Here is a 49,704-nt window from a genome sequence, read left to right as displayed (position 1 = left end):
GCTGTCGTTCACCGACGTCCGCGTGCCGGTGGCGAACCTGCTCGGCCCGGAGGAGGGTCAGGGCTTCACCCAGCTCGTGACCAACCTGCCGCAGGAGCGGCTGTCCATCGCGATCGCCGGCGTCGCGCCGGCCTCGGCGAGCAGTGCCGGGAACGTCACCGAGAGCCCCACACCGAGCAGGCTGAAGCCCGCGACCGCGGCGCCCACGGCGCCCGGCCCGGGGCCCAGGACCGCGGCGACGGCCAGCCCGGCGGCCAGACCGGTGGCCCCGCTGCCGGCGAACCAGCGGATCGCCCGCCGCCGGCCGAGCCGGGTGAGCACCCGATCGCCGATGAGCCGGCCGAGCGTCATCGTGGCGGAGAACGCCGCGAACGCCGCGCCGGCGGCGGCCGGACCCGCACCGAGCGAGTCGCGCAGCAGCACCGCCGACCAGTCGGCCGTCGATCCCTCGGCGAGCAGCACCGCGAACGCGGCGACGGCGAGCGGGATCAACGGCCCGCGGGGCAGCGCGAACAGCGGCACCGGGCCGGCCTCGGGCGGCGCCGGCGGATCGGCGAGGAAGCTGCGCGACAGCGGCAGCACCACGGCGAGCGACACCGCCCCGAGCACGGCGAACTGCACGAGCAGAGACACGCCGAGACCGACCGCGACGCTGCCGATCACGGTGCCGGTCAGGGCGCCCAGGCTGAACACGGCGTGGAACGACGACAGCACCGATCGCCCGTAGGCCTGCTCGACGGTGACGCCCTGGGCGTTCATCAGCACGTCGAGACCGCCCATCATGGCGCCGAACACGAACAGCGCCGCCCACAGCGTGACCGCGTCGCCCGCCACCGCGATCGGCAGTGCCGCCATGAAGAACAGGACCGCGGCCACCCGGGTGCTCGGCCCGCTGCCCCACCTCGCCGCGATCGTCCCGGCGAGCGGCATCGTGACCAACGAGCCCACAGCCGGGGCCAGCAGGGCGAGCCCGAGAACGCCGTCGGACAGGGCCAGGTTCGCCTTGATCTCCGGGATCCGCGGGGCCCACGAGCCGAACAGTGCCCCGTTCACCGCGAACGTGACGGCGACGGCCAGCCGGGCCGGGCGCGGTGGTGGCTGCGCGGTCTCCGCGTGACGCATCGGCGATCCCCCGCTCCTCGCGTCCTCGCCCTGCCTCCACGACGGCCCCGGTCGGGCACGGGCGAACGACGGGCCGGGCCCGGCCGCGCCGCGCTCCGGGTCAGCGCCGGGTGCGCAGGTAGTCGGCCACCACCTCGGCGCCCAGCCCGTCGAGGTCAGGGGCCACGACCCGCCCGCCGCAGCGGCGGGCCACGTCGTCCATGAACGCGGCCAGCCGGGGGTCGTCACCCAGGACGAAGAACGTGAACGCCGCCTGCATCCCGGTCAGCTTGTCGATCTCGCCGATCGTCGCCCGCACGGTGTACGGGCTCGGCGGGTAGTCGAAGTACGCCTCCCCGCCCGGCTCCAGGTGCGCGGTCGGCTCGCCGTCGGTCACGACGAGGACGACCGGCATCGCGTCGGGGTGGCGACGCAGGTGCCGGCCGGCCAGCAGCAGCGCGTGGTGCAGGTTGGTGCCTTGCGCGTACGCACCCTCCAGGCCGATGAGCTGACCGAGCTCGACCGTCTGCGCGTGCCGGCCGAACGTGATCAGCGCCAGGTCGTCGCCGCGGAACCGGGTGGAGATGAGCTGGTGCAGCGCGAGCGCCGTGCGCTTCATCGGCACCCAGCGCCCCTCCGCCACCATCGACCACGACGTGTCGACCAGCAGCGCCACCGCGGCCCGGGTGCGCTGCTCGGTCTCGACGATCTCCACGTCGGTGACGTCGAGGTCGCGGGGGTCACCGCCGGCCTTGCGGAGCTCGGCGTTGAGCAGCGTGCGGGGCACGTTCCACGCCTCGGTGTCACCGAACGCCCACGGCCGGGTCGCGCCGGTCGCCTCGCCCGCGGCCCCGGAGCGCCGGGTCTCCCGCTCGCCGCGGCGCCCACCGATCCGGTCGACGACGTCGCGCAGCGCCGACTCCCCCAGCCGTCGCAGGGCCTTCGGGGACAGGCGCAGCGACCCGTCGGCGGCCCGCTCGAACAGGCCCTGGCGCTGCAGCTCGCGCTCGAGCTCGACGAGCGCCCGGGCGTCGACCCGCGCCTGCTCGCCGAGTGTCGCGTCGAGCGCGTCGAGGTCGATGTCCTCCATCCGGGCTCCGGGGTAGCTCTGCGCGAGCTGCTCGGCCAGCGCGTCGAGCCGGCCCAGCTCCTCCATCGCCCGGGTGGCCTCGCCCATGCCCAACGGGTTGTCGCCACGGAACCGGCCGGACCCCGACCAGTCCTCGCCCGGGCGCAGACCCTGCAGCTGGGCGTCGAGCCGGCCCAGCGACTGCGCGAGCCGCGGATCGCCGAACGCCTGCTGCGCGAGCTCGGCGAGCTCGTCGCGCTGCTCGGGCGTCATCGAGTTGAGCATCCGCTGGGCCGCGGCGGCCCGGGCGGCGAGCAGGTCGATCAGCTCGTCGGTGTTCTGCGGGTTCTCCGGGAAGTACTGCCCGTGCTTGGCCATGAACTCGCTGAACTGCTGCTGCGTGTCCTGGCCCCGGGCGTGCGCGGCGAGCAGCTCGTTGAGGTCGTCGAGCATCTCGCGGATGGCTTCGACGTCCTCGGGCGTCGCGTCCTGCATCGCCTGCTTCATGCCGGCGAAGCGCTGGTCGAGCAGCTCCCGGCCGAGCAGGTCGCGGATCTCCTGGTAGGCCTCGCGGGCATCCGAGCTCTGCCAGTCGTAGGAGTCGAGCTCGCGGACCGCCCCGCCGGTGTCCGACGGCAGCGCGTCGAGCTGCATCTCCCGGAACCGGGCGTCGTCGGTGTCCTGGCGGCCGAGCACGTCGCGTTCGGCGTCCAGGGCCCGTTCCAGCAGCTCGCGGACCTGCTGGAGGGTGCCGTCGAGCCGGTTGTCGCGCTGCAGGTCGCGGCGGCGCTGCCACACCTGGCGGGTCAGGTCGTCGAGACCCCGCCGGCCCTTCATCCCCCGGCGCAGCAGCTCCTGCAGCGCCTGCCGCGGCGAGCTGCCCTCCATGACGTCGCGGCCGATATCGTCCATCGCCGCGCGGACGTCGAACGGCGGGGCGAGCGGGTCGGGCCCGTCGTGGTAGGGCCCGTAGGAGTAGCGCAGCCTGCGCCGGCTGCGTCGATTCCGTCCCGGGGAATCAGCCATAGCTCACCGTGTCACCGTCGGCGGATTCGTCCTTGGCCAGCCGGCGGGTGAGGAACAGCAGCTCCAGCGCCAGCTCGGCAGCCGATGCCATCGGGCCCGGGTCCTCGGTCCCCGCCGCGTCCAGGCGGCGGGCCACCTCGGTCAGGGACTCGACGGCCGGCAGCGCGGCCACCACCTCGGCGGCCGGCACGCGTTCACCGGTGCGGACCGGGTGCGCCGCGACCGCCTCGGCCAGCGGCGTCAGGTCGACCCCCCGCAGCCGGAAGCGGGCGGCGTCAGCGGTGGCCCGGCGCAACAGGTGCTCCAGGATCTCGTCCTCGCGGCCCTCCTCGCCGGAGGCGAACTCCAGCTTGCCGCGCAGCACGGCGGGCACCGACTCCAGGTCGACCGGCCGCGCGGTCGGGTTGGCCTCTCCGGTGAGCGCGGCCCGGCGCAGCGCGGCGGCGGCCACGGTCTCGGCGGCGGCGATGGCGAACCGGGCGGACACACCCGAGCTCTGGTCCACCGCGCTGGAGTCGCGCAGGTGCCGGGCGAACCGGGCCAGCACCTCGACGAGATGGCGCGGCACGTCCGCGACCAGCTCCGCCTCCTGCTCGACCAGGGCGACCTCGTCGGCCAGCTCCAACGGGTAGTGCGTGCGGACCTCGGCGCCGAAGCGGTCCTTGAGCGGGGTGATGATCCGCCCGCGGTTGGTGTAGTCCTCGGGGTTCGCCGACGCGACGAGCAGCACGTCCAGTGGCAGCCGCAGCGTGTAGCCGCGGACCTGGATGTCGCGTTCCTCCATCACGTTGAGCAGCGCGACCTGGATGCGCTCGGCGAGGTCGGGCAGCTCGTTGATGGCGACGACGCCGCGGTGCGCACGCGGGACCAGCCCGTAGTGGATGGTCTCCGGGTCGCCCAGGCTGCGGCCCTCGGCCACCTTGACCGGGTCGACGTCACCGACCAGGTCGGCCACCGCGGTGTCCGGGGTGGCCAACTTCTCCGTGTAGCGCTCGTCGCGGTGGCGCCAGGCCACCGGCAGGTCGTCGCCGAGCTCGGCGACGCGCCGCCGGGAGGCCGGGGTGATCGGCTCGTAGGGGTGCTCCCCCAGCTCGGAGCCGTCGATGACCGGGGTCCACTCGTCCAGCAGGTTGATCAAGGAACGGAGCAGCCGGGTCTTGCCCTGGCCGCGCTCGCCGAGCAGCACCACGTCGTGCCCGGCGATCAGGGCGCGCTCGAGCTGGGGCAGCACGGTGGACTCGAAGCCGACGATGCCGGGCCAGGGGTCGCGGCCGGCCCGCAGGGCGGCGAGAAGGTTGTCGCGGATCTCGGCCTTGACTCCGCGGAGCTCGTGTCCCGACGCGCGCAGCGCGCCGAGGGTGCGGGGAAGATCGGCAGGTGGTGTGGCTGGCACGACGGACACGCTACGCCCGGGATCCGACGGTGGCGCGCCATATCGGCGCCGGTAGCCCGTCCTTGACCTCGACCGGGCTCCGGTTTCTGGCCGGGCGGGCTGCGGGCGCTGGAGACGCGTTCGCCGGCCGAGGCAGCGGCGGGACGGCTGGTCCCGCTGCTCAACCCGCCGCTCGCGCTGGCCGAGGCCGCCGCCGTGCACGCCGCGCTGGAGAACCGCGCCACGGTGGGCAAGGTTGTGCTGGTGCCGCGGAGCCGTGGCTCGTCCGATCCGGGGGAATACAGCGGGCGCCGGCCACGTACCGTTGCACGTGATGTCCCCCGGACGGCTGGCGGTGCTCCTCGGCCTGCTGCTCGGCCTCGCGGGTACGAGCACCTCCGCGGTCACGGTCGCGCTCCCGCAGCTCGCCCGCGAGCTCGGCATCGCCACGTCCACCGCGGCGTGGACGATCACCGGGTACGCCGTGGCGCTGGCCGTGGCGACCCCGACCCACGGTCGCATCGCCGACACGGTCGGCATCCGGATCCCGCTGTGCGCGGGCGTCGCGATGCTGTCGGCCGGAGCCGTCGCCTCATCCCTCGCGCCGAACTTCGCCGTGCTGATGGTGTCCCGTGTGCTGCAGGGCGCCGGGGCCGCCGCCGTCCCGGTGCTGGGCACGGCCCTGATCAGCGCCCGTTGGGAGGGAGCACGGCGCAGCGCCGCGCTGGGCCGGATCGCCGGGGTCGCGGCGACGCTCAGCGCGCTGGGCCCGCTGCTCGGCGGTGCCCTTGCGGAGCTGGGCGGCTGGCGCCTGGCCATCGCGCTGCCCGCGGTCGGCGTGCTGGCCCTCCCGGTGCTGTGGCGGGCGGCGCCGTCCGCCGGGACCGGGGACCGGATCGACCTGCCGGGCGCGCTGCTCGTCGCCATGGCCGCGACCGGCGCGGTCCTGACGATCCAGTCCCCCTCCGCCGGGGTGGTGGCCGGGCTGCTCGGGGTCGGTCTGCTGGTCGTCGGAGTGCCCGCGGTGGCCGCCCGGGTGCGGGCCCGGCCGGACGGGTTCCTGCCGCGGCCGATCATCACCAACCCGACCGTGCTGCGCAGCGCCTTCGCCACCGCGGCCATCCCGGCGTGCTGGTTCGCCCTGCTGCTCGGGGTGCCGATCGCGCTCGCGAGCCGGGGCTGGTCACCGTGGCAGACCGGGCTGGTGCTCATCCCGGCGGCCGTCGTCGGATTCGTCTCGCCGCGGATCGCGCGCACGCTGCTCGGCCGGCTCGGTCCCCGCCGGTCCATCGCGCTGGCCTGCCCGGCCGCCGTCGTCGCGCTGCTCGTCGCGGCGCTCGGGAGCGCCATCGGTTCCGCGGCGCTGCTGGCGGTGGGGATCACGCTCAGCACCATCGCGTTCGGCGTCGGCCAGCCCGCGATGATCGCGGCGGTCGGCGCGGCGGTCCCGGCCCCGCAGCGCGGGGTCGCCCTCGGGGTGGCGACCCTGGTGTTCCTGACCGGGGCGAGCGTCGGGGCGGCGTTGGTCGGCGGGCTGGCCACCGTGCTCGGCGTCCCGGGGGCGCTGTGCCTGGTCGTCGCGCTCCCGGTGGCCGGTCTGGTGACGCTGCTGCTCGGCAGGCCCGGACCCGGTGAGCGGCCGGATGCCTTCGGATCGGCCGCGTGACCGGGCACGGCAGCCTGCACCTGCACCGCCCTGGAGCACCGGGCGTCACGGCAGGAGCGTGTACGCCCAGTAGGTGAACTCGTTCCAGTCCAGCTCCGAGGCGACGAAGCGGATCACCACCCGGACCGACTCCTTGCCGGCGGTTGCCGACGGCGGGATCAGGAAGTCCGCGTCGCGCCACCGGCGGAACCGGTTACCACCCGCGACGTACCAGGCACCGACGAGCCGGCCGTCGACGTGGACCTCGGCATGCTGGTTCGTGATCGACTGATCGAACCGACGCCGGAGCACGACCCCGTCGCCGGTCGGGTCGATCGCCAGGACGAACTCGCTGGCCCCCCGGTGCGCGCGGCCGGTGTCGGTCACGTCCACCGTGTCGGCGGTGCCCTCGTACTGGTACGTGCGTGATCCGGTCCACCGCTGGGCGCTGATGCGGTAGGCGTGGGCCGCTTCGTCGGCGGCGTTGCCCACGTCGAGGGTGTCGGTGAGCACCATCCGCGACCGCGGCTGCTGGTAGTAGTAGGCCAGCATCCAGGCATCGGTCGTGGTGTCGTTGTGCCCGCCGTGTTCGATCGACACCCGGATCCGCCTCCGGAACGGCACCGCGTCCTGCAGCAGGAAGCGGTAGGCGGCGACGCACGAGGTCGGGCCGCGGACGAGATGGGCGGTGTTCCCACTCAGGGGCTGGGTGTAGGGGCCGCGGTCGAAGTACCAGCCACCGTTGAAGAAGTCCTCGGTGCCGGTGCCGTGGAACGCCGGCGAGCCGCTGTCGTCGACGTAGATGCGCTCGTCGCCCTCCAGGTACCACCGGTTCGCCGCACCCGAGTAGGACGCGGTGACCCCGATGAAGGTGCCGCTCCCGGCGGTGTCGAGGATCGGGACGTCCTGGCCGATGACGGTGGGTGTCGTCGCGGTGAGCCGGGTCCGCAGGTAGCCGGGGTCGGCCACGCCACCGGTGCCGGGCCGGTGCCGGACCTCGAAGCCGACCCCGCAGGTGGGGGCCGCGCGCGTGTTGACCAGGTCGATCCTGGCGTGGCGCCGGAACGGCATCGGCAGGTGGACGTACAGGCGGTCGGCGGGATCCAGGCCGACGACGAGGCCCCGGGCGGGGTAGGCCCCGAACCTCCCCATCCCGAAGAACGCGCCGAGTGGTGCGTCCACGCTCGGCGTCGCCTCACCGTCCCAGAACATCCGGATCCGCGTGGTGTTGAGCAGGTCGGCCGTGTCGTACCCGGCCACCAGCGACCCGCACCGGGTCTGCCCGCCGATCGCGTAGCCGTGGCGCGCCTCGCTCTCGGGATCACCGACGTCCACGGTGTCGGTCAGCACCGCGGTGTCGCCCACCGTCGAGTACACCCGGTAGGTGAACTCGGTCCACCCGGCCGCGGTGGGCACGCACTCGAGCCGGACGGTGAGGGCGCTCCTGCCCGCCGTGATCCACGACGGGACGTCGAAGGAACTGTCGCGCCAGCGGTGGGCGCGGTCGCGGCCGGGGTCCGACCACTCCCCCACGGCGACGCCGTCCACCAGGACGCGGGCGCGCTGGTCGGCCACCCCGTGATCGGTCCGTCGGCTCAGCACCACACCGCTGTTGGCCGGGCTGACGGCGATCCTGAACCGGCTGTGGCCCCGGTGGGCGCGTCCGCGGTCGGTGACGGTCCCGGCGGCGGTGACACCGGGCATCGCGATCCTGATCGAGGAGATCGACCGCGGCCCGTCCGCCTCGAAGATCGTCCGTGCCGCGCCGGAGGGCAGGTGGACCACGCCGGCCGTCACGGTGACCTCGTGCGGGTCGCCGTCCGGGGCCTTCGGGTCGGCACCGGCGTCGCTCCACATGTGCCGCACCCGGGTGCTGTCCTCGTCACCGGTCCACGTCGTCACCGGCGTGCCCGGGCCGAAGGTGTGGTAGCCGATGTTGTAGTAGCCGCTCATGTTGGTCGTGATCCGGATCGACCGCCGGTACGGCAGGGGCAGATGACACGTGAAGCCCCCGCTGGACGTCGCGGCGTCGGCGACCAGCGGGGACAGGAACGGCGCGTGCGTTCCGGAGAAGAGATCGCGCAGCGCGATGTCGATGCGTGGAGCCGGCTCGTCGTCGAAACGGACCCGTAGCCAGTCGGTGGCGGGATCGAACCCGGTGACCCAGATCCGGTACACCGTGCCCGGGCCCCGCTGGTCCAGCATGACCTTCTCGCCGCCGCGGACGTCGAGGAAGTTGTTCCAGTCGTCGTTGCCCCTGCCCGGGCCGCGGGTGTCGCGCTCGTAGCTGGACTGCCCGCCGGCCATCGTGTGCAGCCGCAGCAACGGCAGCAGGTCGAGCCGGGCCATCGCGGCCAGGCCGTACGGGTGCACCCCGCGGCCCGGCGGCTCCGGCGGGCCGGGGCGCCCGGCCGAGAGCTGATCCCGGGGCGGCTCCGTCACCGGCCCGGACGCAGGCGAACGGTGAGTACCTGGAAGGGACGCAGCGACACCTCGAAACCCGTGCGGTCCGACGCCACCAGCCCGGTGGCGGGGACCTCCCGCTCCAGCAGGTCCGTCTCCGTCACCCGGGCGACCGCAGAAGCGAACTCGACGCGGCCGGCCGCCCGCCCTCCGTACGGCTCGTAGAGCCGCAGGACGACGTCACCGGAGCGGTCCTCGGCCAGCTTGACCGCCTCCACGACGATGCCCGGGTCGTCCACCCGCACGATCGGCGCCACCTCGCCGCTGCCCAGGACGCGGCGCAGCGGCAGGTTCACCGCGTAGCCGGCCTCCACCGCGTCGGCGATGCCGGCTCCGGCGACCAGGGCGTAGCGGAACGTGTGGCGGCCCTGGTCGGCCGTCGGGTCGGGGAACCGGGGTGCCCGCAGCAGCGACAGCCGGACCTGGGTGGTCGTCGCCGGATCGGCGCCGGCCGTGCGCGACACGTCCTGGCCGTAGGTCGAGTCGTTGACCAGCGCGACTCCGTACCCGGTCTCGCCCACGTGCACCCAGCGGTGCACGCAGGTCTCGAACATGGCGGCGTCCCAGGAGGTGTTGCGGTGGGTGGGCCGGAAGACGTGCCCGAACTGGGTCTCCGAGGCGTACCGGTCGGCGTGGACGTCGAGTTCGAAGCACGCCTTGAGGAACTTCTCCGATTCGTGCCAGTCGACCGCGGTCTCGAACTCGACGCAGCGGGCGGCCACTCCGTGCCCCCCGCCGCGCAGCGTGATGCGCTGCAAGACCGCCGAGCCGCCGAACGACCGGCCGATCTCGACCCCGCGATCGATGACGTGGATCCGGTCCAGGTCCACCACGTCGACCACGGAGCGCAGGTAGTGCTCGTCGACATCCCAGGCGTCGAACCGGTTGGGCGAGTCCCGGTGCAACTGGAGGCGGTTCGCGGATCCGCCGCGCCGCACGATCTCCCGCCCGCACGAGGCGTCGACGATCGACGTGACCAGCCCGCGGCCGTCCACCCGGACCCGGATCGTGCCGTTGCCGAGCACGTACCCGTCGCCGTCGGCCCGCACCGCGACCTCGCCCGCCGGGGTGGCCCGCCCGGCGCCGAGCGCCGCCACCCCGTCCCGGGGACAGGGCGACGCGTTGAAGGTCAGCTCGCCGTCGCCGGGCTCGGCCAGGGCCGCCTGGGCCGTCCCGATGATCGAGACCAGCTCGGCCTCGACGCGTTCGTAGGTCTGCTCGGCCTCGCGACGGACCCACGTGATCGAGCTGCCGGCGAGGATGTCGTGGAACTGGTTGAGCAGCACGATCTCCCAGATCCGCCCCAGGGCGTCGTACGGGTACGCGACCCGGCCCGCGACCGCTGCGGTGGCGCACCACAGCTCGGCCTCCCGCAGCAGGTGCTCGCTACGCCTGTTACCCCGTTTGGTGCGTGCCTGGCTGGTGTAGGTACCGCGATGCATCTGCAGGTACATCTCCCCGCGCCAGACCGGGGCGTCCGGATACTCCGCCAGCGCGGCCTCGAAGAACACCGTCGGCGAGGCCATGGTGACCTTCGGCGAACCCTCGAGGTCGGCGGTGCGGGCCACGGCGGCGAGCATCTCCCGGGTCGGCCCTCCCCCGCCGTCCCCCCAGCCGAAGGGCACGAGCGACATCGACCCCCGGCCGTGCTCGGCGTAGTTGCGCGACGCGTGCGCGAGCTCCGCGCCGGACAGCTCGGAGTTGTAGGTGTCCACCGGCGGGAAGTGGGTGAAGACGCGCGTCCCGTCGATGCCCTCCCACCAGAACGTGTGGTGCGGCATCCTGTCGACCTGGTTCCAGGACAGCTTCTGGGTGAGGAACCATCGGGACCCCGCGAGCGCGACGAGCTGGGGCATCGCCGCGCTGTACCCGAACGAGTCCGGTAGCCACACCACCTCGGGGTCGACGCCCAGTTCCTCGATGAAGAACCTCTTCCCGGTCACGAACTGCCGGACCATGGCCTCACCGCCCGGCATGTTCGTGTCGGGCTCCACCCACATCCCGCCGACCGGCAGGAACTGCCCGGCCTCGACCCGTTTCCCCAGTTCGGCGTAGATGCTCGGGTAGCGGTCCTTCATCCACCGGTACTGCTGGGCCTGCGAGCAGGCGAACACGAACCGGGGATCGGCCTCCATGAGGCGCAGGACACCGGAGAACGTTCGCGCCACCTTCCGGATCGTCTCCCGGACCGGCCACAGCCAGGCCGAGTCGATGTGGGCGTGCCCCACCGCGACGATCCGGTGTGCCGACGGATGGGCGGGCCGGGCGAGAGTCACCGCCAGCTCGGCCCGCGCATCCTGCGCGGTGCCGACCACGTCGTCCGGGTCCAGCCTGTCCAGCATCCGTTCGAGGGCCCGCAGCAGATCGTGGCGGCGTGGCTCGCGGACGTCGAGTTGCCGCATGAGCCCGTCCGCGACGGCGATGTCCTGGAGCAGCTCCCAGACCGACTCGTTCCACACCGTCAGCTCTGCCCGGCGCAGCGTGTAGAGCGGACCCGGCGCGGCCGTCGCCGAGTCACCCATCCCGGTCGGGACGACACCCCAGCCGCCGCTGATGTCGGGGTTGGCCGCCGCCTCGACCAGGAAGCTCACCGGCCGGCCGGGCAACACCCCGACGGGGATGTGGGTCGTTCGCGGGTGCACCCCCTTGATCGGGACGCCGCCCGGGGTGAAGGCCAGCCCTTCGGCCTGGAACCCCGGTATCGGCCCGTCGAAACCGAGGTCGACCACTGCCTCGACCCGCTGCCCCGCCCATCCGACGGGCACCGCGGCGTCGAAGCGGACCACGTGGTGCCCCACGGCTCACCCCACCGGTCGCCCACCCGGACGGGGCCGAAGTCCCGGGCGGTGGCCTCCGCGAATCCCACGGGTTCGCCCGGTACCTGCCAGGCGCTCACCCGGAGCGGCTCCGTGGGTCGGTGGACGGCGGGAGCCGGGCGGTCGCGGACCGCCCGGGTGATCCGGTCCTCGACCACCACGCGGTCGTCGTGCACGGGGATCCCTCCCTGTGGTCGAGGTGCCCGGGCCGGGCGTCACCGGCCGGGGCCGCCCCGGGGCGGCTCGCCACCGTTCGCGCTCCTGAATCGGTGGCGCCGGAGTGAGAGCGCTCGCCACGGCAGCGACGCGCTCCAGTGAACCGGGCGTGGTCGCAGGTGGGGAGTCGAACCGTCGCGTTCGTCCCCGGAGCCCGATCCGGTCAGGGCAGCAGGAGGACGACCGTCGGCACCGCGACCAGTGCCAGCGCGGCCACCCGGACCAGCAGCTTGATCGGGGGCGGCAGCGGCGGCGGTGGCGCGGAGATGCGCTCGATGCGGGCGTCGAGCGCGGCGGTGAACGAGCTCAACGCGGCCGCGGGTGCCGACCCGCCGACCGCCCGCAACGCGCCGACGAGCTCCTCGGGGGTGGCCCGGGCGGAGGCCACGTCGTCGGCCCGCATCTCGATCAACGCCGCGACCGCGACCTGCGCGCAGACCATGCCCCGCACGAACGACGCGGTGGCACCCCACGCGACGAACGGCAGCACCACCAGGTCGTGGCGTTCGCGCAGGTGGGCCTGCTCGTGGGCGAGCACCGCCCGGACACCGTCGGGCTCGAGCACCTCGAGCACGCCCGCCGAGACGACCAGCCGGGAGCTGCGACCCGGCAGGCAGTACGCGACGGGCACCGGGTGATCGAGCACCCGGGCGCCGGGGGCCGCGGGCCACGGCGTCGCGAGCACGTCGAGCAGGTCGCGGTGGCGGCGGCGGGCGCGCACGGTCCGGGCGGCGGTGGCGAGCAGGACGCCGAACAGCCGGCCGCCGAGAACCAGCGTCGCGACCAGCGCCGCGAGATGCGTGACGCCCAGTTCCTCCGGGACCCGGCCGGCGGCGAGCTCCCCGGACAGCCGCGCGAGCGCACCGGGCAGCGACCCGTCGAGCGGCGCGACCCCGTAGACCACTCCGGCGCCGAGCAGCGACAGTCCACCGGCCAGACCGATCGCCTGCCAGGACAGCAGCGCGCCGACGGGATCGCGGGTGGGCCACCGGGCGGCCGCGAGCGCACGGCTGGCCGGCTCCGCCAGGACGGCGCCCAGCACGAGCAGACCCAGCGCGGTCAGCTCCATCGCGGCCACGAGCACCCCTTCGGGGAGGTCAACCCAGCAGATCGCGCAGGGCGTCCCGCTCATCGGGCGGGATGGACCCGAAGAACCGGGCCAGTACCGCGCCGCGGTCGGGGGCCCCGTTCAATGCGTCGCGCATCAGTTCCGCGACGTGGTCCTCGCGGCTGGCCACCGGTCGGTAGTGGTGGGCGCGGCCGTCACGGGTGCGGCTGACCAGGTTCTTCCGCTCCAGCCGGCCCAGGACGGTGAGCACCGTGGTCGTCGCGAGTTCACGGGTGGCGAGCGCGTCCTGCACCTCGCGGGCGGTCAGCGCTCCCTCTGCCGCCCACAGCACGTCCATCACGGCGCGCTCCAACTCACCCAGGCTCGGCACGGCGACGATTCTACCCTGTGTAGAAGCGAATTACTTTACCTGGACCTCGTCGCCGACTTGCAGGTAGTTGAACCACGCCTGGGCGTCCTCCATGACGAGCTTGACGCAGCCCGCCGAGTAGGTGTCCTGCCGGCCCTCGTGGAACGCGATGCCACCGGGAGCGAAGAACACCGAGTACGGCATCGGCGTGAGGTACTCCCGGCTGGTGTACTGCTCGGCCTTCCACTGCACCGAGAACGTACCCCTCGGGGTGGGGTCCTCGTTGTCGCCGGTCTGGATGCGCACCGGGCCACGGACGATCTGGTCCCCGTCCAGCAGCCACGCCCAGCGGCCGACCACGTCGACGCAGGCACGGGCTGTCGCGGTGCACGGCGTGCCCCTGACCAGACCGGACGGGTCGGTGCGCTGCGCTGCGGCCACGCCGGACCCGGTGTCGGCCGGAGCAGCGGGAGCGGCGGCCGGAGCGGACGCCTCGGCGGGCCGTGCCGACGGCGCCGGGGCGGCGGCGGGAGCACCGAACAGCGGGAGCGGGGGCTCGCCGTCGGTGTTCGCGGCGGCCGGGAGGTCGGGCAGCGGCGGCAGCGGCAGGACATCGGCCGAGGGCAGCGCGGCGGCCGGCGGCAGCCCGGGCAGCGCCGGGCTCGGCTCGGCGACACCGATGCCGACCAGCACCGATCCGCCCACCGCGGCCAGACCCGCGACCACCGCGACGCGAGCCGCGAGCGGCCGACGAGTCCCGCCTCGCCACCTGTGTGAGCCCATCCGCGTCCTCCCGCAGCAGTCCTGAACTGATCAACGACGAGGGGACCTTACGGTGACGGCGCGATCACACCGGGTTCGCCCCCGCACCCCGATGTGAGCGGGATCGCTGTCCCCCTCACGTACACCGCGGCCCGAACGGTGCGGAGGGTGGCCGATCGGCCGCGCCGCGACCCGGCCACGGTCCGGCCCCCGCCCCGGACGGGTGATCAGCGGCCGCTGAACCGGGGGCTGCGCTTCTCGGCCCGGGCCCGCCGGCCCTCCCGCAGGTCCTCACTGCTCCAGCAGCCCTCGAACGCGGCCAGCAGCGCCGGGTCGTCCTCGGCGAGCTCGGTGCGGTCCAGGGTCAGCTTGTTGTAGGCCAGGGTGAGCGGGGCCAGGGTGGCCAGCTCGCGGGCCAGCGCGAGAGCGTCCTCGCGCTCACCGAGCCGGTCGACCAGGCCGCGGGCGTGCGCGAGCTCGGCGCCGATCTGGTCGCAGGCCAGCAGCAGCGACCGCGCCGTTCCCCCGCCGCCGACCTGGGCCAGCCGGCGCACCGTCCACGGGTCGACGGCCAGCCCGATCCGGGCGGTCGGCACCCCGAACACGGCGCCGGGTGCGGCGACCCGCAGGTCGCACGCGATCGCGAGCTGGGTGCCGGCCCCGATCGCCGGACCGTTGACGGCCGCGATCACCGGTAGCGGGGCGTCGTGGATCGCGTGCAGCGCGGCGTAGAGGGCGTCGCGGAATCCGTCGGTGTAGACCTCGCCGAAGTCCGCGCCGGAGCAGAAGCTGCTGCCCGCCCCCGTGACGACGACCGCCCGGACCTCCTGGGCCAGCAGGTCGGTCATCGCGTCGACGAGCCCACGGCAGTGCTCGACGTCGAGGGCGTTGCGCCGCTCCGGACGGTCCAGCTCGATGAGACCCACCGCGTCCTTCGCCGAGACGTTGATCAATTCCGTTCCCTTCCCCGGGCCGCCGGCGGCGGCACGCCCCGGAGGCTACGAGGACACCCCCCGCACGATGCACGCCGCCCGCACCCGCGCGGGAGCCGCGGGACGGCCGCGCGGGCCTACCCTGGGCGCGTCGCCCGGGCGAGGAGGGGGCCGTGACCGAGGTGAACTCCGGGGGCCTGCGCATGGGCACGCCGGCTGCCCGCTGGGTGCTGCTCACGACGGTGCTGGGCTCCAGCCTCGCGATGCTCGACGCGACCGTGGTGAACATCGCACTGCCCCAGATCGGCGTGGACCTGGACGCCGGGTTCACCGGCCTGCAGTGGACCGTCAACGCCTACACCCTCACCCTGGCTTCGCTGATCCTGCTCGGCGGCTCGCTCGGCGACCGCTTCGGCCGCCGCCGGGTGTTCCTGCTCGGCGTCGTCTGGTTCGCGGTCGCATCCCTGGTCTGCGGGCTCGCCCCGAACATCGAGACGCTGGTCGCCGCCCGTGCGCTGCAGGGCGTCGGCGGGGCGCTGCTGACCCCCGGCAGCCTCGCGATCATCTCGGCGTCGTTCCACGGCCCCGACCGGGCGGCGGCGGTCGGGGCGTGGTCGGGGCTGGGCGGGATCGCGGGCGCCGTCGGGCCGTTCGTCGGCGGCTGGCTCGTGGAGTGGAGCTGGCGGGCGGTGTTCCTGCTCAACCTCCCCCTCGCCGCCGTGGTGATCGTGGTGGCGCTGCGGCACGTGCCCGAGACCCGCGACCCGGACGCGGTGCCGGGCCTGGACGTCGCCGGGACCGCGCTGGCGGTGCTCGGACTGGGCACGCTGACCTGGTCGCTCACCGACCTGGGCGGGCACGGCCCGACCCCGGCGGTGCTCACCGGGCTGGCCGTGGGCATCGCGGCGCTGATCGCGTTCGGGTTCGTGGAGCGCCGCTCGCCGCACCCGCTGGTGCCCCCGGACCTGTTCCGGAACCGGCTGTTCACCGCGGCGAACGCGGCCACGCTGCTGATCTACGCGGCGCTGGGGATGGTGTTCGTGCTGCTGGTGCTGCAACTGCAGACCGTGGCCGGGTTCAGCCCGCTGGCAGCGGGCACCGCGCTGCTCCCGGTCACCGCGCTCATGCTGCTGTTCTCGGCACGGGCCGGAGCCCTGGCCCAACGGATCGGTCCCCGCCTGCCGTTGACGATCGGCCCGTTGATCAGCGCCTGCGGCCTGCTGCTCATGCGGCGGATCGGCCCGGAGGCGAGCTGGTGGCTGGACGTGCTGCCCGCGGTCCTGGTGTTCGGCGCCGGGCTGACGCTGACCGTCGCCCCGCTCACGTCGACCGTGCTCGACGCCGCAGCCGACCGGTACGCCGGGGCCGCGTCCGGGGTGAACAACGCGATCGCCCGCGCGGGCGGGCTGCTGGCCGTCGCCCTCGTCCCGGGGCTGGCCGGGATCGACAACGCCGACTACACCGACCCGGCCGCCTTCGACGCCGGGTTCGACACGGCGATGGCCATCGGTGCCGGGCTGCTGGCGCTGGCGTCCGTGCTGGCCTTCACGATGGTCCGCACGGCGGACCTCGCCCGGCCCGCTCCCGACGGCGGTCGGGTCCCGATCGAGCGGTGCGCCCACTGCGGCATCACCGGACCCCAGATGCACCCCGCCGACCGGGGGTGAGGCCGCCCCGGGGCCGGCCTCAGGTCAGGCCGAGTGCCCCGGCCAGCTCACGCAGGGCAGGCGCCGGGTCCGCGTCGGTCCCGGTGAGGACCTGCGCGCAGACGTGGGAGGCGCCCGCGTCGACGTGCTCGACGATGCGGGCGGCGACGGTGGCCGCGTCCCCGTGCGCCACCAGCGCGTCGATCACGGCGTCGCTCGCGGAGTCCAGATCGGCCTCGGTGAACCCCAGCCGCAGCAGGTTGCGCCGGTAGTTCACCAGCTGCAGGTACGGACGCTGCACGACCGGGCGGGCGATCGAGCGCGCGTACTCGGGGTCGGTGCTCAGCACGACCTTCTGCTCGGGAGCGAGCAACGGGCCCTCGCCGAGGATCTCCCGAGCCTCCCGCGTGTGCGCGGGGGTGGTCAGGTACGGGTGCGCGCCCGCCGTCCGCTCCGCGGCGAGCCGCAGCATCCTCGGGCCCAGCGCGGCGAGCACCCGGCCCTCGACCGGCACGCCGTGGGCGTCGAGCTCGTCGAGGTACGCGACAACGGTCTCGTACGGGCGCCGGTACCGCTCCCCCGACGCCTCCGGGTGCCCGATCCCGATGCCGAGCAGGAACCGGTCGGGGTACTCGGTGGCGATCCGCTTGTAGGACGCGGCGGCCTCGGCGGCCGGTACCTGCCAGATGTTGATGATGCCGGTGGCGATCACGAGCCGGTCGGTGGCCTCCAGCAGGTCCTCGGCCAGCCGCAGATCCCCAGGAGGCGAGCCACCGATCCAGATCGCGCTGTAGCCGAGTCGTTCCACCTGCACCGCGAGCTCCGGATCGAGCCCGTCCGCATGCCGCCAGATCCCGAACCGTCCGACGTCGACCGCCATCTCGATCTCCCTTCCGGCGCCGGGCCGCCCCGGCGCCGCCCGTCCGCGGCGACCCGCCGAGCCGGGGGTCGCCCCGCGCGCCGTGTCGGGGTACCCCCTTAGGCTCGGGCCGTGAGACGGGACCTGAGCAGCCGGGCCGCCCCGCTGCGGATGCGGCCGCGGGTGCTCGTCCCGTCGGAGCCGGGGAGGCCACGGGCGGTGCCGGCCGGGACCGAGGCGGTCGTCGTCGGTGCCGGGGTCGCCGGGGTGAGCGCGGCGACCGTGCTGGCCGAGCGCGGGGCGGCGGTGACGCTGCTGGAGGCCGCTCCCACCCTCGGCGGCCGGCTCGGAGCGTGGCCGCACACGCTGCCCGACGGCACCGAGCAGGTCGTCGAGCACGGTTTCCACGCGTTCTTCCGGCACTACTACACCTGGCGGGCGATCCTGCGCCGGATCGACCCGGAGCTGTCCTTCCTGCGCCCGGTCGGCGGCTACCCGGTCATCTCGCGGCGCTGGCCCGCCGAGGACCTGACCGGGCTGCCCGCCGCGCCGCCGCTCAACCTGGTCGCCCTGTTCGCCCGCTCCCCGAGCCTGCGCCTGCGTGACCTGGGCGGCGCCGACGCCGCGCTGGGCACCGAGCTGCTGTGCTACGACCGCGAGCGCACCACCGCGGCGCTCGACACGATGACCGCCGGGGAGTTCCTGGCCGGGCTGGGCCTGCCCGGCCGGGCCCAGGCCATGCTGTTCGAGGCGTTCGCCCGGTCCTTCTTCTGCAACCCCGACCACCTCTCGGCCGGCGAGCTCGTCGCGATGTTCCATTACTACTTCCTCGGCAACCCCGAGGGCATCGGCTTCGACGCGCCGGGCACCGACTACCTGACCGGCATCTGGGACCCGTTCGTCCGGTACCTGCGCGGGCACGGCGCCACGGTCCGCACCGGCGCGGCGTGTGAGTCGCTCGTCCCCGCCGACGGGCACCGCTGGCGGCTCGTCCTGGCCGACGGCAGCGAGCTGTCCACCCGGCACGTCGTGCTGGCGCTCGATCCGGGCGCGCTGCGGCGGCTGTTCGCCGCCTCGCCCGCGGCCGCGGCGGCCGCGCCCCGGTTGGCCGCGCAGAGCCGGGCCCTGCAGGTGGCGCCACCGTTCGCGGTCACCCGGCTGTGGCTGGGTACCGACGTCGGGGCCGAGCGGGCGACGTTCAGCGCCGTCAGCGGGGAGCCGACGCTCGACTCGATCACGGTCTACTCGCGGCTCGAGCGGCCCTCGGCGCAGTGGGCGGCGCGCACCGGCGGGTCGATCGTGGAGCTGCACTCCTACTCGTGCGACGCACCCGACGCCGGCACGGCCACCGCCCGGATGCGCGCCGAGCTGGGCTCGCTCTGGCCGGAGACCACCCGGGCGCCCGTGGTGCACCTGCAGCAGCGCCTCGAGGCCACCGCCCCGGCGTTCCCACCGGGCGGCGCCGGCCGGCGGCCCGGCGTGCGCACCGACGCCCGCGGGGTGCGGGTGGCGGGCGACTTCGTCGAGCTGCCCTACCTGTCCGGGCTGATGGAACGCGCGGCGATGTCCGGCGTGCTCGCCGCGAACGACGTGCTGGCCGAGGTCGGCGCCGGCCCGGAGGAGATCCGCGGGGTGCCGCAGCGGGGGCTGCTGGCCGGCCTGCCGCCGGGGGCGCTCGACGGGTTGGGCCGCCGGCGGAAGGTGGCCGCGGTCCGGCGGTGAGGATCGCACTGGAGCCTGGGCCCGGTTCCGTCCCGGTCGGCTCGCGTCACCCCGACGGTGCCGATCGCCCGGACGGCACGGACCGGCCGGGCCGCTGGGCCGGTGCGGCCCGCTGGCAACGGCTGGCCGAGGACGGCACCCCGTTGGCTGCGGCGCAACCGGTTCCCGACCTCGCCGCGGCCGTGCGCGCGATCGAGGACGACGCCCGGCGCGGCGGCGAGGCGGTCCGCTGGGTGTGGCGCTCGGCGCGGACCTACCGGCGGCTGCTGCGCGCGGGCGCGGACGTCGCACGCTGCCACGATGTCGAGCTGGTCGAGGGACTGCTCGTCGGCGCCGAGGGCCGTTCCGGTGAGCCGCACGGGATCGCGGCCGCGGCGGCCCGGCTGGCGGGCCGTCCACCCGCGCCCGACCCGGCCTTGGAGGAGGACGACGACGGAGCCCCGCCCGCGCTGTTCGCCGCGCAGCCCGCCGACCCGGACTCCGATCCGCTGGCCACGCTCGTCGCGGTGCACGCGGGCCAGCAGCGGCGCCTCGACGCGTTCGGTCCGGGACTGCGGCTGCTCGCCGCCGCCGAGTCGGCCGGGGCGCTCGTCGCCGAGGAGATGACCGCACACGGGTTGCCGTGGCGGGCCGACGTGCACGACCGCCTGCTCACCGAGCTGCTCGGTCCCCGCCCGCTGCCCGGTGGCCGCCCGGCGCGGCTCGCCGCGCTCGCCGACGAGATCGGCGTGGCGTTCGGGCGCCCGGTCAATCCCGATTCCCCGGCCGAGCTGCTGCGCGCGTTCGCCCGTGCCGGGCACGAGCTGGAGACCACCCGGGCGTGGGTCCTGCGCACGATCGACCATCCGGCTGTCGGGCCACTGCTGGCCTACAAGGAACTGGCTCGGCTGCACTCCGCGCACGGGTGGTCGTGGCTGCGGACCTGGGTCCGTGACGGCCGCTTCCGCCCGGAGTACGTGGTCGGCGGGGTCGTGTCGGGCCGCTGGGCCACCCGCGGCGGCGGGGCCCTGCAGATCCCGCGGGCGGTCCGGGCGGCGGTGCGCGCCGACCCGGGTTGGCGGCTGGTCGTGGCCGACGCCGCGCAGCTCGAACCCCGCATCCTGGCCGCGCTGGCGGGCGATGCGGGGTTGGCCCACGCCGGCAACACCGGTGACGGCGACCTCTACGCCGCGCTGGCCGCCGACCTGTTCGGCGGTGACCGGGCCCGGGCCAAGCTCGCGCTGCTCTCCGCGATGTACGGGCAGACCTCGGGTGGGGCCGGGGTGCTGCTGGCGAGGCTGCGCCGGCGCTTCCCCGCGGCGGTCGGCTACGTGGAGGACGCGGCCCGCGCGGGTGAGGAGGGCCGGCTCGTCCGCTCGCACCTGGGCCGGACCTGCCCGCCCGCCCGGCCGGGGCACGAGCAGCCCGCCGCGGCCCGCGCCCGCGGCCGGTTCACCCGCAACTTCGTCGTGCAGGCCACCGCCGCGGAGTGGGCGCTGGTGCTGCTGGCCGAGCTGCGCCACGCGCTGCGGAGCACCGGGAGCCTCGCCCAGCTGGTGTTCTTCCAGCACGACGAGGTGCTGCTGCACTGCCCGGCCGAGGTCGCCGGTGCCACGGCCGCCGCGGTGCAGGAGGCGGCGGACACGGCCGGGCGCCGGCTGTTCGGTGCGTCCCCGGTGCGGTTCCCGATGCAGGTCCGCGTCGTCGGCGGCTACGACGAGAAGCAGTGAGCGTGCCGCTCACCGACCTCTTGGCCGCCGTGGCGTTCCCGCTGCCGCAGGCGTCGGTGACCACGACGGGCAGATGGCCGAGGTCGATGGCGGGCCGGACGGTCGGTTCGATGCCCACCTCGAGCGCGACGCCGACGATCCCGCCCTGCATGTCGTCGACGATCAACGCGAGCGGCTCCGTCGCGGCGTCGACATAGCGCTGCGGCCGTGACGGCCGTCGCCGGCATCGTCGTGACGTGCAGCTGAGGCAAACCCCCGGCGCAGCGTGGCGGGCGGGACCGTGCGGGTGCGCAGCCATGCGGCGTCGATCGTGGCGGGCGGCACCGGCAGGGTCGCCAGCCGGGCCACCATGGTGGTCACCGGGTCGGCCGGTGCGGCCGGGCAGCCGACGAGGAACGCCCACTCGTGCTCGTCGCTGCCCGCGTACACCACTCCGCCCGGGCCGAACACGTCGTGGAAGCGCCGCCAGGCCGCCCGCAACGTCGCGTCGCGCCACAGCGCCGGGCTGCCGGCCTGGCACACGACGACCCCGCCCTCGGTGAGCCGCTGCGCGCAGCCGGCCAGGAAGTCCGCCGCGTAGAGCCGGTTGAGCTGTGCCTCCGGCTCATCGGGCCGTTCATCGGGCAGGTCCACGACGATCACGTCGTACCGGCCGGCGGCCCGCTCCACGAACTCCCGGCCGTCGCCGTAGTGCACGTGCACCGGCCCCTCGTGCCGCTCGGCGGCGGCCAGCCGGCCGGGTGTGTAGCCGTAGGGCAGGTGCTCGGCGCAGGCGCGCACGCAGTCCGGGTCGATGTCGACGTGATCCACCCGCGTGGCGCCCGCGGCGACGGCCATCTCGCTGACCACGCCCTCGCTCGAACCGATCACGAGCACCCGCTCGCAGCGCGCGGCCAGCAGCGCGGCCGGCGCGAACAACGCCTCGTGGTAGACCAGCTGGGTCGCCTCGGCGCTCTGCCGCTCGTCGTCGCAGAACAGGGTGACGCCGTGCGCGGTGTCGGCGATGAGCACCCGCTGGTACGGGGTGGTGGCCCGGTGGTGCACGGTCCCGAGCGCCCACCGTCGGGTGAGCCCGGGGCTGATCGGCTCGGTCACCGCGGCGGCCGGCCCGCCCCGCTCGATCACGTCCAGGCGGCGGACCGACGCCCCCAGCGCCGCGGCCAGCAGCCGGACCGCGAGCTCCGGATCGGCGGCGTCCCCGCAGGTGAACACGTCCACGTGGGCGGTGGCGTACTCGGGCCAGGTGTGCACCGACGCGTGCGACTCGGCGAGCAGCGCGACGACCGTCGCACCCTGCGGGGCGAACGCCTCCGCGACGATCTGCCGGACCTGCGCCCCCGCCGCGCCCAGCGCGTCGTGCAGGGCGCCGCGCAGCGCCGCGACGTCGTCCAGCACGGCGGCGTCGACGTCCGTGAGCTCGGCGAGCACGTGCCGGCCGACGGGCAGCGGGGCGGGCGGTACGGGGGTCGGGTCGATGGCGTCCAGCACGCCGCGACGGTACCTCCGTGCGCGGATGACGCCGTTCCGACGACCCTTGCCGTTCACGAGGCCAGATGCACCGGCAGCGGCCCGAACCCGTTGAACCCCACCGAGGCGTAGCTGGCGGTGTACGCCCCGGCGTGCAGCACGTCGACGACGTCGCCGGCGCGCAGCGCGAGCGGCAGCGCATAGGGGGTGCGCCGGTAGAGCACGTCGTCGCCGTCGCAGGTCGGGCCGGCGAGGACGACGGCGCCGACGGGGCCGCTGCGGCCGGGCACCCGCAGCGGGTAGCCGATCGCCTCGTTCTCGGTCTCGGCGAGGCCCTGGTAGCGGCCGGCGTCCAGGTAGACCCAGCGGCGGTGGTCCACACCCGGCCGGTGCGAGACCCGCAGCACCCGGGTGCGCAGCACCCCGGCCTCGGCGACGAGCACCCGGCCCGGTTCGATCACCAGCCGCACCTGCTCCACGACCCCGGCGCGCACCGCCGCGTCGGCCGCCTCCCGGATCGCGGCCCCGAATGCCGCCGGCGGCAGCACCGCCGACCGGTAGCGCACCGGCAGCCCGCCCCCGACGTCCAGCACGGGCCGGCGGACCCCGGCCGCCCCGGCGACCCGCAGCGCCAGCCGCACCGCGCTGCGGAAGGTGGCGGGCCGGGTCTGCTGCGAGCCGACATGGAAGGTCACGCCGTCGACGCGCAGGCCCGCGGCCCGCACCGCCCGCAGCAGTTCGACGGCCTCCTCCGGGGTGGCGCCGAACTTGCCGAAGAAGGGGGTGGCCGACCCGTCGTCGTCCACGAGCACCCGGACCAGCACCGCCGCGTCGGGCGCGTGCACCGCCAGGTCGGCCAGGTCCTCGCGGCTGTCGGTCACGAACCGGCGCACCCCGGCCGCGTGTGCCGCGGCGAGGTCGGCCCGGGACCGGGCCGGGTTGCCGAAGCACAGCGCGCCCGGGTCCGCGCCCGCGGCCAGGCACAGCCGCACCTCCGGCAGGCTCGCCACGTCGAACCCGCTGCCCAGGGCGACGAGCCGCTCCAGGACGGCCGGGTCGGGGCACGCCTTCACCGCGTAGAGCACGTCAGCGCCGGGGAATGCGCAGGTCAGCTCGGCGTAGCGGGCCGCAACGACGTCGGGGTCCAGGACCAGGAACGGGGTCGGGCGGTCCTCGTCGGCCAGGAACGCGGCGAGCGCGTCGGACGCGAGCGGCGGCGGAGCCGGGTCGATCACATCCTCCAGTGTCCCGGGCACCCGGTCGGGCCCGGCCACCTGGCCCGTTCGTCACAGCGGAACGACGAGCTTCCGCGTGAGAACGATCACTCCTAGCGTCCGGGGACCATGCAGCGCAGCAGCGACCGGATCCTCAGCACCCACGTCGGCAGCCTGGCCCGGCCGCACGAACTGCTCCTCACGATGCGCGAGAAGGAGCACGGGCGGGCCTACGACGTCGACGGGTTCGCCAAGCAGATCACGAACGCGGTCGCCGACGTGGTGCGCGAGCAGGTCGAGGCCGGACTGGACATCGTCACCGACGGCGAGATGAGCAAGGTCAGCTTCCTGACCTACGTCAAGGACCGGCTCGCCGGGTTCGACGGGCGCACCGGTGAGAAGCTGATGCCGCCGTCGTGGCAGGTGGAGATCGACCGGTTCCCGGACTACTACGCGGGTTACCTGGGCAAGTACAAGGAGACCGTCTCGCCGATGACGACGATGGTCTGCACCGGGCCCGTGTCCTACGTCGGCCACGAGCAGTTGCAGATCGACATCGCGAACCTGCGCGCGGCGCTGGAGGGGCACGAGGTCACCGAGGCGTTCCTGCCCTCGACCAGCCCCAGCGGCTTCGGGCGCAACGAGTACTACGACAGCTACGGCGAGTACCTGTCCGCCGTCGCGGAGGCACTGCGCGAGGAGTACCTGGCGATCATCGACGCCGGCTTCCTGCTGCAGGTCGACGACCCGTGGCTGATCGAGTACCTGAGCGAGAACCCGGCCACCACCCCCGAGCAGCGCCGGCGCGACGCCGAGCAGCACATCGAGATCCTCAACCACGCGCTGCGCGGGATCCCGACCGAGAAGATCCGGCTGCACACCTGCTACGGGCTCAACCACGGCCCGCGCATCCACGACCTGCCCTTCGGCGAGATCGCCCCGCTGATGCTCGAGATCAATGCGGGGGCGTACTCGTTCGAGGTGGCCAACCCGCGCCACCAGCACGAGTGGCGGGTCTGGGAGGACCTCCCGCTGCCCGAGGGCAAGATCCTCATCCCGGGACTGCTCGGGCACGCCAGCAACTACGTCGAGCACCCGGAGCTGATCGCCGACCAGATCGTCACGTACGCGGGTCTGGTGGGGAAGGAGAACGTCATCGCGGGCGCCGACTGCGGCTTCTCCTCCCGCGCGTCGTTCCATCCGGAGGTGCACCCGACCGTCGTGTGGGAGAAGTTCCGTGCGCTGTCGGAAGGCGCCCGGATCGCGACCGCCCGGTTGTGGGGCTGACGCTCCTCGCTAGCGTCCGGGTCATGAAGGAACAGCGGCGCGCCCGCGCCATCGCCATGACCCCCGACGAGGTCGACGCCTTCCTCGCCGAACAGCGCACCTGCCGGGTCGCGACCAACGGCACGAACGGGCCGCACGCCACGCCGCTCTGGTACGCCTGGGACGGCTCGGCGCTGTGGCTGACCTCGCTGTCGCGCAGCCAGCGCTGGACCGACCTGGCGCGCGACCCGCGGATCGCGGTGGTCGTCGACGCCGGTGAGCAGTACGACGAGCTGCGCGGCGTGGAGCTGCGCGGCCGCGTCGAGGTGGTCGGCGAGGTACCGCGCACCGGCGAGCCGGACGACGAGCTGACCGCACCCGAGCAACTGTTCGCCGACCGGTACACCGGCGGGCAGGTGTTCCACGACGGCAAGCACGCGTGGTTGCGGCTGCGCCCGGACAAGATCACCAGCTGGGACTTCCGCAAGATCGGAGCGGCCCGCCCCTCCTGACCCCCGGGGGCCGCCGCCGGGTCGTGCGTTCGGCGGTGACACCACCGGCGATGAGGCTATGCAGATGTGCGTATCGACGCCGGTGCCCGGCTCGCCTTCCCCGAGATGCTCATCGAGATCGAGGCGACCGCGATCGCGCCGTGACCCCGCACCGCCCCGCGCCCCGTCTCCCTCACGGAGCGGGGTTGCGGGGCAGCGCGGAACGGGGTTACGGGGTGCCCGTCACCAGGGGCCAGAGGCCGTCGGGGCCGGCGGCCAGCACGCGAGCGCCGATCTCGTCGTTCCACTGGGCGTCGCTGCCGTCCTCGTCGCGCCAGGACCACAGCCGGGTGGTGACCAGGCGCAGGTGGTGTTCGCGGGTGAAGCCGATCGCGCCGTGCACCTGGTGCGCGATCCGGGCGACCTGCCCGGCGGCCTCCCCGGCGCGGGCCTTGGCGGCGGCGACGGCGAACGCGGTCGAGGCGGCGCCGAACCCGTCGACGGCGGCGGTCCGGGCCGCGGCGTCGGTGGCCGCGGCGGCCGCGGCCACCTCGGCCGCGGCGAGGGCCAGTTGCTGCTGGACGGCCTGGAACCGGCCGATCGGCCGCCCGAACTGGACCCGCTCCCCGGCGTAGCGCACGGACTCCGCGAGTGCCCCGCGGGCCGCCCCGGCCAGCAGCAGCGCCCGGCCGAGGGCGGCGCGGAGCCGGAACTCGGCGGCGGCCCCGGCCGGGGCGGTGCCGACCGCGCCGCTGTCGAGGCCGGTGTCGACCGTGACGGTGTCGCGCGGTTCCTCGGCGAGGTTGACCCCCTCGGTGACCGTCACCGCCGCCCGGTCCAGCACGAGCACGTGGTCGCCGCTGAGCACCACGATCGCCGCCGCGGACCGTGCCCACGGCACCCGGGCCAGCAGGCCCGTCACCCGGGCCCCGGCGGCGCCCGCCTCGCCGGACGGCGTGACCGTCAGGTCGGCCGCGACCGCGGTCAGCGGCCCGGACGGCGTCTCCAGGCCCGCGGCGTGGGCCAGCCAGCCCGCGAGCAGGTCGGTCTCGACCAGCGGGATCCGGGCGGCGTAGGCGCCGGCCATGGACAGCACCGCGGCGGCGTCGGTCAGCGTTCCGTCGCTGCCCCCGGCCGCCTCGGGCAGTGTGAGCCGGGCCAGCCCGGTCTCCTCGAGGGTCTTCCACAGCCCGGCGTCGAGTCCGGACTCGGACTCCGACGCGGTGGAGCGAGCGTCGGCGAAGATCGACTCCGCCAGCTCGACCAGTTCGGCGTTGTCACTCATCGCAGCCCCATTCCCCGTGCCACGATCCCGCGCAGCACCTCGTTCGTCCCACCGCGCAGGGTGAACCCGGGCGCGTGCAGCACCGCGTCGGCGAGCAGCCGCGCGTAGCCGTGCTCGGCCCCCGGGTCGGGTGGGATCGCGACCAGCAGCCGGGCCGCGTCGATGATCTCGTTCTCGAACCGGGTGCCGAGGTCCTTGACCACGGCCGCGGCCAGCTCCGGCGCGTGCCCGGACTCCAGGGAGCCGGCCACCGCCAGCGACATCCGGCGCAGCGTCCACAGCCGCGAGACCAGCCCGCCGAGGTCGCGGCGGCGCCCGGCGTCGATGCTCGGGCCCGCAAGCGACCCTTCGGCGTCCAGATCCGTCCCGGCGATCTGGGCGACGAGGGCCTGCAGCAGCGGGAACGTGGACAGGAACCGCTCCGGTCCGCTGCGCTCGAAGGCCAGCTCGCTGGTCACCTGGTGCCAGCCGGCACCGATCTCCCCGAGGACCATCGAGTCCGGGATGAAGACCTTGTCGAACACCACCTCGTTGAAGTGGTGCGCGCCGGTCAGCAGCGGGATCGGCCGGATCGTCACGCCCGGCGCGTCGAGCTCGACGATGAACTGGCTGAGCCCGGCGTGCCGGTTGTTCTCGTCGCGCGGAGCGCTGCGGGCCAGGGCGAAGAACGCGTGCGCGTGGTGTGCGCCCGAGGTCCACACCTTCGTCCCGGTCAGCTCCCAGCCGCCGTCGACGCGCTCGGCGCGGGTCCGCACCGAGGCGAGGTCGGAGCCGGAGTCGGGCTCGCTCATCCCGATGCCGAAGTACACCTCGCCCCGTGCGATGCCGGGCAGGAACTTCTGCCGCTGCTCCTCGGTGCCGAAGCGCATCAGCGAGGGCCCGATCTGCCGGTCGGCGACCCAGTGCGCGGCCACCGGCGCTCCCGCGGCCAGCAGTTCCTCGGTCACCACGTAGCGGTCCAGCGGGGACGCGCCGTGGCCGCCGTACTCGGTCGGGATCGTCATGCCCAGCCAGCCGCGTCGCGCGAGTTCCTTGGAGAACCGCTCGTCCCAGCCGGACAGCCAGACGTCGGCCCGCGGATGCCAGCGCTGCGCGGCTCGCTCCTCGGCGAGGAAGGCGCGAACGTCGGCCCGCAGGGCGGCGGCCCGTTCCGGGAGCTCGACGGGGGGAGGTACCAGGGTGGGCAGCCTGGTCAGGGTTTCCGTCACGGCCCCATCCTGCACAACCGTCCGGCGATCGACAGCCTCATCCTGGGACACAGACCATGCATCACCGTGCTCACCGGTGGGAACATCCAGATCATGACGAATCCCGATCGCGAACAGGCCGTTCTCGACGCCGTCCAGAAGGATCTGTTCATCGGTGGCTCCTGGCGCCCGGCGGAGTCGGGCAAGACCTTCCCGGTGGAGGACCCCGCCACCGGCAAGGCGCTGTGCGAGGTCGCGGACGCCGGGGTGGACGACGGGCTGGCCGCGCTGGCCGCCGCGGACGCCGTGCAGCCCTCGTTCGCGGCCATGGCGCCGCGCGAGCGCGGGGAGATCCTGCGCCGGTCCTTCGAGATGATCATGGACCGGATCGACGACCTCTCCCTGCTGATGACCCTGGAGATGGGCAAACCCATCGCGGAGTCGACGGCCGAGATCACCTACGCGGCCGAGTTCTTCCGCTGGTTCGCCGAGGAGGCGGTGCGCATCGGCGGCGACTACGCGACCGCCCCCAACGGCGCCAGCCGGTTCATGGTGATGCGCCAGCCCGTCGGGGTGAGCGCGTTCATCACGCCGTGGAACTTCCCGCTGGCCATGGGGACCCGCAAGATCGGCCCGGCGGTCGCGGCCGGCTGCGCGAGCGTGATCAAACCGGCCTCCGAGACCCCGCTGTCGATGCTGGCCCTGGGCGGGATCCTGCAGGAGGCCGGGCTGCCCGACGGGGCGCTCAACATCATCACCACCAGCAACTCCGGTGGTGTCATGGAGCCCGTGATCCGGGACGGGCGGACGCGCAAGCTGTCCTTCACCGGCTCGACCCCGATCGGCAAGATCCTGCTGCAGCAGGCCTCCGACAACGTGCTGCGGACCTCGATGGAGCTCGGCGGCAACGCCGCGTTCATCGTGTTCGACGACGCCGACCTCGATGCCGCACTCGAGGGCGCGATGATCGCGAAGATGCGCAACATGGGCGAGGCGTGCACCGCGGCGAACCGCTTCCTGGTGCACAGCTCGGTCGCCGGCGAGTTCGCCGAACGCCTGGCCGAGAGGATGGGTGCGCTCAAGGTCGGCCGGGGCACCGAGGACGGCGTCCAGGTCGGCCCGCTGATCAACGCCAAGGGCCGGGACAAGGTGGCCGAGCTCGTCGCCGACGCGGTCGAGCGCGGGGCGAAGGTGCTGGTCGGGGGCAAGCCGCAGGACGGGCCGGGCTACTTCTACCAGCCGACCGTCCTCGCCGACGTCCCGCGCGACGCCCGGCTGCAGCGTGAGGAGATCTTCGGCCCGGTCGCGCCGATCATCACGTTCGAGGACGAGGAGGACGCGCTGGCTATGGCCAACGGCACCGAGTTCGGCCTGGTCAACTACCAGTACACCCAGGACGTGAACCGGGCGCTGCGGGTCGCCGCGCGGCTGGAGAGCGGGATGGTCGGGCTCAACACCGGCCTGGTGTCCAACCCGGCGGCGCCGTTCGGCGGGGTCAAGCAGTCCGGGATCGGCCGCGAGGGCGGCAAGGTCGGCATCGAGGAGTTCCTGGAGATCAAGTACGTGGCCATCGGCCTGGCCACCTGATGCGGGTCCGCCGGGGTGCGGGGCCGTCCCGCACCCCGGCCCGCCCCGCCTCGACTTGTCGCTAGAGCTTTGCGATTGCTCATGCCTCGCGTTTAATGCACCCGTCGGCCCACCCGCCGAGTGGGCGCTCGGGCGAGAGGAGTGGCGCATGGTTCTCGCCATGCACATGAGCGACGGGTTGGTGAACGCGCCGACGTCGTTGGCGTTCGGCGCCGTCGCGGTGATCGGGCTGGCCATCGCCGTCACCCGGGCCCGAGCCGACCTGGACGACCGCAGCGCACCGATGGCCGGGCTGGTCACGGCGTTCGTGTTCGCTGTCCAGATGATCAACTTCCCGATCCTGCCGGGTGCCAGCGGCCACCTCCTCGGTGGAGCCCTGGTCGCGATCCTGGTCGGGCCGTGGGTGGGCATGATCTCCATCGCCATCGTGCTCGCCGTGCAGGCACTGTGGTTCGCCGACGGCGGGTTGACCGCGCTGGGCACCAACATCGTCAACATGGCGATCATCGGCGTCTGGACGGGCTACGCGGTCGCCGTGCTGCTGCGCCGGTTCGCCCGTCGCAGCCGGCCCGGCCTGCTCACGACCGCCTTCATCGCGGCGCTCGTCAACACCGTGGTCGCCTCCCTGGGCTTCGTCCTGCAGTACGCGATCGGCGGTGCCGGCGGAGCCTCGCTGACCACGGTCTTCGCCTTGATGGTCGGCCTGCACGCGCTGATCGGCATCGGCGAGGGGATCATCACCGCGGCGACGGTCGGCGCGGTCGCGGCCGTCCGGCCCGATCTGGTCCACCTCCTGGCCGGGTCGCCGGCGAAACTGGAACTGCGCCGCGCCGGGCCACATCCCGAGCCGTCCGGTAGCCCCGACAGCACCGACAGCACCGACAGCACCGACAGCACCGACAGCACCGAGGCCACCACCCGAGGGAGCGCGTCGTGAACCGCCCCGCTCCGACCGGTGCCGGTCGCCGGCAGGCCGGCTTCCTCCTCGGTTTCCTCGTGGTGGCCCTGCTCGTCGCCGGCGGGCTGTCCTACTTCGCCAGTCCCGACCCCGATGGTCTGGACAGCGTCACGCTCAACGGCTGCCAGGTGACCGAGACCGAGGCCGGCGAGCAACTGGAGGGCACCTGCATCGCGCAGAACGCGCAGGACCACGCCCTCGGCTCCAGCCCGCTCGCGGACTACACCGTCGCAGGCCGGGACGGGACCGTCGGGCTGGCCGGGGTCATCGGCGTGGTCGGCACCCTCGTGGTGGCCGGCGGCCTGTTCTGGCTGCTGCGGCGGCGCCGACCCGGCGACAGCGCGGAGCGCTGAGGCCGGCGTGGGCGCCGGTCACGCGCACCCGCTGTACCTGCCCGGCACCTCCGCCGCGCATCGGCTACCGGCCGAGGTCAAGATCGTCGCCGCGTTCCTCGGGGTGCTCTGCGTCGTCGCCACCCCGCGCGAGGCCTTCCCGGTCTTCGGCGGCTACCTGCTGCTGCTCGCCGCGGTCTGGTGGGTCGCGCGGATCCCACCGGGCTGGATCGCGCGGCGGTCGCTGATCGAGGCGCCGTTCGTGGTGCTCGCCGTGCTGCTGCCGTTCACCGGCCCCGACCCGCGCATCGAATGGCTGGGCCTGTCGCTCTCCGAAGCCGGACTGCTCGGCGCGTGGAACATCCTGATCAAGGGCACCCTCGGTGTGCTGACCTCGCTCACCCTCGCCGCGACGACCCCGCTGCGCGACGTCCTGCTCGGGCTGCAGCGGCTGCACACCCCGCCCATGGTGACCACCATCGCGACCTTGATGCTCCGCTACGCCGACGTCATCGCCGCCGAGGCCCGCCGGATGCGGCTCGCCCGGATCGCCCGGGGCCATGACCCCCGTTTCCTCTGGCAGGTCGGGGCCACCGCCCGCGGAGTCGGCAGCCTGTTCGTCCGGACCTATGAACGCGGCGAACGGGTGCACCTGGCGATGCTGTCGCGGGGGTGGGCCGGGGAGATGCCGCAGCTGACCGACACGCGCACAACTCGCCGGGACTGGGCCCGCGGGCTCGCCCCGGTCGGGGTGGCCCTCGTGCTGGCCGTCACCGGGTGGGTGATGACATGAGCGCCATGCCGCAGACGTCCGAGACCGCACCCGCCGACCCCGCCGTGCGGGCTCCGTCGCTGCACATCCGCGAGCTGGCCTTCGCCTATCCCGACGGCCATCAGGCGCTCTACGGGGTGGACCTGCGCATCGAGCCCGGCGAACGGGTGGCCCTTCTCGGCCCGAACGGTGCCGGCAAGACGACGCTGGTGCTGCACCTCAACGGCATCCTCAGCGCCGGGCACGGCTCGGTCGAGGTCGGCGGGCTGGCGGTGGCCAAACCGAACCTGCACGAGATCCGCCGCCGGGTCGGGATCGTCTTCCAGGACCCCGACGACCAGCTGTTCATGCCGACGGTCGGCGAGGATGTCGCCTTCGGGCCCGCGAACTTCGGGGTGCAGGGCCCGGAGCTGCGCGAACGGGTGCGGGCGGCGCTGGACGCCGTCGGCATGGCCGAGCACGCCGACCGGTCGCCGCTGCACCTGTCCGGCGGGCAGCGGCGGCGGGTCGCGCTGGCCACGGTGCTGGCCTGCGAGCCGGAGATCCTGGTGCTCGACGAGCCCTCGTCGAACCTCGACCCGGTGGCCCGCCGGGAACTGGCCGAGGTGTTGCTCGGGCTCGGACGGACGATGCTGATGGTCACCCACGACCTGCCGTACGCCCTGCAGCTGTGTCCGCGCAGCGTGGTGCTCGACGACGGCGTCGTCGTGGCCGACGGGCCGACCCGCGAGTTGCTGGCCGACGCCGACCTGCTGCGCCGCCACCGCCTCGAACTCCCCTTCGGTTTCACCCTGTCCTAGACACCGTCTGCGAACGCACGCCACCGGGCGGCGGCACCCGGCGGCGTCGCGGGCTAGCGCGGAGGCGGCGGTGAGGGGTAGCCCGGGCGCGGGGCCGGGCCCTCGTGCCCGCCCTCGGGGACCTGCGGGATCCCCCGCGGCGGCGTCGGGACGGCACTCTCCTGCTGCGGGGCGGGCCGCTCCCCCGCGGGCGGCGGTCCCCCGGCGGGCCGCTCGGCCTGCGGAGCCGCCGGCCGGCCGCCGGTCTCCTCGGTGTCCGGACGGGGCGCCCGCGGGGGCGCGATGGCCGCCGGAGGCTCGCCCAGCGCCGGGATCTCCTGGCGCGCCTGCGCCTCGGCGTCGGCTACCTGGCGGGCGATCTCCGGGTCGCTCGAGGTGTCGAACCAGTCCTTGATCGCCTCGTCGTCGTCCTCGGGGCGGGTGCGCACACCGTCGTCGGAGGGGCTGGGCTGGAACCGGAACACGCCGTCGTCGCCGGGCGCCCCGAGCATGCGGGTGAAGCCCTCCAGGGCCTTGCCGAAGTCACTGGGCACGAGCCAGACCTTGTTGGCGTCGCCCTGCGCCATCTGCGGCAGCGTCTGCAGGTACTGGTAGGCCAGCAACTCCGGCGTCGGCTTGCCGGCCTTGATCGCGGCGAACACCTTCTCGATCGCCTTGGCCTGGCCTTGGGCCTGCAGGTAGCGGGCCGCCCGGTCGCCCTGGGCGCGCAGGATCCGCGACTGCCGATCGGCCTCGGCGTCGAGGATCGCCGCCTGCTTGGCGCCCTCCGCGGTGAGGATCTGCGACTGCTTCTGGCCCTCCGCGCTGCGGATCGCCGCCTCCCGCTGCCCCTCCGCGGTGAGGATCATGGCGCGCTTCTCGCGGTCGGCCTTCATCTGCCGCTCCATGGACTCCTGGATCGACGGCGGCGGGTCGATGGCCTTGATCTCGACCCGGGCGACCCGGATGCCCCAGCGGCCGGTGGCCTCGTCCAGCTCGCCGCGCAGCACCGTGTTGATCTGGTCGCGGGAGGTCAGGGTGCCCTCGAGGCTCATCCCGCCGACCACGTTGCGCAGCGTCGTCGTCGTGATCTGCTCGACGCCGGTGATGTAGTCGGAGATCTCGTAGACGGCGGCCTTCGGGTCCGTGACCTGGTAGTAGACGACCGTGTCGATGTTGACCGTCAGGTTGTCCTGGGTGATCACCGGTTGCGGCGGGAAGGAGACCACCTGCTCGCGCAGGTCGATCCGTTCCCGGATCTTGTCGATGAACGGCACCAGGAACGTCAGGCCCGGCGGCTGGGTGGTCTTGTAGCGGCCCAGGCGCTCGATGACCGCCGCCGTGGCCTGCGGGATGATCTGCACCGATTTGACCACGGACACCACGACCAGCAGCACGATCAGGACGACGACGACGAGCAGCACCGTGCCCTCGGTCACGCAGATCCCCTCCCTGTTCCTCCGCGCGGTCCGGGCGTCCCCGCCACCGCCGCCGCCCGCTGGATCTCAGCGGCACGGCTCACCCCACTACCCCTGGGCGTTCACGGCTCGGCCAGCACCAGAGCCGTCGCCCCCGAGATGCCCATGACCATGACCCGCCGGCCCGGTTCGATCACCTGGCTGTGGTCGTAGGCCTTGGCGGACCAGACCTCTCCGCCGATCTTGACCCGGCCGCCGTCGCCGTCGACCCGGCTGATCACGACGGCCTCCTTGCCGATCAGCGCGTCGGAGTGCATGGCCGTGGAGTCGATCGCGCGGTCGAGCCGGCGGCGCAGCGCCGGGCGGACCGCGAACAGCAGCAGCACCGACGCCCCACCGAAGATCAGCGCGCTGGGCAGTACGCCGGCGCCCAGCAACGCGGCCCCTGCGGCGACGAACGCCCCGCCGCCCAACATGAGCAGCACGAACTCGCCGGACAGCACCTCGGTGACGACCAGCACGATCCCGGCGATGAGCCAGATCAGCGCGGCGGTCATGCACCGATCCTGCCAGAGATCAGCCGGGCACCGTGACGAAATCGATCAACTGCTCGACAGCGCCGATGAGCGGGGCCTCCAGGTCCCGGAAGTCGCGCACCGCGCCGAGCACGCGGCGGGCCCCGTCCGCGGGCTCACCCCAGCGCAGCGCTGCGCACACGCCGGTCTTCCAGTCGGTGCCCCGCGGGATCTGCGGCCAGGCCCGGATCCCGACCACGGACGGCTTCACCGCCTCCCACACGTCGACGTAGGGGTGACCGGTCACCAGCACGTGCGGCCCGGCGACGCTCCGCGCGGCGCGCGTCTCCTTGGACCCCTCGACCAGATGGTCGACCAGCACCCCGAGGCGATGACGGGGCCCGGGGGCGAACTCCCGCACGGCGGAGGCGAGGTCGTCCATGCCGTGCAGGGGTTCGACGACGATGCCCTCGACGCGCAGATCGTGGCCCCAGACCCGCTCGATCAACTCCGCGTCGTGCACACCCTCGACCCAGATCCGGCTCGCCTGGGCGGTCCGCGCCGTCAGTCCCTGCACCCGGACCGAGCCGGAGGCCGAGCGCGCCGGGGCCTTCGGCGCCGCGCGTGGGACGACCAGCGTCGCGGGCTTGCCCTCGTACAGGAACGATGCCGGCAGCAGCGGGAAGACCCGGCGGCGGCCGTGCCGGTCCTCCAGGGTCACCTCGCGGATGTCGATCTTCACCACCGCGCCGCAGAAGCCGCTGGCCGCGTCCTCCACGACCAGTCCCGGTTCGGCGGGAACCTGCGGCACCTCCTTGCGGACCGTGACCCGTTTCCCGTCGGCGGTGAAGGCCCCGGCGTAGTCGTGCGGGCGGAAGGCGTTCGGGCGGACGGCCATCCGGGCGTTGTACCGCGCGCGTGACCCGACGGGACGCACCGACACGCGCCCGGGACCGTTGTGACGCAACGGACCCCGTCGGCGACCTGGGCTTACGGAACGTGTCGGCGTGTCACCCTCACGGAAGGAGTGCCAGCGCCTGAGTACGTAGCTAGCCTTGCGGCCGTGTCCTGTCCCTCAGCGACCCTGACGGTCTGGACCTCGGCCTGGCTGGCCGGGTCCGCGGCGCCCGACGACGTCCTCGACGCACTCGGGCCATGGGCCGAGGCACACGACGTGCTGGCCGCCGACGCCATGACCGCCGACGCCACGGACCTGCCCGCCCCCGGCGCACCGGTGTCCTCGGTGACGTTCCTGCTCGCCGCCCTGCGCCGGGCCGCCCCGCGCGGCCAGGCCCGGCTGGTGCTGCCCGTGCCCGGTGACGTCCGTGGCCTGCCCGGGCCCGGGCTGTTCAGCCGGGAGGCGACCACGGCCGGTGAGGGCGTCCTGTTCGTCGACGCCGGGTTGGGGGTCGTCCCGACGACCGTCGCCGACGGTGTGCTGCGCTGGACGGTGTACCCGGTGCCCGAGCCGGGCCCGCCTCAGGAGTTCATCGCGCTCAACCAGGCCGAGCAGGAGCTGCGTGACCAGGTCCGCCAGTCGGCGTCGGTGCTGACCTCCCTCGGGGTCGCCCGGCACCGGCCCGGGGTCCGCGAGGAGATCGCCGCGGCGCTGCGCGCGCGGCCGAAGTCGCTGTGGCCGGCGGGCATGCCCGGCCAGGCCCTGCGGGTGCTGCAGCACGCCGATGAGGTGGAGGCCATCCTCGCCGCGGCTTCGGTCGACGAGCCGGGGGGCGCGCTGTCGGCGTCCGCGGCGACCGCGCGCCGGGAGGCGCTGCGCCCCATCGAGACCGCGGTCCGGGTGGCCCGGCGCGCCGCGGTGGCCGAGGCGGTGCGGGTGTTGGCCGCCAGCCCGCTGGTCTGATCCGGCACCGTCGGCTCCTCGCCGGAGGAACCGTGCCGGCCGCCTCGGGTCCGCCGAAACCACGACGTCCGGGGCCCGGCCCGATCCGCCGCCACGTGCGGATCGGCGAACCCGGGCACGGCTCGATCCCGCCCGCCGCCGCGCCGGGCGTGGTCACACGGAGCTGTCCGACGCGGTGGCACGGCTGAACCTGCCGGCCCACTCGCGGATGTGGGCGACCAGCTCGGGCGGGGAGAGCACCTCGAAGTCGGCGCCCACCGAGCCGAGGGCCATGGCCGGCCAGTCCAGGGAGTCCGTGGTCATCCGCAGCAGGCACCGCCGGTCGTCGACCTCCTGGATCGTGGCCCACCGGCCGACCCGGCCGCGGACGGCCGCGGCCGGGGCGTGCAGCAGCGCCTCGACGGTGTACGGGGCCGGGATGTTGCCGATCCCGGCCCGGACGAACGCCGCGGCGTCCTCGGCGGGCAGCTCGCGGGTGCGGAACCGCGCCCCGGTACTGCGTGGTTCGGCGAGGCGGTCGAGCCGGAAGCTGCGCCAGTCGTGGCGGGCGAGGTCGTAGGCGACGAGGTACCAGCGGCGCCCGAACGAGACCAGCCGATGGGGCTCGACGTGGCGGGCGGTCTGCTCGCCGCCGTGGGCGGTGTAGGAGAACTGCAGCCGTTCGGTGTCCCGGCAGGCCTGCGCGACCGCGGTGAGAATCCCGGGGTCGATGGTCCTGCCGGTGCTGCCCCACACCGCGGGCACGGTCATCGCGCGCAGCGCGTCGACCCGGCGCCGCAGCCGCGGCGGCATCACCTGCACGACCTTGGTGAGCGCGCGGACCGAGGACTCCTCGATACCGGCGACCGCACCCTGGGCGGCGGCCTGCAGCCCGACGGCGAGGGCGACGGCCTCCTCGTCGTCGACGACCAGTGGGGGCAGCGCGGCGCCCGCGGCGAGCTGGTAGCCGCCGTCGACGCCGCGGTGCGCCTGCACCGGGTACCCCAGCTCGCGCAGCCGGTCGACGTCGCGCCGCAGCGTGCGCACCGAGACCCCCAGCCGATCCGCCAGTTCGGCGCCCGGCCAGTAGTGATGGATCTGCAGCAGCGACAGCAGCCGCAGCGTCCGTGAACTGGTGTTCGCCATGGCCCCAGTCTCGCGTGATTCCGGTCAGTTCCTGACCGGAATCACGCGTGGTTCGCCGTATGACGTCTACGGCCTGGATCGCCGTGCGGCCCGCACGGGCTGCTCACGCGCGTGGATCTGTCCGAGCCCGCCGCACACAAGGTCTCCGAGCTGCCCGGGCGCCGGCGTCGGCGCCGCGATGTCGACCGCGATGCCGACCGCGCGAGCGCCCGACCCTCCGCTCGCCGCACGGTCCGCGCCAAGGCGGGCGTCCCGGCGCTGCGCACGGTGCGGGACCCGGCGAGCCGCTGCGCTCACTCCGTGTCGCTGCGTTCGTCCGATCCTTCGCCCGCGTCGGCGGCGGCCGGTGCCAGGGCCGCGACCAGCGCCTGGAGGTCTTCGGGGCGCAGCGCCCGGGGGGCCGAGAGCTCCGCGCGGGCGCGGTCGAGTTCTGTCCGCATCCGCTCCAGCTCGGCGTCGGCGCGCGCCTGCAGCGAGGCCGCGGCCTCGGCCCGCTCCCGGGCGCCGGCCAGGCTCTCCTCCAGGGCCCGCCCTCGCGCCCGTTCCCGCTCGAGTTCCGCTGCGCCCTCGACGGCGCGCCGCTCCGCCCGGGACCGGGCGTCGGTGGCCGCGGCGGCGTCGACCCGGGCGGCATCCAGCCCCGCCCGCAGCTGGGTGATCTCGGTGCGCAGCTCCTGCGCCCGGGTCTGAGCCGCATCCCGCTCGGTGGTCGCCCGTTCGGCGGTGACCGCCGCTGCGGCCGCGTCCCGTTCGGCGGCCGCGGCCCGGGCCTCGGCCCGATCGGCACGGTCCTCGGCGGCGCGGCGCCCGAGACCCGCCTCCTCGGCGGCCTGGCGGGCGGCACCGAGCGCCTCGGTCGCCTCCAGGGCCTGCCGCGCCGCGGCGGTCGCGCGCGTGACCGCCGCGGCGCGCTCCTCCCCCGCCTGATCGGCGAGCTCCTTGCTCCGGGTCGCCTGCCGCTCGGCCTGTTCTCGGGCCACCTCGGCCGCGGCGCGGGCGCTGTCGGCCTCGGCGACCCGCCGGTTCGCCGCCTCGACGGCGGCCACCGCGTCGCGCTGGACCTCGTCGAGCCGGTCGGAGACCGCCGCGAGCGCCTCGGCCAGAGCTTGCACCGGACCGCGGACCGCGTCGACGTGCTCCCGGAGCCGGTCGGCGTCGAGTTGGAACGTCGTCCCGCCCGCGTCGAGACCCAGCGCGTCCAGCGCGTCGCGCTCGGCCCGGGCCATCTGGGCGCAGGTTCGCCCACCCGGCCACCGGGTGTCGCGGCAGAACGAGCGCCGCCGCCCGCCCTGGGGCCCCGGCGGGGGCAACTCGGCCCGGCACTTGCTGTACCCGCATCTCACGGCGCTGTCGATCACCGTTCGAGCGTATCAGTTCGATGATTTCGAACATACTTGCTGAGTTTCAGTTAGTTACATTGAACTCCACCGCCAACGAAACCGATGTTTCGTTGGTGGTTGCGGCGTGGCGACGTGACCGGGCGCGGCGGGGACGCGAGGATCGCCTTATGACAGCCGACGCGGACGCGCCCCTGGCCGTGATGGAGGCCCTGAGAGGCCCGGACCGTGCCGCTGTCGCCGTCGCGGACCCGCTCGAGGACGGCGGCTCCGGGTGGCCCGGCGTGCGGGACCCGGACGCGCTGCGCGCGCAGCTGGTCGACTGGCTGAGCCAGTACGACAACGCCGGTACCCGGCGGACCTACGCGTACGCGCTCGGCCTGCCGATCGGCTGGGTCGACGCGATCGGCGGGGTGGCCGCGCAGTCCGACGACCCGGGTATCCGGCGCCCTCCCCCGGCCCCGGCCGGCCCGCTGCACGGGCTCGCCTGGTTCCGCTGGTGCGCCGCGCAGGGACTCGACCCACGGGCGGCCACGGGTGCACACGTCAAGGCGTGGTTGCACGCCTTGACCGCCGCGGGGGCCCAGCGCCGCACCCGGCAGCGGATGCTCTCGACGCTGTCGGCGCTCTACGGGCACCTGGCGGAGACGGGCGCGGTGGCCGCCAACCCGGCCGCCCTGAACCGTTCGCGACTCGGGCTGTCGAGCTCGGCGCGCGACGCGTCACCGACGGTGCGGCTCACCGCCGGCCAGCTCAAGGCGATGCTGGTGGCCGCGGGGCGCCTGCACTACACCTCCGACGCGCGCTACCAGCGGCTCTACGCGCTGCGGGGCGTCGCCGTCGTCGCGGTCCTGACCCTCGGCCTGCGGATCTCCGAGCTCGTCGGACTCGACCGCGACGACCTCTACCGCACCGGCGGCGAGGAGGTGCTGCGCGTGCTGGGCAAGGGCGGCCTGCGCCGGGAGGTCTACCTCACCGACCTCGTTCGCGTCGCGCTCGCGGAGTACCTGGCCGAGCGGGACCGGGTGGCCGGTGCCGCGCTCCCGGCTCGCCGAGGTCGCACGACCGCCGGCGGCACCCCGCTGATCGCGACCCGGGGCGGCGGGCGGTGCTCGCGCGTCGACCTCTACACGCTGCTGCGGCGCATCGCCGCCGGTGCTGGCCCGGCGCTGGCCGACGTCGCCGACCGGGTGCACCCGCACGCCCTGCGACACGCCTACGTGACGATCGCGCTGGAGCAGGACGCCCGGATCCAGCACGTACAGGCCGACGTCGGCCACGCGACGATCGCGACCACCGAGCATTACGACCGCGGCCGGCGGACCCGCGACACCAGCGCCGCCGACCTGGTGGCCGCCGCGATCGCCGCCGCCCCCGGTCCCGGCGGGGACTGAGAGGGCGAACCACCCGGCCGACGTCTTGCGGCAGGCGACCGCCTCCCGGCGACGGTTTGGACGGCGGCGGGCCGCCGTCCCCGTCCTGCGGCCGGCCCCGACCGCGGTGGCTTCTGCCACCACGCCCGGTCAAGGACGTTCGGCTCGGAAACCGGGGCCCGCCAGCAGGTCTCGGCGAGGCCACGGCAGGCCTACCGTGGCCCGGCGTCGAAGGACGCAGGAGGTCGAGGCGACGCGATGACCGCTACCGAAACCACACCCGTTCAGGCCGCCGAGGACTGGGCCCGTTCGTTCGGCGAGGCCACCAACAGCGATCCGGAGATTCAGGCCCACGGCAACTACTTCACCTGCAGCTACCTGCTCGACATGACCGATCACCGGTTCGTCGTGCGGATGGTGTCGGGCAAGGCCGCCGAGGTCGTCGTCGACCCGGGGCCGCTCGACGTCCACTACCAGTTCACGATCCGGGCCGGCGTCGAGACCTGGCGCGGTTTCGGCGTACCCGTGCCGCCGCCGATGCACCACGGCATCTGGGCGGCCACGTTCCAACGCGACATGAGCCTCGAGGGCGACGTGCTGGTCCTCATGCAGAACCTGCGCTGCATCACCCGGCAGATCGAACTGCTGCGCACCGTCGGTGTGCCCGTCTAGACCGAGGAGACCACCATGCCCCCGCGCATCTCACCCGCCACCGGGCACTACGTGACCGTCGATGTCGGCGACGTCCGGTACAAGGTGTTCTACCTCGAGAACGGCACCGGGCAGCCGCTGGTCTGTCAGCACACCGCAGGCTGCCACAACCACCAGTACCGCGGCCTGCTCGAGGACGAGGAGGTCACGCGGAACTACCGGGTCATCGCCTACGACCTGCCCCGGCACGGCAAGTCCGACCCCCCGGAGAACAGCGAGTGGTGGAAGGAGGAGTACCGCCTCACCGCGGACCACTACTCGGCGTTCATCGTCGCCCTGTGCGACGAGCTCGAGTTGGAGCAGCCCATCTTCATGGGCTCGTCGTTCGGCGGCAACGTCGCCCTGCAGCTGGCGCTGCGTTACCCGGACCGGTTCGCCGCGGTGATCCCGGTCGAGGCGGCCGACTACTCCCCGGGCTTCTACCTGGACTGGTGGCAGCATCCGCACGCCAACGCCGCCCAGGTCTGCGCCAGCGGGGTGTGGGACCTGATGGCGCCCCAGTCACCCGAGACCGACCGCTGGAAGACGTGGTTCTACTACAGCCAGGGCTCGGAGGCCTTCAAGGGCGACCTGTACTTCTACTCCGTCGACCACGACCTGCGCGACAAGCTCGACCAGATCGACGCCGACCGGTGCCCGGTGTTCATGCTGACCGGGGAGTACGACTACCTCACCACTCCCGAGGACGGCCGCCGCACCGCGGGCCGCATCAAGAACGCGGAGTTCCTGGAGATGAAGGAGATCGGGCACTTCCCGATGAGCGAGAACTACCCGGTGTTCCGCAAGTACCTCCTGCAGGCCCTCGAGTCCCTCTCCGCCCGCCGCGCCAAGACCTGACCCCACCCCACCCCCCGCTGATCAAGGGCACAAGGGGCCTTGTCGATCTTCGACAGGCCCCTTCCGGCCTTGATCAGCGAGGGCAGGAGGGGCGGCGGGCGGGCAGGCAGCAGTTCACCGCGCACGGTTCACCGTTCACGGTGCACCCGGCCCGGGGCACCGAGCCGATCCCCCGCTCCGGCGCGCCGGAGGTGTGCTCGGCGATCAACTCGACGACCATGTCCGCGAACCGCGGGTCCGGACCCGCCGTCGCCGCCCGGGCGAAGCCCATGCCCAGCTCGGCGGCCCGGTCGGCGGCCTCGTTGTCCAGGTCCCACACGACCTCGACGTGGTCGGACACGAACCCCACCGGCGCGACGACGACGGCCGGAACGCCCGCGGCGTGCAGCGCCTCGATGTGGTCGACGATGTCCGGCTCGAGCCACGGCACCTGGGGCGGGCCGGAGCGCGACTGCCAGACCACGTCGTGCTCGGCCACCCCCAGATCGGCCGCGACCAGCCGGGCGGCGTCGGCGATCTGCTCGGAGTAGCGGTGCCCGCCCTCTTCCGAAGGGCCGGCCGCGGCGTCGGCCGCGGTGGGGATCGAGTGCGCGGTGAAGACGATCCGGGCGGAGTCACGCACCTCGGCGGGCAGCGTGGCCAGCGCGGCCCGCACGGCGTCGGCGTTGGCGGCCACGAACTCCGGATGATCGAAGAAGTGCCGCAACTTCACCAGCTCCGGCGCGCCGTCACCCACCGCCTTGCGGGACCGCGCGATGTCCTCGTGGTACTGCCGGCACGCCGAGTACCCACCGTAGGCGCTCGTCGCGAACACCAGGGCGCGGCGCACCCCGTCGCGAGCCATCTGAGCGACGGTGTCCTCAGCCATCGGGTGCCAGTTGCGGTTCCCGAAATACACCGGCAGGTCGGTGCGCTCCCGGATCGCCGCGATCAGCTCCCGGTTGCGTGCGTTGATCGGGGAGACCCCACCGAAGTGCCGGTAGTGCTCCTCGACGGCGTCGAGCCGCTCAGGCGGGACCCCACGGCCGCGGACCACGTTCTCCAGGAAGGGGCGTACTTCGTCGGGGCCCTCGGGGCCGCCGAACGACAGCACCAGAAGCGCATCGAACTCACTCACGCCTCCATTAGACCCCGATCGCGTGGAACCCGCCGTCGGCCCACACCATCGACCCGGTGGTGGCCGGCAGCCAGTCCGACAGCAGCGCGCACACCGTCTTGGCCACCGGGATCGGGTCGTTGACGTCCCAGCCCAGCGGGGCGCGCCCGTCCCAGGAGTCCTCGAACGCGGCGAACCCGGGGATCGACTTGGCGGCCATCGTCTTCACCGGCCCGGCGGCGACGAGGTTGACCCGGATCCCCTTGGGCCCCAGGTCACGCGCCAGGTAGCGGGTGACGGACTCCAGCGTGGACTTCGCCACGCCCATCCAGTCGTACGCGGGCCAGGCCTGCCGGTTGTCGAAGTCCATGCCGACGATCGAGCTGCCCGGCCCGAGGAGCGGAAGTAGCGCCGTCGACAGCGACTTGAACGAGTACGCACTGACCTGGATGGTCGTCGCGACGTCCTCCCAGGGCGCGGTCATGAACGCGTCCTCGCCGAGGCAGCTCGCGGGCGCGAAGCCGATGGAGTGCAGCACGCCGTCGAGCCTGGGGTTCTCACCGAGGTGCTCGGAGACCCGCTCGGCGAGGCTGTCGAGCTGCTCCTGGTTCGCGACGTCGAGTTCGACGACGGGCGCCGGCTTCGGCAGCCGCTGCGCGATCCGCTCGACCAGGCGCATCCGGCCGAACCCGGTGAGCACGACGTCGGCGCCCTCGTTCTGGGCGACCTTGGCGACGTGGAACGCGAGCGACGCGTCGGTGATGACGCCGGTGATGAGCAGGCGCTTGCCGTCGAGCAGTCCCATGTGGTGCCTTCCTGGTAGGAGATGGAGGTCAGGGCCCCGGTCTGGGTAGGACTCGGTACCGACGTGTCGGGTCCGAGATCACGGGCCTCGGTACCGATGCTTCGGCACCGCGACCCCGGGCCCGGTCCGATGCTTCGGCACCGCGGCCGCGGACCCGGTCCGATGTTCGGCACCGCGGCCGCGGGCCTCAGTGGCCCATGCCGAGGCCGCCGTCGACGGGGATGACGGCGCCGGTGACGTAGCCGGCCGCGTCGGAGCCCAGCCAGGTCACGGCGGCTGCGATCTCCTCGGGCGAGGCGTAGCGGCCCAGCGGGACCTGGCCGAGGATCTCGGTGCGCCGGGACTCGGGCAGGGCGCGGGTCATGTCGGTGTCGACGAACCCGGGGGCGACGACGTTGGCCGTGATGCCGCGCGAGCCGAGCTCCCGGGCCACCGAGCGGGCCAGCCCGACGAGGCCGGCCTTCGAGGCGGCGTAGTTGACCTGGCCGGCGGACCCGGTGAGTCCGACGACCGACGAAACGAAGATCATCCGTCCGCTCTTGGCCCGCAGCATGCCGCGCGAGGCGCGCTTGGCGACCCGGTAGGCGGCGGTCAGGTTCGCGTCGACGACGCGGGTGAACTGGTCCTCGCTCATCCGCATGAGCAGGGTGTCGTCGGTGATGCCGGCGTTGGAGACGAGCACCTGGACCGGCCCGTGCTTCTCCTCGACCGTGGTGAACGCCGCGTCGACGGCGTCGGCGTCGGTGACGTCGCACTGCACGGGCAGCAACTCGCCCGGCAGGCCGTCGGCGCCGCTGCGGTGGGTCACCGCCACCTGGTCGCCCTGGGCCGCGAACGCCTGCGCGATCGCGAGCCCGATTCCACGGTTTCCTCCGGTCACCAGCACGCTGCGTCCCACGGCGGCCACCCTATTGCACGGGACGCGTCGCGCAGCGCGTGTCGGCGACGGTCACACCCGGCACGGGTCCCACTCACCGGAAAGTGCGACTCGGTCTCCTGGCTCCCCCGACTCGCGCGCGTAGAGACCCCGACTCGCGGACCCGGAGACCCCGACTCGCGCGCCTGAATACCCCGACTCGCGCGCGTGGAGACCCCGACTCGCGGGGTCAGGGGAGGCGGCGGCCCAGGGCGAGGCCGGAGCCGACGCCGGCCACCAGCAGGAACGCGCCGCCCGCGAGCCACGGCCGGCTGGTGTCGACCCGGCGCACCTCGTATCCGATCTGCTCGCCCAGCTCGGCGTAGACCTGCCGCAACTCGTCCTCGGTGGCCGCGGTGAAGAACTGCCCGCCGGACAGCGTCGCGATCTCGCGCATCGACGCGTCGTCGACAGCCACGCGGGTCCGCCCGCCCTCGATCTCGATCGTGCCGTACTCGGTGCCGAACGAGATCGTCGAGACCGGGACCTTCGCCTCGGCCGCGGTGCGGGCCGCGGTGAACGCCCCGCGGGGTTCGTTCTCCCCGTCCGGGCCCGGGACGGTCTGCTTGCCGTCGCTCATCAGCACGATGCGCGCCGGCGGCGGGCCCTCGGCGCCGGAACCGGCGAAGGCCTGCGAGAACGTCTCCACCGACTGCATCGCCGCGAAGATCGCCTCACCGGTCGCGGTCGACTCCGAGAGCTTGAGCCCGTCGACCGCCCGCTTCACCGCTTCCCGGTCGGTCGTGGGCGAGACGAGCACCGCCGCGGTGCCGGCGAACGACACCAGGCCGAGGTTGATCCCCGGAGTGAGCTGGTCGGCGAACGACTTGGCCGCGGCCTGGGCGGCGGCGAGCCGGTTCGGCTCCACGTCGGTGGCCTGCATCGACAGCGACACGTCGATGACCAGCACGACCGTCGCCCGGTTGCGCGGGACCTTCGCCTCGGCCTCGGGCCCGGCGAGCGCGACGGTGAGCACGGCCGCCGCGGCGATCAGCGCGGCCGCCGGCAGGTGCCGCTGCCAGCCGAGCCGCTTCGGCGCGACCCGGTCGAGCAACTCCAGGTTCGTGAACCGGATGACGTCGCTGCGGCGACGGCGCAGTAGCACCAGGTACCCGGCGGCCAGCGCGGCGACGACGAGGAGCCCGAGCAGCCACCACGGCGAGGAGAACGTCACCTGGTCACCTCCCTGCGCTCGGTGCCACGGTGGCAGGAGCCGCGGTGTCCGATCACCGCCCACCCCCCGACCACGCCCGCTTACGGGCCAGCGCGAACCGGACCACGTCGGCGATCCAGTCGGAGTCGGTGCGCAGTGTCAGGTGCGCGGCCCCGCACCGGCGCAGCGTCGCGGCCACCCGGTCGCGGTGCTCGGCGGCCGCCGCGGCGAACTCCCGGCACAGCAGCGGTGTCGTGACGACCTCGCGCTGCCGTCCGGTCTCCGGGTCGGCCAGCACGACCGTTCCGACTTCGGGCAGTTCGAGCTCGCGCGGGTCGAGCACCTCGACGGCGAGCAGGTCGTGCCGGGTGGACAACGCGCGCAGCGGGCGCTCCCAGTCGGGCTCGCCGAGGAAGTCCGAGATCACCACCGCCAGCCCGCGACGCCGCGGCGGGCGGCGCAGCTGCTCGATGGCGGCGGTCAGATCACCCCGGGTGCCCTCCGGGGCGCGCGGGGTCTGCGCGACGCGGCGGATGAGCCCGCGGGCGTGCGCGAGACCGCCGCGGGCCGGGATGCGGACGGTCCGCTGCCCGGTGGCGACCAGCGCACCGATCCGGTTGCCGCCACCGCGCGTCAGGTGGGCGACCGCGGCGAGGGCCGCCACCGCCAGGTCGCGCTTCTCGCAGGCCGCGGTCCCGAAGTCCAGGCTGGGCGACAGGTCCAGCACGACCCACGTCTCCAGCTCCCGATCGGCGACGGTCTCCCGGACGTGCGCCTCGGTGGTCCGGGCGGTGACGGCCCAGTCCATCCGACGGACGTCGTCGCCGGGCTGGTAGATGCGGGCCTCCCCGGGCTCGCTGCCCGGACCGGGGACGAGACCGAGGTGGTTGCCCTGCAGCAGGCCGTCGAGACGGCGGCGCACCGACAGTTCCAGGGTGCGCAGGGCCGCCTCCAACCGGCCGTGGCGCAGCGACGGCGGGGCGGTCGCGGGCCGCGGCACCCCCGGCCTTCCGGGCCCCGGCGCCGCAGGACCACCGTCCCGCCACGAGGTGACAGCAGGGTGGCCTTCCGGCAGCTCGGGAGACGGCCCGGAACTCACGTGGGCGTGCCCGCCTGGGTGTAGGGCACCGGGTTCTGCTGGGGCCGCGCGGTGACCTGCGGCAGCGGCACGGTCTGCAGCACCCGGGAGATGATGTGGTCCATCGGCACCTGGTCGGCCACGGCGTCGTAGGACAGCACCAGGCGGTGCCGCAGCACGTCGGGGGCGACGTCGAGCACGTCCTGCGGCAGCACGTAGTCGCGCCCGCGGATCAGCGCGAGCGCCCGCGCGGCGGCGACGATGCCGAGCGTGGCCCGCGGCGAGGCGCCGTAGGACACCCAGCCCGCGATGTCGGACAGGCCGTGCTCGGCCGGGGTCCGGGTGGCGACGACGAGGCGCACCACGTAGTCGACCAGCGCGTGGTGCACGAACACCCGCGACGCCACCTGCTGCAGCCGGGACAGCTCGCCGGGATCGATCACCTGCTGCGCGACGGGCGGCTCCGCACCCATCCGGTAGACGATCTCGCGCTCCTCCTCCACGCCCGGGTACTCGACGATGATCTTGAAGAGGAACCGGTCGCGCTGCGCCTCGGGCAGCGGATAGACACCCTCGTTCTCGATCGGGTTCTGGGTGGCCAGCACCAGGAACGGGTCGGGCATCGGGAACGTCTTGCCGCCGATCGACAGGTGCCGCTCGGCCATCACCTCGAGCATCGCCGACTGCACCTTCGCCGGCGCGCGGTTGATCTCGTCCGCGAGCACGAAGTTCGCGACCACCGGGCCGAGCTCGACGTCGAACTCCTCGCGGCCCTGCCGGTAGATCCGGGTGCCGAGGATGTCGGCGGGCACGAGGTCGGGGGTGAACTGCAGGCGCGCGAACGTGCCGCCGACGACCTTGGCCACGGTCTCGACCGCGAGGGTCTTCGCGACCCCGGGCACGCCCTCCAGCAGCAGGTGCCCCTTCGCCAGCAGGCCGACGAGCATCCGCTCGACCAGCCTGTCCTGCCCGACGATCACCCGCTTGATCTCGAACACGACGCGCTCGAGCTTCTCGCCCTCCCGGGCGGGACTGGGCACGGCGCCGTCCGCGCCGCTGGGTCGGTCCTGAGACTCCGGCACGCTCACCACCCCATCCCACCCCGATCACCGTATGACGGCGGTGAAACCCGCGATCGCACCGGGCGGCCGGGCACCGCTCCGAGACCGGTCCGTGACCGTCGGTACCTCGTCGGGCGGGCCCGACGAGCGCATCCAGCTCCGACCGCTCACCGGGGAACGCCGGGAGCTGACATGACGGCGCGGCCGAGGCCCGCGGACCGCTCACCGGCCCGGGCGGCGGCGGACACGGCGTCCGCTTCCCGTCACAGCATCCGGGTGGCCTGCGGGAGCAGACCCTTCGTGCGCAGCGGGACGACGCGCACGTTGGCCCCGGTGTAGGGCGCCTCGATCATCTTGCCGTTGCCGATGAACATCGCGACGTGGTGGATCGGGGCGCCACCGTTCTTGTAGAAGACCATGTCGCCCGGCCGCAGCTCGGAGATCGGCACCTTGCGGCCGGCGTTGAACTGGTTGCGGCTCACCCGCGGCAGCGAGACACCCACGCCGTTGAAGGCGTAGAGCATCAGGCCGGAGCAGTCGAACCCGATCCGGTCGAGCGGGGAGCCCAGCCCGTCCGGGATGCCGGTGGTGGGACCGCGCCCGTTGCCCCCGCCCCACACGTACTGGACGCCGATCTGCGACATCGCCCGGTCGATCACCCGCTGGACGGCACCGGAGCCCGCCCGCACGGCCGGGGCGCGGCGGTCGTCGCGGCCACCCGATTCGAGCCGGGCCGCCGCGGCCCGCTGCGCGGCGCGTTCCTCGGCGGCGCGTTGCGCGGCCTGCTGACGCTGCCAGCCCTCGTAACGATCCCGCTGCGCCCGCAGGCCCGCGTCGGAGGCCGCGGCGGCGTCGAGCTGACGCTGCACATCGGCGCGCTGCGCGCTGACCTGCGCGAGCTGCGCGGCCTGGGCGCGCGCCGCGTCCTCGGCCTGGGCGACGGCGTCGTCGGCGGCCGCCTTGGCCGCCGCCGCCTCCGCCTCCCGGGTGCGGGCCTCCTCGAGCGCGGCGCGGGCCCGCGAGTCCGCGTTCGCCTTGTCGACGCGCGCGCGTTCCAGACCGTCCTGGGCCGCCAGCTGGGACCGGGCGATGACGTCACGCAGTTCGGCCCGCGCGACCAGGTCCTCGGGGCTGGTCGCCGCGGTGAGCAGGCCGAGCGCGCCGGCGTCGAGCCCCTGCTGGTAGGTCGACGCGGCGAACTCGTCGAGCCGGCGGCGGGCGTCGTCGATGGCGACGGTCGCGGCCTGGGTCTCCACCCGGGCGGCGTCGGCCCGCCGGGAGGCCTCGGCCGCCGCGGCCTGCGCCGTGTCGAGGTCGGCCAGCGCAGCGCTGGCGGTCTCCCGCTGCGCCGCGAGCGCGGCCTGCAGGTCGTCGGCCTGGCTGTCGAGGTCGGCGAGCTGGGCGGTGAGCCGGCCGAGCGCACCCGCCCGCCGGTCGATGGCGTCGCGGCTGGCCTGCAGCTCCCGGTCGCTCGGGTTGGGCGGGGGCGGCGGTGACGGAGGCTGGGCCAGTGCTGTGGAGGTGCCACCGAGCAGCGCGATCAGTACGAGTACGACAATCGCGCGTCCGGCCCGCACGACACCTCCATCCGTTGCCGGCAGGGCCGGGGGCCTGCCGGTGATCGACGCCGAGCGTGCTGACTGTGCCAGTCAGGGGACGTCGCGCCGATCGCCACACGCGCAACACGGCACAACTTCCACCACATGGCGTAACGGCCGGACGAGGTCCTGTCAATGAGGACAGTGCTCGAATCCCACAGCCGGGTCACACCGCCGCGCCGTGCGAGCGCCGAGGACCGATCGTCTCCGCAGTCGTCGCGGGTGCCGTCACCGCCGTCACCCTGCTCGGCGGTCGCGGCGGCGCCGGCGCCACGATCGACCAGCCCGCGCTCCAGCAGGTGCTGCCCCGCCCGGTGCTACCCGCTGATCACGCCGGGTCGGCGCCCGGCCGGTGTTCGTCGCCGAGCCGGGCGCCGACCGCATCGAGCCGGCCCTCGACGGCCGCCACCCGGGCGTCCAGGGCGCCGACCGCGGTCCGGTCGGCCGGATCGGCCGCCACCGCCTGCGCGAGCGCCGCATAGTCGACGCTGAGCCGGTCGAACTCGGCGTCGAGGGTGTCGTCGCCGGTCAAGGGGATCCGCGGCTCGTAGCGCACCACCCGCTCGGCCAGGGCGGCCACGGCCTCACGCAGGCGTTCACCCTCGGCGTGCAACGCGGCCACGTCGCGGGCGGCGCGCCGGCGCCGGTCGCGCAGCCGGACGGCCACGGCGACCACCGCGGTCAGCAGCACGACGGCGCCGACGATCCACCCCCACGGCGGGCCGG

At 74.2% G+C, this 49,704-nt stretch carries 41 protein-coding genes and 3 pseudogenes; 16 read left to right on the top strand and 28 right to left on the bottom strand.

Translation table 11 applies throughout. The features are described 5' to 3' along the window. Nucleotides 1-133 (top strand): annotated as a pseudogene (locus tag HF519_RS31250) (acyl-CoA dehydrogenase); the annotation flags it as partial. Between the two features lie 62 nt (nt 134-195). Here HF519_RS31250 and HF519_RS11645 read toward each other — a convergent pair. The 3 genes and pseudogenes from HF519_RS11645 to HF519_RS11635 form a co-directional block, all read right to left on the bottom strand. Next, a pseudogene (locus HF519_RS11645) lies at nt 196-1,122 on the bottom strand (MFS transporter); the annotation flags it as partial. Nucleotides 1,123-1,222: 100 nt separating this feature from the next. Then, nucleotides 1,223-3,196 carry a vWA domain-containing protein gene (locus HF519_RS11640; protein ID WP_169412922.1) on the bottom strand — a complete coding sequence of 658 codons (1,974 nt, stop codon included), beginning with the start codon at nt 3,194-3,196 and terminating at the stop codon, nt 1,223-1,225. Then, nucleotides 3,189-4,589 carry an ATP-binding protein gene (locus HF519_RS11635; protein ID WP_169412921.1) on the bottom strand — a complete coding sequence of 467 codons (1,401 nt, stop codon included), beginning with the start codon at nt 4,587-4,589 and terminating at the stop codon, nt 3,189-3,191. Before HF519_RS11635 ends, HF519_RS11640 begins: the two co-directional genes overlap by 8 nt. Before the next feature lie 313 nt (nt 4,590-4,902). Here HF519_RS11635 and HF519_RS11630 point away from each other — a divergent pair, with 313 nt between their 5' ends. Then, complete coding sequence (locus tag HF519_RS11630; RefSeq protein ID WP_169412920.1) at nt 4,903-6,234, top strand: MFS transporter; 1,332 nt, start codon at nt 4,903-4,905, stop codon at nt 6,232-6,234. A 45-nt stretch (nt 6,235-6,279) separates the two neighbouring features. Here the strand turns inward: HF519_RS11630 and HF519_RS31245 are convergent, their stop codons facing one another. The 7 genes and pseudogenes from HF519_RS31245 to HF519_RS11600 all read right to left on the bottom strand — a co-directional run bounded on the left by HF519_RS31245 (nt 6,280) and on the right by HF519_RS11600 (nt 14,841). Further along, complete coding sequence (locus HF519_RS31245) at nt 6,280-8,655, bottom strand: DUF2961 domain-containing protein (protein WP_169412919.1); 2,376 nt, start codon at nt 8,653-8,655, stop codon at nt 6,280-6,282. After that, entirely contained in the window at nt 8,652-10,118 is a 1,467-nt protein-coding gene (locus HF519_RS33650; RefSeq protein WP_498072984.1) for an alpha-mannosidase, read from the bottom strand. Before HF519_RS33650 ends, HF519_RS31245 begins: the two co-directional genes overlap by 4 nt. 72 nt (nt 10,119-10,190) lie before the next feature. Further along, nucleotides 10,191-11,542, bottom strand: a pseudogene (locus HF519_RS33645) (glycoside hydrolase family 38 N-terminal domain-containing protein); the annotation flags it as partial. A gap of 329 nt (nt 11,543-11,871) precedes the next feature. Continuing rightward, nucleotides 11,872-12,840: a M56 family metallopeptidase gene (locus HF519_RS11615; protein ID WP_246243213.1), complete on the bottom strand. Its 969-nt coding sequence runs from the start codon at nt 12,838-12,840 to the stop codon at nt 11,872-11,874. Beyond that, complete coding sequence (locus tag HF519_RS11610; RefSeq protein WP_169412918.1) at nt 12,806-13,147, bottom strand: BlaI/MecI/CopY family transcriptional regulator; 342 nt, start codon at nt 13,145-13,147, stop codon at nt 12,806-12,808. The genes HF519_RS11615 and HF519_RS11610 overlap by 35 nt, the downstream gene beginning before the upstream one ends. 30 nt (nt 13,148-13,177) lie before the next feature. After that, complete coding sequence (locus tag HF519_RS11605; RefSeq protein ID WP_169412917.1) at nt 13,178-13,852, bottom strand: L,D-transpeptidase; 675 nt, start codon at nt 13,850-13,852, stop codon at nt 13,178-13,180. Nucleotides 13,853-14,115: 263 nt separating this feature from the next. Further along, nucleotides 14,116-14,841 carry an enoyl-CoA hydratase gene (locus HF519_RS11600; protein ID WP_169412916.1) on the bottom strand — a complete coding sequence of 242 codons (726 nt, stop codon included), beginning with the start codon at nt 14,839-14,841 and terminating at the stop codon, nt 14,116-14,118. Nucleotides 14,842-15,023: 182 nt separating this feature from the next. On the opposite strand from HF519_RS11600, the gene HF519_RS11595 reads away from it, so the two are divergent. Next, nucleotides 15,024-16,487, top strand: a complete 1,464-nt coding sequence (locus HF519_RS11595) for an MFS transporter (RefSeq protein ID WP_169412928.1) — start codon at nt 15,024-15,026, stop codon at nt 16,485-16,487. 19 nt (nt 16,488-16,506) lie between these two features. On the opposite strand, the gene HF519_RS11590 is transcribed toward HF519_RS11595, so the two are convergent. After that, nucleotides 16,507-17,346 carry an LLM class F420-dependent oxidoreductase gene (locus tag HF519_RS11590; RefSeq protein WP_169412915.1) on the bottom strand — a complete coding sequence of 280 codons (840 nt, stop codon included), beginning with the start codon at nt 17,344-17,346 and terminating at the stop codon, nt 16,507-16,509. A gap of 111 nt (nt 17,347-17,457) precedes the next feature. Here HF519_RS11590 and HF519_RS11585 point away from each other — a divergent pair, with 111 nt between their 5' ends. After that, on the top strand, nt 17,458-19,047 hold the full coding sequence (locus HF519_RS11585; protein ID WP_169412914.1) for an FAD-dependent oxidoreductase: 1,590 nt from the start codon (nt 17,458-17,460) through the stop codon (nt 19,045-19,047). Further along, nucleotides 19,044-20,756, top strand: coding sequence for a bifunctional 3'-5' exonuclease/DNA polymerase (locus HF519_RS11580; RefSeq protein WP_169412913.1), 1,713 nt, complete (start codon nt 19,044-19,046; stop codon nt 20,754-20,756). Before HF519_RS11585 ends, HF519_RS11580 begins: the two co-directional genes overlap by 4 nt. Nucleotides 20,757-20,918: 162 nt before the next feature. Here HF519_RS11580 and speD read toward each other — a convergent pair whose 3' ends face one another. Continuing rightward, the gene (speD, locus tag HF519_RS11575; protein WP_312860053.1) at nt 20,919-22,244 is read right to left on the bottom strand and encodes an adenosylmethionine decarboxylase; all 1,326 of its coding nucleotides are present in this window, start codon (nt 22,242-22,244) and stop codon (nt 20,919-20,921) included. A gap of 53 nt (nt 22,245-22,297) precedes the next feature. Beyond that, nucleotides 22,298-23,458 (bottom strand): type III PLP-dependent enzyme, encoded by a 1,161-nt coding sequence (locus HF519_RS11570; RefSeq protein ID WP_438826391.1) that lies wholly within the window; start codon nt 23,456-23,458, stop codon nt 22,298-22,300. A gap of 108 nt (nt 23,459-23,566) precedes the next feature. Here HF519_RS11570 and HF519_RS11565 point away from each other — a divergent pair, with 108 nt between their 5' ends. Together HF519_RS11565 and HF519_RS11560 are read left to right on the top strand one after the other, a co-directional pair. Next, entirely contained in the window at nt 23,567-24,724 is a 1,158-nt protein-coding gene (locus tag HF519_RS11565) for a cobalamin-independent methionine synthase II family protein (protein ID WP_169412912.1), read from the top strand. A 23-nt stretch (nt 24,725-24,747) separates the two neighbouring features. Beyond that, nucleotides 24,748-25,215: a pyridoxamine 5'-phosphate oxidase family protein gene (locus HF519_RS11560; protein ID WP_169412911.1), complete on the top strand. Its 468-nt coding sequence runs from the start codon at nt 24,748-24,750 to the stop codon at nt 25,213-25,215. A 208-nt stretch (nt 25,216-25,423) separates the two neighbouring features. Here HF519_RS11560 and HF519_RS11555 read toward each other — a convergent pair whose 3' ends face one another. Both HF519_RS11555 and HF519_RS11550 read right to left on the bottom strand, forming a co-directional pair. Next, nucleotides 25,424-26,479: an acyl-CoA dehydrogenase family protein gene (locus HF519_RS11555; RefSeq protein WP_169412910.1), complete on the bottom strand. Its 1,056-nt coding sequence runs from the start codon at nt 26,477-26,479 to the stop codon at nt 25,424-25,426. After that, the gene (locus HF519_RS11550; protein WP_312860052.1) at nt 26,476-27,687 is read right to left on the bottom strand and encodes an acyl-CoA dehydrogenase family protein; all 1,212 of its coding nucleotides are present in this window, start codon (nt 27,685-27,687) and stop codon (nt 26,476-26,478) included. The genes HF519_RS11555 and HF519_RS11550 overlap by 4 nt, the downstream gene beginning before the upstream one ends. Nucleotides 27,688-27,780: 93 nt before the next feature. Between HF519_RS11550 and HF519_RS11545 the strand changes: the two genes are divergently transcribed. The 5 genes from HF519_RS11545 (at nt 27,781) to HF519_RS11525 (ending at nt 32,115) form a co-directional block, all read left to right on the top strand. Then, nucleotides 27,781-29,253, top strand: a complete 1,473-nt coding sequence (locus tag HF519_RS11545) for an NAD-dependent succinate-semialdehyde dehydrogenase (protein WP_169412908.1) — start codon at nt 27,781-27,783, stop codon at nt 29,251-29,253. Nucleotides 29,254-29,401: 148 nt separating this feature from the next. Further along, nucleotides 29,402-30,190 carry an energy-coupling factor ABC transporter permease gene (locus tag HF519_RS11540; RefSeq protein ID WP_246243211.1) on the top strand — a complete coding sequence of 263 codons (789 nt, stop codon included), beginning with the start codon at nt 29,402-29,404 and terminating at the stop codon, nt 30,188-30,190. Continuing rightward, entirely contained in the window at nt 30,187-30,564 is a 378-nt protein-coding gene (locus tag HF519_RS11535; protein ID WP_169412907.1) for a PDGLE domain-containing protein, read from the top strand. The genes HF519_RS11540 and HF519_RS11535 overlap by 4 nt, the downstream gene beginning before the upstream one ends. 7 nt (nt 30,565-30,571) lie before the next feature. Further along, nucleotides 30,572-31,336, top strand: coding sequence for a cobalt ECF transporter T component CbiQ (cbiQ, locus tag HF519_RS11530; RefSeq protein ID WP_169412906.1), 765 nt, complete (start codon nt 30,572-30,574; stop codon nt 31,334-31,336). Between the two features lie 5 nt (nt 31,337-31,341). Next, the gene (locus HF519_RS11525) at nt 31,342-32,115 is read left to right on the top strand and encodes an energy-coupling factor ABC transporter ATP-binding protein (protein ID WP_169412924.1); all 774 of its coding nucleotides are present in this window, start codon (nt 31,342-31,344) and stop codon (nt 32,113-32,115) included. Nucleotides 32,116-32,168: 53 nt separating this feature from the next. Here the strand turns inward: HF519_RS11525 and HF519_RS11520 are convergent, their stop codons facing one another. The 3 genes from HF519_RS11520 to HF519_RS11510 form a co-directional block, all read right to left on the bottom strand. After that, nucleotides 32,169-33,518: an SPFH domain-containing protein gene (locus tag HF519_RS11520; RefSeq protein ID WP_438826390.1), complete on the bottom strand. Its 1,350-nt coding sequence runs from the start codon at nt 33,516-33,518 to the stop codon at nt 32,169-32,171. 116 nt (nt 33,519-33,634) lie between these two features. Continuing rightward, nucleotides 33,635-34,069 carry an NfeD family protein gene (locus tag HF519_RS11515; RefSeq protein WP_169412904.1) on the bottom strand — a complete coding sequence of 145 codons (435 nt, stop codon included), beginning with the start codon at nt 34,067-34,069 and terminating at the stop codon, nt 33,635-33,637. 19 nt (nt 34,070-34,088) lie between these two features. Then, nucleotides 34,089-34,925, bottom strand: a complete 837-nt coding sequence (locus HF519_RS11510) for a DUF3097 domain-containing protein (RefSeq protein ID WP_169412903.1) — start codon at nt 34,923-34,925, stop codon at nt 34,089-34,091. A gap of 165 nt (nt 34,926-35,090) precedes the next feature. On the opposite strand from HF519_RS11510, the gene HF519_RS11505 reads away from it, so the two are divergent. Then, nucleotides 35,091-35,888 carry an Rv1486c family protein gene (locus tag HF519_RS11505; RefSeq protein ID WP_169412902.1) on the top strand — a complete coding sequence of 266 codons (798 nt, stop codon included), beginning with the start codon at nt 35,091-35,093 and terminating at the stop codon, nt 35,886-35,888. Between the two features lie 153 nt (nt 35,889-36,041). Here HF519_RS11505 and HF519_RS11500 read toward each other — a convergent pair whose 3' ends face one another. Both HF519_RS11500 and HF519_RS11495 read right to left on the bottom strand, forming a co-directional pair. Then, entirely contained in the window at nt 36,042-37,013 is a 972-nt protein-coding gene (locus HF519_RS11500; protein WP_169412901.1) for a helix-turn-helix transcriptional regulator, read from the bottom strand. Nucleotides 37,014-37,306: 293 nt separating this feature from the next. After that, a complete protein-coding gene (locus tag HF519_RS11495) occupies nt 37,307-38,371 on the bottom strand; it encodes a coiled-coil domain-containing protein (protein ID WP_169412900.1) in 1,065 nt (354 codons plus the stop codon). 149 nt (nt 38,372-38,520) lie between these two features. Between HF519_RS11495 and HF519_RS11490 the strand changes: the two genes are divergently transcribed. The 3 genes from HF519_RS11490 (at nt 38,521) to HF519_RS11480 (ending at nt 41,271) form a co-directional block, all read left to right on the top strand. Next, entirely contained in the window at nt 38,521-39,744 is a 1,224-nt protein-coding gene (locus tag HF519_RS11490) for a tyrosine-type recombinase/integrase (RefSeq protein WP_169412899.1), read from the top strand. 237 nt (nt 39,745-39,981) lie between these two features. Further along, on the top strand, nt 39,982-40,395 hold the full coding sequence (locus HF519_RS11485; RefSeq protein ID WP_169412898.1) for a hypothetical protein: 414 nt from the start codon (nt 39,982-39,984) through the stop codon (nt 40,393-40,395). A 15-nt stretch (nt 40,396-40,410) separates the two neighbouring features. Next, entirely contained in the window at nt 40,411-41,271 is an 861-nt protein-coding gene (locus tag HF519_RS11480; protein WP_169412897.1) for an alpha/beta fold hydrolase, read from the top strand. Nucleotides 41,272-41,344: 73 nt separating this feature from the next. Here the strand turns inward: HF519_RS11480 and HF519_RS11475 are convergent, their stop codons facing one another. From HF519_RS11475 to HF519_RS11440, 8 genes are all read right to left on the bottom strand, one after another. Beyond that, the gene (locus tag HF519_RS11475; protein WP_169412896.1) at nt 41,345-42,388 is read right to left on the bottom strand and encodes a ferrochelatase; all 1,044 of its coding nucleotides are present in this window, start codon (nt 42,386-42,388) and stop codon (nt 41,345-41,347) included. A gap of 7 nt (nt 42,389-42,395) precedes the next feature. Continuing rightward, the gene (fabI, locus tag HF519_RS11470; protein ID WP_169412895.1) at nt 42,396-43,172 is read right to left on the bottom strand and encodes an enoyl-ACP reductase FabI; all 777 of its coding nucleotides are present in this window, start codon (nt 43,170-43,172) and stop codon (nt 42,396-42,398) included. Nucleotides 43,173-43,359: 187 nt separating this feature from the next. Then, nucleotides 43,360-44,070, bottom strand: coding sequence for a beta-ketoacyl-ACP reductase (fabG, locus tag HF519_RS11465; RefSeq protein ID WP_169412894.1), 711 nt, complete (start codon nt 44,068-44,070; stop codon nt 43,360-43,362). A 208-nt stretch (nt 44,071-44,278) separates the two neighbouring features. Beyond that, nucleotides 44,279-45,262, bottom strand: coding sequence for a VWA domain-containing protein (locus tag HF519_RS11460; RefSeq protein WP_169412893.1), 984 nt, complete (start codon nt 45,260-45,262; stop codon nt 44,279-44,281). A 52-nt stretch (nt 45,263-45,314) separates the two neighbouring features. Next, nucleotides 45,315-46,241, bottom strand: coding sequence for a DUF58 domain-containing protein (locus HF519_RS11455; RefSeq protein ID WP_169412892.1), 927 nt, complete (start codon nt 46,239-46,241; stop codon nt 45,315-45,317). A gap of 95 nt (nt 46,242-46,336) precedes the next feature. Next, entirely contained in the window at nt 46,337-47,359 is a 1,023-nt protein-coding gene (locus HF519_RS11450) for an AAA family ATPase (protein WP_312860051.1), read from the bottom strand. 284 nt (nt 47,360-47,643) lie between these two features. Further along, nucleotides 47,644-48,957, bottom strand: coding sequence for a C40 family peptidase (locus HF519_RS32825; RefSeq protein ID WP_169412890.1), 1,314 nt, complete (start codon nt 48,955-48,957; stop codon nt 47,644-47,646). 349 nt (nt 48,958-49,306) lie between these two features. Further along, nucleotides 49,307-49,704 (bottom strand): hypothetical protein (locus HF519_RS11440; RefSeq protein WP_211169885.1); only part of this gene is annotated, 398 nt, incomplete at its 5' end.

Source organism: Pseudonocardia bannensis, assembly GCF_012911875.1.
GTDB classification, from domain to species: domain Bacteria; phylum Actinomycetota; class Actinomycetes; order Mycobacteriales; family Pseudonocardiaceae; genus Pseudonocardia; species Pseudonocardia bannensis.
The sequence above is the reverse complement of the archived record's forward strand: the minus strand, read 5'-3'. Positions and strand labels throughout refer to the sequence as shown.

What these genes read in the sequence shown, in the direction of transcription:
- HF519_RS11640 (WP_169412922.1), bottom strand. Translation starts at nt 3,196, where the DNA reads ATGGCTGATTCCCCGGGACGGAATCGACGCAGCCGGCGCAGGCTGCGC.
- HF519_RS11630 (WP_169412920.1), top strand. Translation starts at nt 4,903, where the DNA reads ATGTCCCCCGGACGGCTGGCGGTGCTCCTCGGCCTGCTGCTCGGCCTC.
- HF519_RS33650 (WP_498072984.1), bottom strand. Translation starts at nt 10,118, where the DNA reads ATGCATCGCGGTACCTACACCAGCCAGGCACGCACCAAACGGGGTAAC.
- HF519_RS11615 (WP_246243213.1), bottom strand. Translation starts at nt 12,840, where the DNA reads ATGAGCGGGACGCCCTGCGCGATCTGCTGGGTTGACCTCCCCGAAGGG.
- HF519_RS11595 (WP_169412928.1), top strand. Translation starts at nt 15,024, where the DNA reads ATGGGCACGCCGGCTGCCCGCTGGGTGCTGCTCACGACGGTGCTGGGC.
- HF519_RS11590 (WP_169412915.1), bottom strand. Translation starts at nt 17,346, where the DNA reads ATGGCGGTCGACGTCGGACGGTTCGGGATCTGGCGGCATGCGGACGGG.
- HF519_RS11565 (WP_169412912.1), top strand. Translation starts at nt 23,567, where the DNA reads ATGCAGCGCAGCAGCGACCGGATCCTCAGCACCCACGTCGGCAGCCTG.
- HF519_RS11560 (WP_169412911.1), top strand. Translation starts at nt 24,748, where the DNA reads ATGAAGGAACAGCGGCGCGCCCGCGCCATCGCCATGACCCCCGACGAG.
- HF519_RS11555 (WP_169412910.1), bottom strand. Translation starts at nt 26,479, where the DNA reads ATGAGTGACAACGCCGAACTGGTCGAGCTGGCGGAGTCGATCTTCGCC.
- HF519_RS11545 (WP_169412908.1), top strand. Translation starts at nt 27,781, where the DNA reads ATGACGAATCCCGATCGCGAACAGGCCGTTCTCGACGCCGTCCAGAAG.
- HF519_RS11540 (WP_246243211.1), top strand. Translation starts at nt 29,402, where the DNA reads ATGGTTCTCGCCATGCACATGAGCGACGGGTTGGTGAACGCGCCGACG.
- HF519_RS11525 (WP_169412924.1), top strand. Translation starts at nt 31,342, where the DNA reads ATGCCGCAGACGTCCGAGACCGCACCCGCCGACCCCGCCGTGCGGGCT.
- HF519_RS11515 (WP_169412904.1), bottom strand. Translation starts at nt 34,069, where the DNA reads ATGACCGCCGCGCTGATCTGGCTCATCGCCGGGATCGTGCTGGTCGTC.
- HF519_RS11510 (WP_169412903.1), bottom strand. Translation starts at nt 34,925, where the DNA reads ATGGCCGTCCGCCCGAACGCCTTCCGCCCGCACGACTACGCCGGGGCC.
- HF519_RS11500 (WP_169412901.1), bottom strand. Translation starts at nt 37,013, where the DNA reads ATGGCGAACACCAGTTCACGGACGCTGCGGCTGCTGTCGCTGCTGCAG.
- HF519_RS11490 (WP_169412899.1), top strand. Translation starts at nt 38,521, where the DNA reads ATGACAGCCGACGCGGACGCGCCCCTGGCCGTGATGGAGGCCCTGAGA.
- HF519_RS11485 (WP_169412898.1), top strand. Translation starts at nt 39,982, where the DNA reads ATGACCGCTACCGAAACCACACCCGTTCAGGCCGCCGAGGACTGGGCC.
- HF519_RS11480 (WP_169412897.1), top strand. Translation starts at nt 40,411, where the DNA reads ATGCCCCCGCGCATCTCACCCGCCACCGGGCACTACGTGACCGTCGAT.
- fabI (WP_169412895.1), bottom strand. Translation starts at nt 43,172, where the DNA reads ATGGGACTGCTCGACGGCAAGCGCCTGCTCATCACCGGCGTCATCACC.